This is a genomic window from Mesorhizobium huakuii (genome assembly GCF_030160235.1).
Classification (GTDB): domain Bacteria; phylum Pseudomonadota; class Alphaproteobacteria; order Rhizobiales; family Rhizobiaceae; genus Mesorhizobium; species Mesorhizobium huakuii.
Map to the genome: position 1 here is coordinate 1 of NZ_BSNY01000062.1, position 50,632 is coordinate 50,632.

Here is a 50,632-nt window from a genome sequence, read left to right on the forward strand (position 1 = left end):
GCCGCGGAAGCGCCTGCCGCACCGGCGCCAGCTCCGGCCGTTGCCGCCGCTCCGGCCGAGACCACGCCGGCAGCGCCCGCCGCGGAGGCTCCGGCCGTTGTCGCTGCCACGCCGCCGAGCGATGTGCCCGAGACGGTGTCGCCCAAGCTCGAACATGCCGACGGCGCGGTCATCATCCGCCGCAACGACACGCTGTGGCGGATTTCGCGGCGCGTCTACGGCCACGGCGTGCGCTATTCCACCATCTACCTCGCCAACCAGGACCAGATCAGGGATCCCAATCGCATCTGGCCGGGCCAGGTGTTCAAGGTTCCGGAAAAGTCCAAGGAAGGCGAAGCAGCCGATCTCAAGGCAATGGGCGAGCAGGCGACGACGGCGCCGCCCAAGAAGCAGTAGAAGCCCGCATCGATCGGTTGGCATCGCCTGCCTGGTTGGAGTGAAGCGCGAAACCGATTGCACCGGGATCGCCCAGCTCAGGGCGGAGATTCATGCTCGGAATGAGATAATCTCCGCCATTTTGCCGACGGTATGGGATGGGCGCCGTCGTCGCCAGCGTCCGCATCCTGTCACGCAGCTGTTCAGCCACGGGCTCGAAGCCGGTCTCGTCGAGACGATCGACCTTGTAGACCACGAACGGCGGAAGCACGTCGTATCCGAGATAATAGAGGATCCCGTGATTGATCGGGAACAGCAGATCGTCGATGGGCCCGTTGATCCCGCGCGGCGTGTAGTGCTCCTCCCAGCCTCCCGCGGTCACGATCAACATCGCGCGTTTCCCGACAAGGGTACCTTCGCCATAGCGATCGCCCCAGCGCCGATCGCTATGCTCACCGACGCCATAGGCAAATCCGTATGCGAACACACGGTCGACCCAGCCCTTGAGGATCGCCGGCATGGCGAACCACCAAAGCGGGAACTGCAGGATCAAGGTGTCGGCCCACAGCAGCTTCTCGATCTCGGCCTTTACATCGCCGGTTAGCGTGTTGGCCTCGAAGCCCTTCTTGGAAGCCGCGACCGGGATGAGCCGTGCATCGGGTTCCAGTGATGGGAAATCGGCGCGGTCGACTTCGGATTTCCAGCCATCGGCATACAGGTCCGATACGCGCACCTCATGCCCTTGAGCCTCGAGTTCCCGTACAGCGACGTCACGAAGGGCGCCGCTCAGCGAGCGTGATTCGGGGTGGGCGAAGACGAGCAGAACTTTCATGGGTCAGATCCAATATTGAGGAAACTGACGGGAAGGTAGCCAATGGCCGTTCAATCCACTATATGCAGGTAATGCATAATATTATGCCGAATAATGGATAAGTCAGACATTACGTTCGAGCGCATGCGCACCTTCATTCGCGTGGCCGAGCGCGGCAGCCTGTCGGCCGTCGCGCGGGAATTTGGTGTCGGGCAGTCAACGATCACGCGGCACGTGCGGGAGCTCGAGGAAGCGGTCGGCGTGCCTTTGCTCAGCCGAACGACCCGGCGGGTCACGATGACCGCCGAAGGCAGCCGCTATTATGCCAATAGCGTTCAGATCCTGCGCCTCGTCGAACAGGCCAGCGACGAGGCCCGGGGCACGCGTGGCGCGCCGGCCGGCACAATCCGGATAAGCTGTACGGCGGCTTTCGGCGTCTTGCACGTCAGCCGCCTGATCTTCGCTTTTCAGGACCGTCATCCCGACATCGGGGTGGACCTCAGCCTCACCGATGAGCGGGTGGACCTCGTCCGCGAGGGGGTCGATATCGCGCTTCGCCTGGGGCCGCTCACGGACAGCTCGTTGAAGCTGCGGGCCCTCGGCCAGTCACGGCGTCTGCTCGTGGCCTCGCCGGACTATCTGGCGGCGCGGGGACGACCCGTCGTCCCTTCGGATCTGTCGCGGCACGAGGGCATCCGGATGTCGAACGTGGCGGGCAGCGAAACGCTTGCTTTGCAGGGCGTCGGTGGCGAACGCCACACGGTGCCTTTCGCGGGGCGACTGCGGATCGACCATGGACTTGCCGCGCGGCAGGCCATGCTCGCCGCTCGCGGGATCGCGCCGGCGCATCGATGGCTTGTGGATGATCTTCTGGCGGCGGGCTTGCTCGAGACGATCCTGGCGGATTATGCGCTGCCGTCCGTCCCGCTGAACATGTTGATCGTCCCGGAGCGCGCGGGCGTCGCAAGGGTCCGTCTGCTGGTCGAGTTTCTGGCTGAACAGATTGCCGCTATCCCGGGGATCGAGAAATCCATCCCGGAGCATTAGCCGCCACCCGATCTGCCCGGAAGAGTAGCTTGCGGCGGTGCCGTTCATCGTCTATCGCCGATGAACGATGACGCAATCCACCCTTGAACCAGACCGCGCTGCCGGCGCTCCACCCAACCGCGGCTCGGACAGCCACGCTGTCGCGGCGCGATTTGCAGCGTTGTCGCATCCGGCCCGCATCGAGATACTGAAGCACCTCTCGGCCAGCAATTCCTGCTGCTGCCGCGAGGTCGTCGACCGTTTCGATCTGGCGCAGTCGACCGTGTCCCAGCATCTGAAAATACTGGTCGAGGCAGGTCTGGTCCGCTTCGAGCCCGACCGCCAGCGCTCGCGCTATGCCGTTGATCGCTCAGCCCTTGCCGATGTATCGGCATCGCTGAACGCGCTCGTCAATTCCTGCTGCTACGGCCGCTGACCCTCTCACCCAAAAGGCAAGAAAAGTGGCCGAAAAAACCGTCTCCGCCGATACCTCGACGCTCACGACATTGCGCAATCTGTGGCCCTATATGTGGCCGGCCGACCGCGCCGATCTCAGGGCGCGCGTCACCTGGGCGACACTGCTACTGGTCGTCGCCAAGCTAACGCTGGTTGCCGGTCCCTATTTCTTCAAATGGGCGACCGATGCATTGGCGGGTGGCTCCAAAACGCCGCCGCCGCTGCCGTCTTTCATGCTTGCCCCGGTGATGCTGGTCGTCGCCTACAATGTGCTGAGGCTGGTCCAGCTTGGCTTCAACCAGTTGCGCGACGCGCTGTTTGCCCGCGTCGGCCAGCATGCGGTGCGCCAGCTTGCGTTCCGCACCTTCGTCCACATGCACCAGCTGTCGCTGCGCTTCCACCTGGAGCGCCGCACCGGCGGCCTGTCGCGCATCATCGAGCGCGGCACCAAGGGCATCGAGACGATCGTGCGCTTCATTATGCTCAACACCGCGCCGACCATCCTCGAATTCGCGCTGACCGCCGGCATATTCGGTTTCACCTATGGTTGGAAATACGTGGCCGTGGTGGCGATCACCGTCTGGCTCTACGTCTGGTTCACGGTCAAGGCGAGCGACTGGCGCATTTCGATCCGCCGCGACATGAACGACAGCGACACCGACGCCAACACCAAGGCGATCGACTCGCTGCTCAATTTCGAGACGGTCAAATACTTCACCAATGAGCGCATGGAAGCCGACCGCTTCGACCGTTCGATGGCGCGCTACGAAGTGGCCGCCACCAAGACCTGGACCTCGCTCGGCTGGCTGAATTTTGGCCAGGGCGTCATCTTCGGCCTCGGCACGGTCGTCGTCATGTGCATGTCGGCGCTGGAGGTGCAGGCGCACACGCAGACCGTCGGCGATTTCGTCTTCATCAACGCCATGCTGGTGCAGCTTTCCGTGCCGCTCAACTTCATCGGCTTCATCTACCGCGAAATTCGCCAGGGCCTTACCGATATCGAGCATATGTTCGACCTGCTCGACGTGCCGCAGGAGATCGTCGACAAGCCGGACGCCAAGCCGCTCACCGTCGGAGCGGGCAAGGTAGAGTTCCGCGACGTGCATTTCTCCTATGATCCGAACCGCAAGATCCTGAAGGGTGTTTCCTTCGAGGTGCCGGCCGGCAAGACGGTCGCCATTGTCGGGCCGTCGGGCGCGGGCAAGTCGACCATCTCGCGGCTGCTGTTCCGCTTCTACGACGTGCAGGCCGGCCAGGTGCTGATCGACGGCCAGGACATCCGGGATGTCACCCAGGACAGCCTGCGCGCGATGCTCGGCATGGTGCCGCAGGACACGGTGCTGTTCAACGACACCATCGCCTACAACATCCGCTACGGCCGGGTCGGCGCAAGCGAGGAGGAAGTCCGCAAGGCCGCCGAACTCGCCCAGATCGGGCCGTTCATCGAAAAGCTGCCAGACGGCTACAAGTCGATGGTTGGCGAGCGCGGGCTGAAGCTGTCCGGTGGCGAGAAGCAGCGCGTGGCGATCGCCCGCACCATTCTGAAGGCGCCGCCGATCCTGATGCTCGACGAAGCCACCTCGGCGCTGGACAGCCACACCGAGCAGGAGATCCAGGCCGCGCTCGACCTCGTCAGCAAGGGCCGCACCACCATCGTCATTGCCCACCGTCTTTCGACGGTGATTTCCGCCGATGAGATCATCGTGCTCAAGGACGGCCAGATCGCCGAACGCGGCACCCATGTCGAGCTGATGCGCAATCACGGCCTCTATGCCTCGATGTGGGACCGCCAGCGCGAGGCGACCGAAGCCGAGGAGCGCCTGCGCCTCGCCCGCGAGGGCGACGAGCTCGGCGTCATCGTTCGCCGGCGGACGTCGGAGGTAAATTGATTTTTATGTTTGACCTCAACTTAAGTTGAGATTGTACGCCGTTCCTGGAGCCCGAAAACACCATCATCCAGGAACAATCGAAATGAACGACATAAATCAGACTGTTAACGGCGGCAGCGTGTTCAGGGTGGACAAGTTCGTCGTCCCGGCCGCCGCCCGCGAGGAGATCCTCGTCAAGGTCAAGACGACGCATGAATTGCTGCGCCAGCAGCAGGGGTTCGTGCAGGATTTCCTGCTCGAGCAATTTTCAGGGCCGGGCGAATTCAATCTGGTGACGATCGTCGAATGGGAGAGCCAGGCGGCCGTCGACAAGATCGCGCCTATCGTCAAGGCCGCGCATGAGCGCATCGCCTTCAACCCGCAGGAGACGATCGCCCGGCTTGGGGTGCGCGCCGACATCGCCAACTATCAGCGGATTCCCGGGCTCTAACCGGGCCAGCCGACGCCAGGTGCCGGCGCCTCGATGCTCAGCACCTGGCCCGTGCGGGCATCGCTGACCATGTGCTCGAAGCCGCGCCACTCGGCGGCGGCGATGAACAGCGTTTGCCTGGCCGCGCCACCGAGCATGCAGGCAAAGCAGCCGCGATCGGCAGTGACGGTCTGCAGCACCTCGCCGCCTTCGCGCACCCGCACGCAGTGCTTGTTGGGAACATCGGCGTACCAGACCGCGCCTTCGGCATCGAGGCAGATGCCGTCGGGATAGCCGTCGAGGTCGGCCCAGACCCGCCGGTTGGACAGGCTGCCGTCGGCGGCGATGTCGAAGGCGGTCAGCCGGTTGCCATGGGATTCGGCAAGGATCAGTGTTGTGTTGTCCGGGGTCACCGCCATGCCGTTGGCAAATGCGATGTCGTCAGCCACTTGCCGGATCGCACCGTCCGGCGTGATCAGCACAATGGTGCCCGGGCCGAAATACTCACCGGCGGCCGGCGCCGGCCCGCCGCCATTGACATAGATGTTGCCGCGCCCGTCGACGACGATCTCGTTCCAAGGACTTTTCGACAGACCGCGCAGATCGGCATGGGTGACGAGCCTGCCGTCGGCTTCCTGCCGAAGCAGCAAGCCTTCGCGGCCAGAGACGACCAGCAGCCGCCCATCCGGCAGCCAGTCGATGGAATAGGGCAGGACGGCCGGCACAGTGAGCATGATTTCGCGATTGCCATGCGCATCGGTCGCGATGATCTCGCCGGTGCCCCAGTTGCAGACCCACAGGCGTCCGTCATGCCAGCGTGGCGATTCCCCGAAGGCGAGGCCCGCGGTAACGAGACGCGCCGGCGTGACCGATTGTATCTGCATGAGGGAAACTCCTTGTTGCGCGTCATCTTGGCTGAAAGGTCCTTCGAAGGACGCTGTCTCACCAAGGACGGGCGAGGGGTCTTCTATCCGACGGCCGCTTTGTTATTTCGTTCAGGAAAAATTGCCGATACCCTATGACGGTGGCTTGTTCGTTGTCGTCGTTATTGACCTGCGGGTCTTGACCGTACCGCCAATATCGCACGTGCCGTCGCGCCCGCCAGCCGCAGCCAATGCGGCGTCGCCGATTGTTGCGTTGCGGCGAAGGAGGCTTTCAGCTATTGAGGCCCGACCTGAAACAGGGACCGCCCCCACCCCATGAGCCTTGTCGACACGGTCAAGAACGCGTTCGTACCGATCCATCGCGAAGGCTATCCCTTTATCGCGGCCTTTGGCGTGGGCACACTTTTCCTTGGCTATTTCTCCTCGGTCCTGTTCTGGATCGGCCTGATCCTGACCGCCTGGTGCGTCTATTTCTTCCGCGATCCCGAGCGCGTCACGCCGGTCGACGACCGCCTGGTCGTCAGCCCCGCCGACGGCATCATCTCGGCGGTCGGACCGGCCGTGCCGCCGCGCGAGCTTGGCCTCGGCAATACCGAGATGACCCGCATCTCGGTGTTCATGAACGTCTTTTCCTGCCATGTGAACCGCTCGCCCGTGCGCGGCCGCATCGCCAAGATCGAGCATCGGCCTGGAAAATTCCTCAACGCCGAACTCGACAAGGCCAGCACCGAGAACGAACGCAATGGCTTGGTCATCGAAAGCCCCAACGGCACGGTGGCGGCCGTCCAGATCGCCGGCCTGGTGGCGCGCCGCATCGTCTGCTGGGCCGAGGCCGGCGGCTCGATCGGCACAGGCGAGCGTTTCGGCCTGATCCGCTTCGGCTCGCGCGTCGACGTCTTCCTGCCTTTGGCCGCGACGCCGCGTGTCGCCGTTGGCCAGACGGCGGTCGGCGGTGAAACCGTGATCGCCGAATTCGGCGGTGTCGCCGGCACTCCTCTCGTCAGGATTTCCTGAACCTTGGGCGCGCCGTTCAAGAAGTTCGAGGCCCATGCCAGCGGTGGTCCGCGCATCCGCGAGATTCCGATGCGCATGGTGCTGCCCAATCTGGTCACCGTGCTTGCCATCTGCGCCGGCCTGTCCGGCATCCGCTTTGCCTTCGAAGACCGCTTCGAGACGGCAGTGGTGATGGTGCTGCTGGCTGCCTTTCTCGATGGCATCGACGGCCGGCTGGCACGCATGCTGAAGGCGACTTCGAAATTCGGCGCGCAGATGGATTCGCTAGCCGACATCGTCAATTTCGGTGTCGCGCCGGCTTTGGTGCTTTATGCCTTCCTGCTCGACCGCGCCGGCTCGCCGGGGTGGATCGCCGCGCTTCTGTTCGCCATCGCCTGCGGGCTCAGGCTCGCCCGCTTCAACGTGCTCGACGACGAGAAGGCCGAGCGTCCGCTGTGGCAGTCGGAATATTTCGTCGGCGTGCCGGCGCCGGCGGGCGCGGTGCTGGTGATGCTGCCGCTTTATCTATTTTTCCTAAGGCTTGGGCTGGAGCCCAGCCGCCCGGCCGCCTTCGTCGCAACCGGATTCACCATCCTGGTCGCCTTCCTTCTGGTCAGCCGGCTGCCGGTCTATTCCGGCAAGAGCATCAAGATTCCAGGCGACAGGGTGTTGCCGGTCATTCTGGCCGTCGTGCTCTACATTCTCTTGCTGATGACCTATCCCTGGTACACGCTGACGGCGTCGGTCGCGGGCTATCTGATCTTCCTGCCGTTTTCCGTGCGCGCCTACTCCAAGCGCGCCAAGCTCGAAGGCGAGAAGGTGCCGCCTTCGGACATAGGTTAGAAGGTTCGCCGAAGTCCTTGATCTGACTCAGGCCGCGACGCCCAGCCCCAGCCTGTCGATCGCCAGCTTCCTGGTCGAGACATAGTCGGTCTTGCCGGAACCGAGCACCGGGATTTCCTCCACCTTGACGATGTCGTTGGGCACCATCAGTTCGGCGGCCCCGGCTTTCTTGCCGAACTGGCGCAGCTCTTCGGGATTGGCATCGTCGGCGGTGGTGACCAGCACGATGCGCTCGCCGCGCCTCTTGTCGGGCACCGCTACCGCCGCATGCCGCTCTTCCGGCCACAGCGACTGCACCAGCATCTCGACCGCGCCCAGCGACACCATCTCGCCGGCGATCTTGGCGAAGCGCTTGGCGCGGCCGCGAATGGTGATGAAGCCTTCGCGGTCGACGGCGACGATGTCGCCGGTGTCGTGCCAGCCGCTCAGCGGCTGCAACTCGCCGGGGCGGTCGGCGGTCATGTAGCCCATCATCAGATTGGGTCCGTTCAGCCACAATTGGCCGGCATCCGCGATGCCCTCGACCGGTTCCAGCTTCATGCGCATGGCCGGCAACAGTCGCCCGACCGTACCGTCGCGCCCATGGATCGCGGTATTGACGGCAACCACCGGTGCGGCCTCGGTCAGCCCGAAGCCTTCGATGATCTCGGCCTGGAAGCGCTCGCGGTAGACGCGGCGGGTTTCCGGCTTCACCGCCTCGGCGCCGGCGACGACGAAGCGCAGGCTGGAGAAGTCGCCGTCCTTGGCAGTACGCGCATAGTTGGCGAGGAAGGTATCGGTTCCGAACATGATCGTCGGCTTCACCTTGCGGGCGATCTCGGGGATGATCTTGTAGTGGAGCGGTGAGGGATAGAGGAACAGCTTTACCCCGGTGACCAGCGGCAGGATGGTGCCGCCCGTCAGGCCGAAGGAATGGAACACCGGCAGCACGTTGAGCAGGATATCGGCCGGCGAGATGGTGATGCGCGCCTCGGCCTGCATGGCATTGGCGAGAAGGTTCTTTTGCGACAGGACGACTGCTTTCGGCGTGCCTTCCGAGCCTGAGGTGAACAGGATCACGCCCGGCTTGGCCGCGTCCTGCCGCTGCAGCGGCAAGCGCCACAGCAAGGCTGCGGCAAGCTTGTCTAGCGCGGTGACGCCTGCTCGCACATCCTCCAGCCAGAGCAGCCTGGCGCCGCCCTTTTCGACCGCGGCGACGATATCGCCGAGATCGGCTTTCTCGACAAAGGCGCGGGAGGAGACGACGGTGCGGATGACGGCCGTGCGCACCGCCGCCGTGACGCTCGCCGGCCCGGCCGTGTAGTTGATCATCGCCGCCACCCGGCCCGCCGAGAGAAGACCCACGAATGACAGCACGACGCCATTGGCGTTTGGCAGCATTATCCCCACCGCCTCGCCCGGCGCCGTCACCGCCTCGAAGCGCTTGCCCAGCACGCGGGCGCCGATGAACGTCTTGCGGTAGCTCAGCGCGCCCGAGATCACGTCCTCGACGATCGGGTGCGCGGCGCCGACCCTGGCTGCCGCATCGCGCATGGCCAGGAACAGGCCGCGATCGAGATCGGTGCCAAAAAGCCGTGCCTCGGCGACGCGGTCGAACAGCGCATTGGTGTTCGAGGCCTGGTCGGGATTGCGTGCCACCAGTTCGGCGATGGTCATCGGCTCCATCACGCTCATCGAGAGCTGCGGAAACCAGTGCCGCGGGGCCTTGGCCGCCGGCGTCAGGGAAACAGGCAGGCTGCGGGCACCGGCCACAAAGATGGGCACGATGCGGGCGTCGGCCTGCATGGCAATGCGGGTGACGGCGCGAAACAGTCGAAATGTCTTGACGTCGGGCTCGACCGCATCCGGCAGATAGACGGCGAGCCGGCCCTTGCCCTTCAGCACACGCACCAGCCGGCGGCTGACGAAAAGATGTTCGGCATTGAAGGCGATCGTGCGGCCGAGCTCACGCCAGGGTTCCAGCCACGGCGAGCGCGCCGAAATCTCGTCGAGAATGTGCAGCGTGTTATCCGGCAGAAGCGACAGCATCAGCGCCGGTTCGAAACGCGACTGGTGCGAGATGACGTAGATGACAGGAGCCTGCGCCTTGCGCGCGATCCTGATGCGGCTGTCGTCGATCCGGTAGGCGAGCTTGAACGGCACGTAGAGCATCGCCTGGCTGAAACGCAGGCCGAGGCGGAATTTTTCCACCACGCCGATGAGCAGCCAGGCCAGGGCAAGACCCGCAAGCAGCGCCAGTGTCAGGATCATGCCGCTTCTCTCCCAACGATTTTTGTCATCGCGGCTCTTCCGCGGCCGCCTCGGCGCAGAGGGTAGCGGAAGTGGGCGCTAGGTCAATGTGGGAAGAGACGGGTGTTCCTTCTCCCTGCGAAGGGAGCAGGAACGACCCTTACGCCGCCTTCAACCGCCCGCTGATGAAGCGGAACTCCTGCGTTTTGCCGCCATAGCCATAGGCGGCTGCCGGCACCTCATGCACGAAGGCATAGCTCTCCTCGTGCACCCCGCCCAGCAGGCGGCCGAAGGCATCGAAGAGAGCCTTGAGATAGGCTTCCAGCTCGAGCTTCGTGTTGGTGCCGTCGACCACCTTGATATCCAGCCAGAACGTGTTGGTGCCGTGTTCGGCCAGCGACTTGCCGCCCGCGAACCAGTGCTGCGGATCGATATAGGATACGGCGACGGCGGTGATCGTCGGATCCTTGCGCAATCGCGTGGCGGTGATCTCCGCTATTTCCCTGGCGATGCTGGCGGACAATGCGGCGTCTGGCTTGCCGGTGACGCTGATATTGATGATGGGCATTTTTCGTCTCCTTGGTTCTAGCGGCGGCTGATCGCCGTTGCAGAGACCATGTCACCTCAATTGAATCAAAAAAATCGAATTGTTTTCAACTAAAGATTCGATAATATCGAACTATGGAAACGCTCGATCCGGATCTGCTCAAAACCTTCCTCGCTTTCGTCGACAGCGGTTCGCTGGCGCAGGCGGCCATCGGCGTTGGCCGTTCGCCTTCGGCGGTGACCGCCCAGATGCAGCGGCTCGAGGAGATCGTCGGCGAGCCACTGCTGGCGCCGCAGGGCAGGGGACGCGGCCTGACGTCGGCCGGGGAAGACCTCGTCGGCCACGCCAGGCGCATCCTTGCCGCGCACCGTGAGGCGTGGCTGGCGCTGAAGGGGGCGCGGGCTGCCGGACGTGTCGCCATCGGCACGACGCAGGATTTCGCCGACAGTGGCCTGCCGGACCTTTTGCGCGCCTTCGCCTCCAGCCATCCGCGCGTCAGGATCGAACTGCGGGTTGGCCGCTCCGCCGAACTGGCGCAGGCGTTGCAGGCCGGCAGTCTCGATCTGGCGATCGTCATGCGCCAGACGGCGGCGGCGGACGAGGTCGGCGTCCTGCGCGAGCCGATGATGTGGCTGTGTTCTGGGAAAGGGCTGGCCTCGCGGCAGGAGGAATTGCCGCTGGCGCTGCTCGATCCCTATTGCGGGTTTCGCGAGGCCGCCCTCGCGGCGCTCGATGCCGCCGGCCGCCGCTACCGCATCGCCGCCGGCAGCGCCAGCCTGGCCGGTCTGCGCACGGCGGTGAATGCCGGCGTCGCGATGACCTTGCGGACCCCGCGCTTTGCCCATTCCGGCATTGTCGAAGCGCCGCGCGAGCTTGGCCTGCCGTCGATTCCGATGGCCGAGTTCGCGATCCGGCTGCGTGCCGGTGCCGATGCTTGCGCGGGCGATCTGGCGGCGCTGCTCAGCGGCAACCTGGCCCTGTCCCAGCCGCCGGGCTGATTTGGCTCCAGCGCAGGAAAAAGCCGACCTTGCGGTCGGGTCTGTTGGCAAAGAAAAAGCCGACCTTGCGGTCGGCTTGGGAGTAGGACGGGCCGAGGGGTTTGGGGGGACTCGGGGGGTGGCCCGTCGCACCAATAATGTCCGAGGCGGATGATGGTTCCGTGACTGTGCCACTTTTTTAAGAAATATTTGACGCTGCCGGTTGAGAGCGGGCCGCCAGCCAGTCGCGGCCGGCATGGGCGAACACCGCGCAGAGCACAATGGCGCCGCCGACCATGCTGGCGACAGGCGGTATCTCGGCGAGGAAAAGGAAGGCAAACAGGATCGCGAACGGCACTTCCGCCGAGCCGAGCAGGCCGGATTCCGGCGCCGGGATAAGCCGCGCGCCTTCCGTCCACAGGATCGACGACAAAGCGAAGGATGCGCCGAAGGTGACGAGCAGAACGGCATCCCTTGCCGAGACCGCCAGGGGGTCGGTGATGAACCAGCCGAGTATGAACAGCAGGAAGGCCGAAACCGCGCCGGCCCATACCACGGGCGTGTCGCGGAAGGCGCGCACCATGATCATGTAGAGCGCGCTGCCGGCGGTCATCAGCAGCGCCAGTCCGTCGCCGAACAGATTGCCGGTACCGAAGCCCGACCAGACCATGATGCCTACGCCGCACAGCGACACGGCCGCCGCGAGCATCGTCTGCAGGCGGAAGGGTTCGCGCACCAGCACCCAGGCCAGCAAGGCGGCGATGAAGGGCGACGTCGCGTAGATGACCGCGACATTGGCGACGAAGGTGAATTTGAACGCCGAGATGAAGGCGATGCTGGCCAGCGCGCCTTCCACCGCCAGCAGCCAGCCGCGCCAGCCAAGTCGCAGCGTGCCGCGGTTGCCCGAGCGATGGCGGCGCCACAGCACATAGAGGCTGATCAGGATCGAGCCGACAAAGCCGCGCCAGCAGGTGATGGTCAGCGGATCGGCATGGATCGACTTGGTCAAGACACCGGTCAGGCCGAACACCGCCGCCGATGACGACACCAATATGATGCCAAGCGTGCGTTCGGTGGCTTCGGGTTTGGCGGCAGCGACGTCAGTCATGCCGGCAGCCTACCCCGTTCGGTCCTGACATCGTAGGGTCAGCAGTGAGTGTCATCCACATCACAGCCGCTTGCGGAAGTGCTCGCCCCCGACGATCAGCAGCCCGGCGGTGATGATCAGGGCGGCACCGAGGAACACTTCACGGCGCGGCACGTCGCCCCAGATCGCGAAGCCGAGCGCGAACGCCCACAGCAGCGAGCTGTATTCGAGAGGCGCGAGGATCGATGCCGGGGTACGCTTCATGCCTTCGAAGAGGAGATATTGCGCCAGGCCGCCGAGTGCGCCGACGCTGGCGAGAAGCAGCAACTGGGCCAGATCAGGCGTATGCCACCACAACAGCGCCGGCACCGTTGAAAACAGCAGGAAATAGAAGTTGTTGAGGAGAAGCTGGATCATCGAGCGCTCGGCAAGCGCCGTTTTGCGCAGGAGCACGATGGCGATGGCCCACAAAAGAGCGGCCGCCAGCACCAGCAGCACCGGCACGGACAGTCCGAGATGGGTCGGGTCGCAAGCGACGAAGACGCCTGCAAAACCGATCAAAACCGCCAGCCAGCGCAGCATCGGCACCTTTTCGCCGAGCAGGAACACCGAAAACACGGTGACGATGATCGGCGCTGCATAGTAGACGGTGGTCAGTTCGGCGAGTTGCAGGCTGCGCGCGGCATTGTAATAACAGAGCCAGGCGGCAAGCGTGAAAGCGCTGCGCACCAGCATGGGCCGCACGATCGGCGAGCGCACCGTGTCGGCAAACAGCCGTCGCCCGCCCATCGCCGCGCAAGCGCCAAGAATGGTGATGCTGCGGAAGAACATGATCTGCCAGACCGTCATTCCGGTCACCAGCAGCTTGATCGAGGCGTCCTGCGTCGAAAACAAGAGATAGGCAGCACCGGTCGGCAGGATTCCGGCGAGAACCCTTTCGCGTGTTTCGAGAATGGCGACATCGGCCATAGGCGCGGACCAGAGGGTGCCAAGAGAACGAACGAGACGCCTGCCCCAATCAGGCCCCTTGTTGCAGGCTATACGGGTGAAAGCTTGAGCGGCGCTACGCCAGCAGCGGGCTTGCATTGGGTCAGAGGCTGGCAGTAGATCGTTGGCAAATTGGGAGGCCGAAATGCAATTTGCGGCGACAATGGGCGGCGCATCGCTATCGCTGCTGACGGCTTGTGTATGCCAAGCTTCGGAGTATCCCTGCGGTCTGGCGAACGCGTACGTCCTTAAGGTGAAATCCTGGACAGCTAAGCTGAAACCCGACGGAGCGATAGAAATCTCCATCACTGTCGGAAAAAATGACATCAAGCCACATCACGACCCCAGCAGCGTAAAAGTGGCAAAGCTGGACGGATTTGCGCGGTTTGAGTTCAACGGCGGCGCCACGGCAGCTTTCGCTTTAGGTGATCCGGCCGAGCCAATCGGGCTTGAGGATAGCTATGTCTATCGCGAGACGATCGATGCGACCTCAAACAACAAACCCATTGTCGAACAATCAAAAAGCGACGTTCGGGCTTTCGCTTGCGTGGCGAACTGGACTCTAACCAACGGCCAGGAATGGATCGCAAACTGAGCGGGCTTCGAAAGCGAAATACGAAAGAAGGCAGAAAAATGGACGCCACCGCACTCAAGGCCATGCAGGCACCTCTCAAGCAGGCCTATCGCGACGATGCCTCGCAGGCACTGATCACGCTGAGGGCGAAGGGCTCCATCGACGACCAGTCGGTGGCCTGCAAGGTCGAGACAGGCAGGGCGATCGCCATCGCCGGCCTGCATCCGGCAACCGGGGGCTCGGGGCTCGAACTCTGCTCCGGCGACATGCTGCTCGAAGCACTCGTGGCCTGTGCCGGGGTGACGTTGAAGGCAGTGGCGACGGCGCTCGAGTTCAAGCTCGGCGCCGCCAAGGTGGAAGCCGAAGGCGATCTCGATTTTCGCGGCACGCTCGGTGTCGCCAAGGACGCGCCGGTTGGTTTTCGTGCCATCCGGCTCAATTTCGCTCTCGACACGGATGAACCGCAGGAGCGCATCGATTCACTGCTGAAGCTGACCGAGCGCTATTGCGTCGTGTTCCAGACCATCAGCCAGAAGCCGGAATTGACGGTGAGCGCACGGCGCTGAAAATAACAAGGCCCGCAGCCAGCTGCCGCGGGCCTTGTTGCGACCAATGCCTACTGCGCAGACGGCTGTTCGGCATCGCCCTCGTCGGTAAAGGGCGAGGCACTTGGCACGCACTGTACGGACCAGCCGGCGGGGGTCGGCTGCTTCTGATATTCGGTGATGGCGGCGGTGCATTGTTCGCGCTTGTCGAAGGTGCTGGGCAGCACCACCATGCCGCCCTGTGGGCCGGCGATGACCAGATACCAGACCAATGCTGCGGTCGTAGCCATGGGAGTTTCCTTCTTCTGCCCAGTTTGGGCTCTCGCTGTTGTGGGAGTCGCTACGATCCTAACAACTCCGGGGAAATGACGAAAGCATGACCGCCGCGCGGCTTTTCCCCCTCAGATCACAGCCGCGTGATGATGTCGCGGATCTCTGAGCAAGGGGTTTGCGACTTACGCTGCTCAGTTGGTTGCAAAGCAGTAAAACAACCCGTCGCCACCGGTGCCCTTCAGTGCTTCCTGGCTGCAGCCGCCGCGTGAGGCATGGGAGGAATTCCATGACTTTGCCGCCGCCGAATCGTCGAGCCCGGTGCGGTCGTGATGACCCATCATCGCCGCCCCTTCGGCGCCGCTCATCGTCCAGTCGCCGCAGGTCTGGTCGGCGATCCTGGTGCCGTCGGGCTTCGACCCGGTCAGCATGTCATGCCGGTTCGGCGTGTCGCCGCGGCCATTCACCACTTCGCCTTTTTCGTTGAGCGCCGTCTGCTTGGTAATGCCGTTGGCGTCGCTGTGCAACGAGGCGACATCATCGGCGATCTTGACGCCCTTGGCGTTGAACCACGGACCCTTGCCGATGCGATCGCGGGCATCGGTATCGCTGGTCGACAGATAGGCATGCCAGCTCTTGCCGGTGACGCCGGCCGCTTCTGCGAGCGAAGCGCAATGCGCGTCGGCGCCCTTCAGGCCGCCGAGATCGGCTCCCTTACCGGAGCCGACGCTGGTGACGAAGAAACTCATCTTGGCATCTTGGGAGACCGCCACACCTGATGTCGCGCCGAGAGCGGCTAAAAAAGCGGTGGCGGCGACGAGAAGAAGTCTGCGCATATCGATCCTCCGGTTTCGAATGTCCTACGTTCGAAGAACGTAGCCGGAGGCGGTTTTAATCCCTGGCAGAGGCACCCAAATGCTGGAGGCGGTACCGGAAGGCTGTCAAAACCAAGCTTTGAATTTATTCGGGCTGCCTGTAGGCGACGAAGCGGTTGTGCTTGGCCTGGAAGATCAGCCCGGTCTCTTTCAGCTCCGGGCTGGCCAGAGGCACGATGCGCTTGGCGATCTCGGAAGGGTGCGGCAGCGTCTCCGGATCCTCGCCGGGCACGGCCTGGGCCCGCATGGCGGTGCGCGTGGCGCCCGGGTCGGCGGCATTGACGCGCAGCGGCAGGCTTTGCGTCTCATGTGCCCAGGAGCGCATCATGGTCTCGACCGCCGCCTTCGATGCGGCGTACGGCGCCCAGAACGCCCGTGCAGAGTGCGCCGCGTTGGAGGAGAGCAAAATGGCCCGGCCGGCATCGGAAAGCCTGAGCAGCGGGTCGACAGAGCGGATCAGCCGCCAGGTCGAGGTGACATTAATGGTCATCACCTTCTCGAAGGTTTTTGCCTCGACATGGCCGATCGGCGAGATGACGCCCAGCACACCGGCATTGGCGACGAGGATGTCGAGCTTACCCCAGCGCTCATGGATTGCGCCGCCCAGCCGGTCGATGCCGGCCATGTCGGCGAGATCGAGTGGCACCAGCGTCGCCTGGCCGCCTGCCGCCTTGATCTGGTCGTCGAGTTCCTCCAGCCCGCCGACCGTGCGCGCAACGGCGATGACATGGGCACCGGCGGCGGCCAATTCCTTGGCGATGAAATAGCCAATGCCGCGCGAGGCGCCGGTGACGACCGCGACGCGGCCGGTAAGGTCGAGGGTCATGCGAGAATTTCCGTAAGGTCTGGCCTACGCCCCACTGTTCGCCAGCAGCGACAGCGTGCGCACATTGTCGTGGCCTTCGAAGTCGAGCAGGCGGGTGGGATACTGGCCGGTGAAGCAGGCGTCGCAGAACTGCGGTTGCTCATCGTTGCGGCTGGCCTCGCCGACGGCGCGGTAGAGGCCATTGATGGAGAGGAAGCCGAGCGAATCGACGCGGATGAATTCGGCCATCTCTTCCACCGACATGCGCGACGCCAGGAGCTTCGACTTCTCCGGCGTGTCGACGCCGTAGAAGCACGACGCGCTGGTCGGCGGCGAGGCGATGCGCATATGCACTTCCTTGGCGCCGGCATCGCGCACCATCTGCACGATCTTCTGGCTGGTGGTGCCGCGCACGATCGAATCGTCGACCAGCACCACGCGCTTGCCCTCGATCATGCGGCGGTTGGCGTTGTGCTTCAGCTTGACGCCCATGTGGCGGATCGAATCGCCGGGCTGGATGAAGGTACGGCCGACATAGTGGTTGCGGATGATGCCGAGTTCGAAGGGAATGCCGGCCGCCTGGCTGAAGCCTATCGCCGCGGGCGTGCCAGAATCCGGCACCGGCACGACGATGTCGGCTTCGACCGGGTTTTCCTGCGCCAGTTCGGCGCCGATGCGCTTGCGCACCTCGTAGACGTTGCGGCCTTCGACCGAGGAATCCGGCCGGGCGAAATAGACATATTCGAAGATGCAGAAGCGGGTCTTCTGCGGCTCGAACGGGAACAGGCTTTCGATGCCCTTGGAGGTGACGACGACCATCTCGCCGGGTTTCAGGTCGCGCACGAAACGCGCGCCGATGATGTCGAGAGCGCAGGTCTCGGAGGCGAGGATCCAGGCGCCGTCGAGGTCGCCCAGCACCAGCGGGCGGATGCCGAGCGGATCGCGGCAGCCGATCATCTTCTTGGCCGTCATCGCCACCAGCGAGAAGGCGCCTTCGACCTGCCGCACCGCGTCGATGAAGCGTGAGTTGAGGTCGCGTTCCTTGCTGGTCGCGACCAGATGCAGGAGCGTCTCGGTGTCGGAGGTCGAGGAGAAGATCGCGCCCTGCTTCTGCAGCGCGCGCTGCACCGTCATGGCGTTGGTCAAATTGCCATTGTGGGCGACGGCGAAGCCACCATCGGCGAGCTCGGCGAAGAAGGGCTGGATGTTGCGCATGCCGGCGCCGCCTGTCGTGGCGTAGCGCGTATGGCCGATGGCGCGGTTGCCTTGCAGGCTGTCGATGACGCGCTGCTTGGTGAAAGTGTCGCCGATCAGGCCGACGTGGCGTTCGACATGGAACTGGCTGCCGTCATAGGAAACGATGCCCGCCGCTTCCTGGCCGCGATGCTGCAGCGCATGCAGACCTAGCGTTACGATTGCCGCTGCGTCCTGCCGGCCGAAAATGCCGAACACACCGCATTCGTCGTGGAAATGGTCGTCGGCCTCGGCGGAAAGCACGTCGTCTGCGTCTGCCATCTTAAGCTCCGCTAAAATCGCCATATAATGCGGGTTCGCGTCGAAAGCAACGCGCGCCGTGCAGTCGTTTACACCATCATCCGCTCAGGCGCCCGTTCCGGGCGTCAGTTTGCCGGGGCTGCCGGGGCTGCCGGGGCTGCTGGTGCTGCGGGGGCTGGTTTGGCTGTGTTGTCCGCAGGGCCAGCGTCATTGTCGTCCGGGGCCGGCGCATTTGCATCGTCACCTGTTGCCGGCACATCCGCCGCTGGCGCATCCGGGGCGGCCGGAGTCTCGCCACCCGCTTTCGGGCTGAGCTTCTTGAGGATTGCGTTTTCTGTGTCGGCGGGCAGCAGGTTCTCGATCTTGGCGCCGATCGATTCCAGCAATGGCCGTGATTTGGCGTCGGTCACCCAGGCCGGGGCCTTGGCGCCGGCCAGCCAGTTGAAGAACAGCAGCGCCACTGCGACGACCAGGATGCCGCGCGCGGCGCCATAGAGAAAGCCGAGCGTGCGGTCGAGTGCGCCTATCCGCGAATCGATGATCCAGTCGGCGAGCTTCATGGTGATGACCGAGACGACGATCAGCGCGATGATGAAGACAACGCCGGCGGAGGCCGCCATGGCGATCTTCTCATTCTCGATATACGGCTTCAGATAGGGCAGGACCGGCTTGTAGAAGAAGAAAGCCGCCGCCGCCGCCGCCGCCCACGAGACAACCGACAGGACCTCGCGCGAGAAGCCGCGAACCATGGCGAGCATCGCCGAGACCAGGGTGAAGCCGACCAGGATTCCGTCAAGCAGCGTAATCGGCATGTCTTTCGCCCCACTCCGATCTCTTGTTCACGGCTCGGCGAGCCGTGTCACTCTTCTTCGTCCACGCGGCTTCGGCGTGAGCCGGCTATTCGTGCCACGAGGTCGGCAAGCTCGGTAGGCTGGAAAGCGCCGGCCCCGATCCCCCCAGCAAGTTCCTCGCTGCCCAAGGGCAGAACCGCGCTACCAAAACCCAGCTTTTCGGCTTCCTTGAGGCGTTGCTGCGCATGCGCAACCGGCCTCACGGCACCCGACAGGCTGATTTCGCCGAAATAGACGCAATCGGCGGGAAGGGCAAGACCGGTGAGCGAGGAAACCAGTGCGGCGGCGACCGCGAGATCGGCCGCCGGCTCGCTGATGCGGTAGCCGCCGGCGACGTTGAGATAGACGTCGTGCTGGCCGAAGCGAACGCCACAATGCGCCTCCAGCACCGCCAGCACCATCGACAGTCGCGCACCGTCCCAGCCGACCACTGCCCGGCGCGGCGTGCCGAGCGAGGATTGCGCCACCAGCGCCTGGATCTCGACCAGAACCGGCCTTGTGCCTTCCATGCCGGCGAAAACGGCGGCGCCCGGCGATTTCGCATGCCGCTCGCCGAGGAACAGTTCCGAGGGGTTGGAGACTTCGCGCAAACCCTTGTCCGACATTTCGAAGACGCCGATCTCGTCGGTCGGCCCGAAGCGGTTCTTCACCGTGCGCAGGATGCGGTAATGATGGCCGCCTTCGCCCTCGAAATAGAGCACGCCGTCGACCATGTGCTCGACCACGCGCGGGCCGGCGATCTGGCCTTCCTTGGTGACATGGCCGACCAGCACGATCGCTGCACCCGTGGATTTCGCATAGCGGATCATCGCCTGGGCGGAGGCGCGCACCTGGGTGACGGTGCCCGGCGCCGAATCGGCAAGGTCGGTCCACAGCGTCTGGATGGAATCGAGAATGACCAGGTCCGGCCGCTTGCCGTCGGCGATCGTGGCGAGGATGTCCTCGACATTGGTCTCGGCCGCCAGTTCCACCGGCGTGTCGGCGACGCCGAGCCGCTGCGCCCTCAGCCTGATCTGGGCGACGGCTTCCTCGCCCGAGACATAGACGATGCGGTGGCCTCGCGACGCCAGCGCGGCGGCAGCCTGGGTGAGCAGCGTCGACTTGCCGATACCGGGATCACCGCCGACCAGAAGAGCCGAGCCACGTACAAACCCGCCGCCGGTGGCGCGGTCGAGCTCGCCGATGCCCGATATGATGCGCGGCGCGTCCTCGATGTCGCCGGAAAGCGTGGTCAGCACCACCGCGCGGCCCTTGCGGGCATTGCGCGTATTGGCCGGCCCCGAGCCGATGCCGCCGGAGGTTCCTTCCTCGACCAGCGTGTTCCACTCGCCGCAGGCATCGCATTTGCCGGCCCAGCGCTGATGCACCGACCCGCAATTCTGGCAGATGAACTGGACGCGCGATTTGGCCATCAGGCGTGGCCTGCTGTCAGATACGCGCACAAGGGTGCTGGAAGGGTCGAGGCCTGTCTCAAAAGGTCACTCAAACCTCTCCGCGATATGATGCTCTTCCGCCAGGTCGGAGAAGCGGGTGAATTCGCCGTGGAAGGCGAGCGTCACCGAGCCCGTCGGGCCGTGGCGCTGCTTGGCGACGATGACCTCGGCCTTGCCGCGCATCTCGTTCATCTCGTTTTCCCACTTGACGTATTCCTCGGTGCCGAGCTTCGGCTCGCGGTTCTTGAGGTAATACTCCTCGCGGTAGACGAACATCACGACGTCGGCGTCCTGCTCGATCGAGCCGGATTCACGCAAGTCGGAGAGCTGCGGGCGTTTGTCTTCGCGGCTTTCGACCTGACGCGACAGCTGCGACAGCGCGATGATCGGCACGGCCAGTTCCTTGGCCAGCGCCTTCAGGCCCGTGGTGATCTCGGTGATTTCCTGCACGCGGTTCTGCGAGGCCCTGGCGGATGAACCCTGCATCAGCTGGATATAGTCGATGACGATCAGGTCGAGGCCGCGCTGGCGCTTCAGGCGACGCGCACGGGCGGACAGCTGCGCAATGGAAATACCGCCGGTCTGGTCGATGAAAAGCGGTATCTTCTGCATGGTCTGCGAACAGGCGACCAGCTTTTCGAAGTCCATTTCGCTGATTTCGCCGCGGCGGATCTTCGACGACGAGATTTCCGTCTGCTCGGAAATGATGCGGGTCGCCAGCTGCTCGGACGACATTTCGAGCGAGAAGAAGCCGACCACGCCGCCATTGGCCGCCTTGAACGATCCGTCCGCCTGTTGCGCCGGCACATAGGCCTCGGCGATGTTGAAGGCGATGTTGGTGGCGAGCGACGTCTTGCCCATGCCCGGACGTCCGGCAAGCACGATCAGATCGGACGATTGCAGGCCGCCCATACGGCGGTCGAGATCGCGCATGCCGGTGGCAAGACCCGACAGATGGCCGTCGCGCATATAGGCCGCGTTGGCCATGTCCACGGCCGTCTTGACCGCGTCGGTGAAGCTCTCGAAGCCGCCATCGTAGCGGCCGGTTTCGGCCAGTTCGAACAGGCGGCGTTCGGCGTCCTCGATCTGCTCGGAAGGCGACATGTCGACCGGCGCGTCATAGGCAATGTTGACCATGTCCTCGCCGACGGTGATCAGCGCGCGACGTGTCGCCAGATCATAGATGGCGCGGCCATAGTCGGTGGCGTTGACGACGGTGACGGCTTCGACCGCCAGCCGCACGATATACTGCGCCACCGTCATGTCGCCGACTTTCTCGTCGGCCGGCAGGAAGGTCTTCAAGGTGATCGGCGTCGCCACCTTGCCCATGCGGATGAGCTCGGCGGCGATCTCGAAAATCCTGCGATGCAGGGGTTCGTAGAAATGGCTCGGCTTCAGGAAGTCGGAGACGCGGTAGAAGGCATCGTTGTTGACGAGGATCGCGCCGAGCAGCGCCTGCTCGGCCTCGATATTGTTCGGTGCCTCGCGATAGAGCGGTTGCTCCGCCACGCCGAATTTCCGCGCTGCCTCTGCCATGATATCCCCGATTTCAAACCCGATCAGTCGCTAGCAGAGGCGATTGATGAGGCCTAAACAAACTTTGACTTATCCTGCTTGTGCACACGATTCACAGCGTCGAAAAAAATGTGTGCTCGCAGGGTACGAAATTCGATTGACGAATCGAGCGTCAACGATACCGGCGCGGAAAGAACAAAACAAGAAAATTCCAAGGCTCGTCCGACCAGAATCGCCGCACTAGACCTGCCCGAGCCGTAAGATGATAAATCGCCGTTCGGCCGGCTGGCGGGCGAGTTCGAGAGCCCGCAGATAGGAGGCCCTTGCTGCCTCGGTCAGGCCAAGCCGCCGCTGCATATCGGCCCGCGCCGCATGTGCCAGATGGTAGCCGTCGAGGCTGCCTTGTGCCATCACGTCTTCGATCGCCACCAGACCGGCTCGCGGCCCGTCGCGCATGCCAAGGGCGGCGGCACGGTTCAGCGTCACCACCGGGGAAGGGGCGACGCGCCCCAGCACATCATAAAGTGCAACGATCTGGCTCCAGTCGGTGTCCGCCGTACTCGCCGCTTCCGCGTGGATTGAGGCTATGGCCGCCTGGAGGATGTAGGGTCCAGCCTGCCGCGAAGCGAGCGCCCGCCCAATGAAGCCGTTGGCTTCGCTGATCAGCCCGCCGTCCCACAGCGACCGGTCCTGATCTTCAAGCAGGACGAGGTCGCCATTCGCATCGACCCGCGTCGCGCGCCTTGCCTCGTGCAGCAACATCAACGCCAGCAGCCCATGTGCTTCGGACTGGTCGAGCAAATCCACCACCAGTCGGCCGAGGCGGATCGCCTCGGCGCACAGACCGGCCCGCATCAGGCTTGGTCCCTGCGTTGCCGCGTAACCCTCGTTGAAGATCAGGTAGATCACCTGCAGCGCACTCTCGAGGCGTGCCGGCAATGCGCTGCGGTCGGGCACCTCGTAGGGAATGGCCTCGTCGCGGATCCTTGCCTTGGCCCGGACGATGCGCTGGGCGATGGTCGGCGCCGGCGTCAGATAGGCGCGGGCGATCTCTTCGGTGGTCAAGCCGGCCACCTCGCGCAGCGTCAAGGCAATGCGTGCGTCCGGCGCCAGCGCCGGATGGCAGCAGACGAAGATGAGCCGCAACTCGTCGTCCGCTATGTCTTCAGGCGCGATCGGTTCCGCTGTCTGTTCGCTCAAAGCCAATAGTTCCGGCAAAGCGCCGGCCAGCCGCGCTTCCCGGCGCCAGCGATCGATGGTCCTGAAGCGGCCGGCCGAAACCAGCCACGAATAGGGATTGGCCGGCAGGCCGTCGCGCGGCCAGCGCTCGGCGGCGGCGGCGAAGGCCTCATGCAAGGCCTCCTCCGCCGCGTCGAACCCGCCGAGCAGGCGGATCAAGGTCGCCAGCACGCGCCGCCCCTCGGTGCGATACACCGTCTCCAGGCAGGCAGGCGTGCCGGCGGCGCTCACAGCACCGGCCGGGGCCGGCTGAAGTCGACGACCGGACGGACTTCGATGTGGCCGATCGTGGCCAATGGATGTCCGCTTGCCACCCGGACGGCCTCGTTGAGGTCGCGGGCCTCGATGACGATGATCCCGCCCAGGACTTCCTTGGTCTCCATGAACGGGCCGTCGACCGCCGACATCTTGCCGTCGCGGACCTGTAGGGTCATCGCTTCTTCCGGCAGCACCAGGGCTTCGGCGGTGACGAAATGGCCACTTGCCTTGAGCACCTCGTCATATCCGGCGCATTCTGCAAGCGCCGCATTGGCCTGCGGACTTCCGCCGAACAGTGTCTGAGGATGGTAGTAGATGAGACAGGCGTAGCGCATGGATGGTTCCCTAAGTCTTGATTTGCGAAGTCAGGCGTCGAGGATCGGCGCGAAGCCGCCATGGACCCTTCGACCATTGTCGTAGGGTGTGATGGAGGCATACATGCGCGGGTCGGCAATCACCTTCTTCCAGCCTTCGTCACGAACCTGTTTCGACGGCCATTCAACCCAGGAATAGACGACGGCTTCCCCGTCCTCCGCTTTCACCGCTGTCCTGTAGTCGGTCACCACGCCATCGGAGATGTCGTCGCCCCAGGCTTCGACGATGCGGGTGGCGCCGAGTTCCCGGATCACGGCGGCGTGCTTTGACGCCACGGCAAGGTAGGCGGCCTTGTTGGCGAGGGGAACCGGCACCAGCGAGCCATCAATATACCCGGGCTTGCCGGAAGCGCCCTCGTCAATGATCGATGCGAAGCCGCCTATCATCATGCGCTGGCCGTCGAAGGGCATGGTCGCGACGATCTTCGCCACACGCGGATCGCTGATCATCGTGCGGTAGGCCGCGTCCGCCGCTGCCTTGTCGGGATATTCGTGCCACGAAAAGACGACGACCTCGTCGGGCGTCGCCTTCACGGCGCGCTTGAAGTCTGTGGTCTTGCCGCCGGGCACGTCGTCACCCCAGGCTTCAACCATCCGGGTCGGGCCGAATTCCTTCAGCACCGATGCCGCCTCGGCGACATGCCTGCGATAGGCTTCCTTGCTGGCGGCGGGCACGGCGGCGACAAATCCTGCGATATAATTCATTGTCTTTCTCCTGTTGGCGTCTCGGAGGGGCCGAGAACGCCAATGGTCGAACGGCCCAGCCTGGATTCGACATGGCTGCGAAATTTTTCTTGGGCGGCGCTGTCTGAGCGTCCTTGCCGCTCTATTCGGACGCCAGCCTGTCGCCCCAGTCCAGCCGCCGGGCCAGCTTGAACTCCGCGCCGTCACGCTTGGTGAACAGTTGCTCCGTCGCCGTGCCGTCTTCCCGGCAAAGCTTGAGCAGAACCTTGCCCGAGCCGGATTTCGGCGGTGCGATGACCCGAGCGGCGTGCGAGGCGGCCGGCTGGCGCGAGGCGGCGACAAAGATGAATTTCTCGTCTTCCCACGGCACATCGGCGTCCTTGGCCAGCCGGTGCAGGCGCGAGCGGGCGACGCGCCGGGAAAAGTGACACCAGTCGGGCGCGGTGAGCGGGCAGGGCGCCTCGTGCGGACAAGGCGCCAGCAGATGAGCCCCGGCAGCGATCAGCTGCGCGCGCACCGCCAGAATGCGCTGCCAGCCCGCCGGCGTGCCCGGCTCGACGATCAGAAGCGTGTCTGTCGTCAGCTGCCACAGCCGGTCGACCATCTTGGGCAGCGATGCCGGCACGATCTCGTCCAGCACATAGGCGCAGGTGACGAGGTCCGCCGGCCGAAGGTCGGCTAGGTCTGTTGTGACGTCGCCGGCCCTCCAGACAGTTCGGGTTGTGATGGCATCGGCTGCAAGCGTCTCGCCGACCTTGCGCACCGCGGCACTTGCTTCCAGCAGCACAGCCTGTTCGAGATCGGGCCAGAGATCGTTGGTGGCCCAAAGCACCGTACCAGGACCGGCGCCGACATCGAGCAGGGTTTGCGGCGCGAAATCCGGCCGGGCCGCGTTCAGCGTGTCGAGGCTGGCGCGGACCGCGGCATAGGTTGCCGGCAGCCGCGTCGCCAGATAGGCCTTGACCGCCATGTCCTGAGCCATGTGCAGGCGGCCGTCGCGCAGTTCGGCGCGGTAGCGGTCCGACAGCGTTTTCGCCGCTTGCTTCAGCTCCGGCAGCGGGATTTTTTCCAGGATGCGATCGACGGCTTGGCGAAGAGGGGCGGGCAGTTCCACGCTAAGCTCCCCGCGGTGCGAGCAGGATGACCGAGGCGCCGGCTATGCAGAGCGCGGCACCAGCAAGATCCCAGCGGTCGGGCCGCACGCCTTCCACCAGCCACAGCCAGGCCAGCGAGGCGACGATGTAGATGCCGCCATAAGCGGCATAGGCGCGGCCCGCGGCATTGGTGTCGACCAGCGCCAGCAGCCAGGCGAACAAAAGCAGCGAAGCGAAGCCCGGCGCCAACCACAACGGCGATCTTTCCAGCCGCCACCAGGCCCATACCGAAAAACAGCCGCCGATCTCGGCGAGCGCCGCGGCGATGTAGAGGAGATAGGTCATGAAAAAGGCCTCGCGACGATCACGAGGCCTTTTTCGGGGCAGGGGCCGGGAATGGCAAGCGCCAATGGCGAAGGGCGTGCCTACTCCGCCACCTTGCGGCGCCGGGCGGGCTTGACGGGCTTGTCGACGGGAGCCGCTTCGCGGCGGCCCAAGTCGCGCATTTCCAAGGCCTTTTCGCATTTGGCCATATAGTCGCGGGTCATCGGCAGCGTGTCGTTCTTCTTGGCGATCTGGAACTGGAAGATGACCAGGTCCTGCCAGCGGAAGGCGGCTTCCGAAGCGGCCAGATAGAATTCCCACATGCGGCAGAAGCGTTCGTCGTAGATGGCCTTGGCCTTGTCGCGGTTGGCGGCGAAGCGCTGGCCCCAGTGCTTCAGCGTGTCGGCATAGTGGAGCCGCAGGATCTCGACGTCGGTGACCACCAGGCCGGACTTCTCGATCGCCGGCAGCACCTCCGACATGGCCGGAATGTAGCCGCCCGGGAAAATGTACTTGCGGATGAACGCGCTGGTCGCCCACGGCACGCCGGAGCGGCCGATCGTGTGCAGCAGCATGACGCCATCGGGCTTCAGCAACGTCGCCGCCTTGTCGAAGAATGTACGGAAATGGTTGACGCCGACATGTTCGAACATGCCGACCGAAACGATGCGGTCGAAGCGTTCGTTGAGTTCGCGATAATCCTTGAGCTCGAAATGGACGTGGTTTTCCAGGCCTTGCGCATGCGCCCGGTCGGTGGCCACGCCATGCTGTTCCGTCGACAGCGTCACGCCCTGCACGTCGACGTCGAACGCCTTGGCCAGATAGAGTCCGAGCCCGCCCCAGCCGGAACCGATGTCGAGCACCGTCTGGCCGGCCTTCAGCCTGAGCTTGGCGGCGATATGGCGCTTCTTGGCGGCCTGCGCCTCGTCCAGCGTCATGTCAGGCTGTTCGAAATAGGCGCAGGAATACTGCATGTCCTCGTCGAGGAAGAGCCGGTAGAGATCGCCCGACAGATCGTAGTGGCGCTGCACGTTGCGGCGCGAACGCGAGGCGGTGTTGATCTGCTGCAGGCGGCGGAAGGCGTGGCGCAAGCCCTCGATGGCTTTCGACCAGGTCGCGTCGATGCCGCCGCTGCCCATGTTCTGGAAGGCGATGCGCATCAGTCCGAGCACGCCGCCTTCGAGAATATCGAGTTCGCCGTCCATGTAGGATTCAGGCACCGCCAGCATCGGATCGAAGGTGATGGCACGTTCGGCATGCCGGGTCTTGATGTGCATGTGCACCGGCTCGCCGCTGCCGTCGCCGAAGATGAATGTCGAGCCTTTTGGCCCGGTTACCTTGAGATTGCCCGTGCGCACCAGGCGGTCGAGAACGCGCTTCAGCAGAATGTTCATAACCAAATGTCCCCTCACGGTCAGACTGGCTGCCTTAATTCTGCAACAATATATAGGGGTTCGAAAAGTTCCTTTTGGCATAAAAATGCCCGGGCGAGAGGCCCGGGCATTGGTCCACAAGGGTGGGATTACGACAAAGTGATCGGAGCGCTGCTCCCTCGCTTGTCTAACGCGATCAGGCGTTGTCTTCGCCGCCGTCGAATTCGGCATTCGGATCGAAGAAGTTTTCCGGACGCGCATTGTCGTTGATGTCGTCGCCATAGATGGCCTCGGCGGTGGTGAGCGTCTCGCCCTTGGCCTGGCGCTCGGCTTCGTCGGCCGTGCGGGCGATGTTGAGCGTGACGGTGACTTCGACTTCCGGATGCAGCGCGATCGCCACATTGGTGAGACCGATGGTCTTGATCGGCTGGTTGAGCAGGATCTGGTTGCGGTTGACCGAAAAACCTTCCGCCGTCAGCAGTTCGGCGATGTCGCGGGTCGACACCGAGCCGTAGAGCTGGCCGGTTTCACCGGCGGAGCGAACGGCGATGAAGCTCGTGCCGTCGAGCTTTTCGGCTACCTGGCTGGCTTCCGACTTGCGCTCGAGGTTGCGGGCTTCGAGCTGGGCGCGCTGGCCTTCGAACTTCTTCTTGTTGGCTTCGTTGGCGCGCAGCGCCTTGCCCTGCGGCAGCAGGAAATTACGGGCGAAGCCGTCCTTGACCTTGACGGTATCGCCCATTTGGCCGAGGCGGGAAACGCGTTCGAGAAGAATGACTTCCATGGTTTTGTTCCTTTTGGTTGGGCACCGTCCATGAAGGCGGGCGCCGAATTCTCTGGAACAGGTCAGGAAGCTTGAGCGCCTTGAGCGCCGGTGTCGCTGTCCTGCCTGTCGCGGCAGTTAGAGGCCTTGACCTCAACTCGGGATTTGATGGCTGAACCGGTCATGCCCGTCATGGCCGGTGAGAGGAACGGGCGGCGAACCGCCCGTTCGGGAGAATTAGCGGACCACGTAGGGCAGCAGGCCGAGGAAGCGGGCGCGCTTGATCGCCTTGGCGAGTTCACGCTGCTTCTTCTGGCTGACGGCGGTGATGCGCGACGGCACGATCTTGCCGCGCTCGGAAATGTAGCGCTGCAGCAGACGCACGTCCTTGTAGTCGATCTTGGGCGCGTTGGCGCCGGAGAACGGGCAGGTCTTGCGGCGACGGTGGAACGGGCGCCGGGTCGGGATCTGGTTGATGTCGACCATTATTCTGCACCCCCTTCAAAGCCTTCGCGCGGACGGCGCGGACCACGATCGCCACCGGCGTCGCCAAACGAACGCGGCGGACGATCGCCACGGTCGCCGCGATCACGGTCGCCGAACGAACGCGGACCACGATCGCCACGGTCGCGGTCGCCGAAGCTGCCGCGCTCGGAGCGCTCTTCGCGCTTCTGCATCATGGCCGACGGACCTTCCTCATGCGCCTCGACCTTGATGGTCAGGAAGCGCAGGACGTCCTCGGACAGACCCATCTGGCGCTCCATTTCGTTGAGCGCTGCCGGCGGGCAGTTGAGGTCCATGAGCGTGTAGTAGGCCTTCCGGTTCTTGTTGACCCGGTAGGTGAGGGACTTCAGTCCCCAGTTCTCGACCCGGCCGACGGACCCGCCATTCGCGGAGATGACACCCTTGTACTGTTCGACAAGCGCATCGACCTGCTGCTGCGAGAGGTCCTGCCGGGCAAGAAACACATGTTCGTAAAGAGCCATTATGTCTTCGTGCCTTTCTTCGTTTCTCTCCCGGTTCCCGGCGGCAAAAGCCTCTGCAACTTCTCTGGCCCGCTGGTCCCGGTTAAAGGGGCGGGGAAGAAAGGAGCATGACGAGACGGTCGAGAGCGGAGACACGGGAGGCGGAAGCACTTCTGGCTTCACACGAAGGCTTTGATAAAACCTCCGGCCCTCCGTTCAGCCCCCAGCTGGGACCGGCAGATTGGCGGCGTCTATACAGCAATCCACTGATAAGGCAAGGGCAGGCGGCGTTTCCGATGTCGCAGGGCGCCGGAAAATCAGGCGGCAGCGCCGGAATGGCCTGGTGATTTCCGGCAACCGGCCCTTAACCACAATGTCAGGTTGTGCAGGTTGAACCCTCGCCGTCAATGGTCGATTCATCATGGAAGGCGCAAAAGCCCGGGCTATCCGCGCAGATGAAGCGGGTAAGCATTTTCGGGGGTAAGGATGCTTCTCAACAGATTCTGGCGCTCGAAGAGCGGGAACTTCGCGCTGCTGATGGGGCTCGGGCTGCCGGCCATTCTGTCGGCCGTGGCCTTCGCGGTCGATGTGTCCACCGTCATGCGGGCCAAGAGCAACCTGCAGAACGCGCTCGACGCCGCCAATCTTGCCTCGTCGCATCTCGGCGACCTCGACATTACGCGCACCGACGCCTTCGATCGCTATTTTCAGGCCAACATCGCCGGGCATGGCGAACTCGCCAACGCGCAGGCGAAGCTGACCGTCGATAGGGGCGTCAACTTCATCAAGACCAAGGCGGTTGCGTCGGCCGACGTCAATTTGAACTTCGGTTTCCTGTTCGGCCAAAACAGACACGTCGCTGTCGATGCCTCGGCGGTCGAATCGAACAACCAGCTCGAAGTCGTGCTGGTGCTGGACAATACCGGCTCGATGGCCGGCGCCCGCATGACGGCGTTGAGGACGGCAACGAAGTCGCTGCTGGACACACTCGAGGCGACGAAATCGCCGACGCGCCAGATTCGCGCCTCCCTCGTTCCGTTCGTCACGGCCGTCAACGTCAATGGCGATGAATTCGACCCGTCCTGGATCGACTTGGACGGCAGGTCTTCCACCAACGGCGTCAATTTTCCCGTCATCGACGGCAAGCGTCCCAATCATATGGCGCTTTTCAAGCAGCTCAAGGACACCGGATGGACCGACGCCGGATGGAACGGCACCGGATGGAAAGGCTGTGTCGAGGCGCGGCCGGGCGCTTACAACATTTCCGATACCCCACCCGACCCGGACAAGCCCGACACGCTGTTCGTTCCGTATTTCGCGCCGGACGATCCGGAAGATGCCCAAAAGCCGTCCAGCTCCTATGGCAATGCGGCCAAATACTACAACAATTCCTACCTCGACGACGTCAGCGACAAGACCAAGACCGCCAAGCTGAAAGGCAACCGTCTCGGTATCGATCTCAGCAGTCTGGCCGACCCTGTGCCACCGGCCGACAAGGGTGCCAGGGAAAAGGTGGCCAAATATGTTGCGCCGACCAAGGAGCTCATCACCGAAACGGGTTCCCCCATCACCGTCGGCCCGAACCGCGCTTGCCCGACACCCGTCGTCCCCCTGACCGACGATTTCGACAAACTGCGCAAGGCAGCAAGCGAGATGACCGAGTGGAACGGTTCGGGCACCAACGTCTCCGAAGGCCTGTCGTGGGGCATGCGGGTGCTGTCGCCCGCCGCGCCCTACACCGATGGAGCGCCGTGGAAAACGCCCGGCGTCAGCAAGATCGTGCTGTTGCTCACCGACGGCGAGAACGTCGTTTATGGCGCCAGCGAACAGCCGACGAAATCCGACTACACATCCTATGGCTATCTGGCGGGTGGCCGTTTCGGATCGGACGACCAGAACGCCGCTGCGCGCAATGTCGACGGCTGGACCAAAAGCGTTTGCACGCAATTGAAGAACCAGGGCGTGCAAATCTACACCATGGTGCTGCAATCGGACACCGCCGCCAACCGCGCGCTTTACAGCGCGTGCGCCTCGGACCCGAGCGGCTACTATGCCGTCAACGATCCGGCCAAGCTGCCGGACGTTTTCCAGCAGATCGCCAACAAGTTCTCAAGGCTGCAATTGACGAATTGAGCGCTCGACCCACGAGGTCAACGCTGTAACCTGATGGGTCGGCCGATCAGCTCATGTGAGCGACGACCTTGTCGACCGTCTCGGGGAAGAAGTCGGGCGCCGCGTGGCGCTTGCCGAACATCATGTCGTACTGGATCAGCTGGAAATCGCGGATCGCCGGGTCGATCTCCTTCTGGCGCGACCAGTCGGGCGTGGCCTCGCCGGCCGGCGTCAGAAGCAGGTTGCGGTCGACGACGCGGTAGCGCTCCCGCATCTCGCCCAGGAAGCCCGTATAGTAGGGATGGGTGATGCCGGCGGCTGACAGGATATGATAGGGCAGGAACGCCGGGCTCACCGTGCCGAGGTCGGTGACCGGACCGGAACGGTTCGACCAGATGATCAGTGGCGTTTCGTGATGGTCAAGGGCGGCTTGCGGTGTCGGCTCCTTGCGCGGCGCGACATTGTCCTTCAGAAAGCCGGTCTCGACATAGACCGGTCCAAGCGGTGGCAGATGGTCGCCGAAGAAGGCGACAATCGTCGGCCGCTCCCGCTTCTTGGCCCATTCGATAAGCCGTTCAAGGCCGCGGTCGGCGTCGGCTGAACCCTCGGCATAGCTCAACAGCGAATCGCGCGCCCACTGGCTGATCGGCGCCTGCACCGCGTGGGTCGGGTTGTCGTAGCGGTTCGGTTCATAGGGGCCATGGTTCTGCAGGCTGACCGCGAAGAAGAAAAACGGGTCGTCGCTGGCGTCGGCTTCGCGGATGATCTCATCCGTCATCGCCGCGTCCGATGCCAGCGGTCCGCGCTTTTCCATGGGCGGCAGCGTCTCTTCCGACTTGAAATCGTTGAAGCCGAAATCGGCGTAGACCGCGCCACGGTTCCAGAACCAGTTGGTGCCGGGATGGATGGCACGCGCCCTGTAGCCCTCGCTCTTCAGGAAGGTCGCCATGGAAGGTGTCGGCGTGCGCACATATTGCTGGTAGGGGATGCTGCCGGCCGGCAGGAAAGCGTTGGAAAAGCCGGTCAGCGCCTCGAATTCGATGTTGGCGGTCATGCCGCCGAATTCAGGCGAGAACATCGAACCGGAACGCAACGCCCGCACGGTGGGAATCGGATCCGGCGTGATGGTGACGCCGGGCAGCCTGGTCGGATCCCAGAAGGATTCGCTCATGACGATAATGATGTCGGGCTTTTCATCGGGCACCGAGGCCGCCATCTGTGGCCGGTCGATCGCCGCGATCGCCTTGTCCGTATAGCCTTGCGGTGCCGAGACATGCGCCATCGGCACGTTGAGCGCGAAGGCGAGCGCAAAGCCGTTGGAGGCGTAGTTTTCCTTCTGGTCCCACATGATCGGGATGATCTGCAGCCGGTCCCTGGTCCAGGAGAAGGTGGCATAGTCCATGATCGAGACGAAGAAGGCGAGCAGCGGCACCGCCAGCGTCAGCCGCGCAAGGCGGCCCTTGTGGCTGAGCGCCGGAACCTTGCGGCGCCACAGCCGCCAGCCGTAGACGAGCAGCGACAGGCCGGCGACGATGGCGACGACCATGGCCAGCGCGGTCATCGGCCGGTCACGCACCAGAAGCGGCAGCAGCGCGAAGATCTGACGGGCGTAGAGAAAGTCAGTCGGGTAGAGCGGATCGCCGAGATAATGCGATTTCTGATGGCCGACAAACGCCAGCGCCAGCGTCAGGGGCGCAACGATCATCAGGCTCTGATGACTGCGGCCCAGCACGGCGTCGAGACCGATGAGGATCAGCGCGAACACGACGATGGTCGTCCAGCCCGGCTTGAGCGGCTGCAGGAAGAAGGAAACTGTGCCGGCAACGTCACCGCGCACGATCAATTCGACGGCAAACACCAGGATGGCGGAGATCGCGAGGCTTATCAGGCCGTAACGGACGACCGGCCATCTCCGGCCCGGCAGATAGCCGGTGGACGGATCGTCTTCCAGGAATTGAGGCGCAGCTTTGCTGGCGCGTTTCGAACTCTTTGGCACTTTAACTTCCCACCCGGCGACAACCCAAGTCACGCGATTGTCATATAATTGTCACGCAAAGCTAGCGCCTGTGACGGAAATAAGAAGAGCCAGCGAACGATTCGTGAGCGGTTTTCATCAGGAGTGATCGCCAAAAAGCCTTTCGGAACAGGCACTCGGCGAACGGTTCGGACTTGGGGCCGGGTTGAACCGGGCTTGACTTGGCGGCCCGCCTTGCGCCACAGGCAGGGAAAATTCGTGTTATCAGGCAAGTAAAACCAGTCTTCGGGAGCCCTCGCATGGCCGTCGCATTCACCTTTCCGGGGCAAGGCAGCCAGGCTGTCGGCATGGGCAAGGACCTCGCCGACACCTTTCCCGAGGCGCGCAGGGTTTTCCAGGAAGTCGACGACGCACTCGGCGAAAACCTGTCGAAACTGATCTGGGAAGGTCCGGAAGAGACCTTGACGCTGACCGCCAACGCGCAGCCGGCGCTGATGGCGGTTTCGCTGGCGGCGATCAGGGCGCTTGAAGCGCGCGGTTTCTCGCTGAAGGACAAGGTCGCTTATGTCGCCGGCCATTCGCTGGGCGAATATTCGGCCCTTGCCGCCGCCGGCTTCGTTTCCGTCGCCGACGCGGCTCGGCTGCTACGCATTCGCGGCAATGCCATGCAGGCGGCAGTGCCGGCCGGTGAAGGCGCCATGGCGGCGATCATCGGACTGGAGCAGCCAGATGTCGAAGCCGCTTGCGCCGAGGCCGCGCAAGGGGCCGGCAAGGTCTGCCAGATCGCCAATGACAATGGCGGCGGCCAGCTGGTCATCTCCGGCGCCAAGGCAGCGGTCGAACTGGCTGCCAAATTGTGCACCGAAAAGGGCGCCAAGCGGGCGCTGATGCTGCAGGTCTCGGCGCCCTTCCATTCGGCGCTGATGGCGCCGGCGGCCAATGTCATGCGCGAGGCGCTCGCCGGCGTGACGAAGCATGCGCCGGCAGTGCCAGTGGTCTCCAACGTCACGGTGACCCCGACCAGCGATCCCGACGAGATCGCCCGGCGCCTGGTCGAGCAGATCACCGGCCGCGTGCGCTGGCGCGAAACAGTCGAATGGTTCGGCGCCAATGGCGTCACCACGCTTTACGAGATCGGCGCCGGCAAGGTGCTGTCGGGCCTGGCACGGCGCATCAACCGCGACATTGCCACGTCAGCCGTCGGCGCGCCGGCCGATGTCGAGGCCGCGCTGGCCGCACTTGCATAATCCACTGGCGATTTGACCCCACCCGTGTGAAGGGTGTTTCCCTCAGATCAGGAGACGAAAATGTTCGAACTGACCGGCCGCAAGGCGCTCGTCACCGGCGCATCGGGAGGCATAGGCGAGGCGATTGCCCGCGTGCTGCATGCGCAAGGCGCCATTGTCGGCCTGCACGGCACCCGCATCGAGAAACTGGAAACCTTGGCGGGCGAACTCGGTGATCGGGTCAAGCTGTTCCCGGCCAACCTGTCGAACCGCGACGAGGTCAAGGCGCTTGGCCAGAAGGCGGAGACCGAACTCGAAGGCGTCGACATCCTGGTCAACAATGCCGGCATCACCAAGGACGGCCTGTTCGTGCGCATGTCGGACGCCGATTGGGACTCTGTGCTCGAGGTCAACCTGACCGCCGTTTTCCGGCTGACGCGCGAACTCACCCATCCGATGATGCGCCGCCGCCATGGCCGCATCATCAACATCACCTCGGTTGTCGGCGTGACCGGCAATCCCGGCCAGACCAATTACTGCGCCTCCAAGGCCGGCATGATCGGCTTCTCCAAATCGCTGGCGCAGGAGATCGCCACCCGCAACATCACAGTCAACTGCGTTGCTCCGGGCTTCATCGAATCGGCCATGACCGACAAGCTCAACGACAAGCAGAAAGAGGCGATCATGGCGGCGATTCCGACGCGCCGCATGGGCACGGGTGCCGAAGTGGCGTCCGCCGTCGCCTACCTCGCCTCCAACGAAGCCGCCTACGTCACCGGCCAGACCATCCATGTCAATGGCGGCATGGCCATGATTTGACGGATGTTGCGGGGCTGTGAAAAGAGACCATTTCGCCTTGGACCTCAGCCATTTTTCGTGTAATGCGGCCCGCAACCCGGCGGTTCGGGCAAAAACCGGTTCGTGGCCGTTGCGTTTTCGGCAGGACCATCTTTCAGCTTGATTAGCGGCATTCTGCCCGCTAACGAAGACAGACAAACAAAAGACGAGGATGCCCAAATGAGTGACACCGCAGAGCGCGTCAAGAAGATCGTCATCGAGCACCTTGGCGTCGATGCCGACAAAGTGACGGAGCAGGCGAGCTTCATCGATGATCTGGGCGCCGACAGCCTCGACACGGTCGAACTCGTCATGGCGTTCGAAGAAGAGTTCGGCGTGGAAATTCCCGACGACGCGGCCGAGACCATCCTGACCGTCGGCGACGCGGTGAAGTACATCGACAAGGCTTCGGCCTGACGCTTTCCGCAGTCATCACTGGGGAGGACCTGCGATGAGGCGTGTCGTCGTCACGGGCCTTGGGTTGTTGTCGCCATTCGGCATGGGCTTCGAGCACAGCTGGAAGGAACTTTTGACCGGCCGCAGCGCGGCCAAGCGCATCACCGAGTTCGAGGTGGAGGATCTTGCCTGCAAGATCGCCCACGTCGTTCCGCGTGGTGACGGCAGCAACGCCACCTTCAATCCCGAGGCCGTGCTCGAGCCGAAGGAATTGCGCAAGATCGGCGACTTCATCCTGTACGGGATTGCCGCCGCCGACGAGGCGCTGAAGGACTCCGGCTGGGAGCCCAAGACCCACGAAGAACAATGCGCCACCGGCGTGCTCATCGGTTCCGGTATTGGCGGAATCGAGGGCATCGCCGAGAACGCGATGATCCTCAAGGAGCGCGGTCCGCGCCGCATCAGCCCGTTCTTCATCCCGGGCCAGATCATCAATCTCGTCTCCGGCCAGGTTTCGATCCGGCACGGGCTGAAAGGCCCGAACCATGCCGTGGTCACGGCATGCTCGACCGGCGCGCACGCCATTGGCGATGCGGCCCGCCTGATCATGTGGGGCGATGCCGACGTCATGGTCGCCGGTGGCGCCGAGGCGCCGGTCACAAGGCTGTCGATCGCCGGCTTCGCCGCCTGCCGGGCGCTGTCGACCGAGCGAAACGACACGCCGCAGACGGCGTCGCGTCCCTATGATCGCGACCGCGACGGCTTCGTCATGGGCGAGGGCGCCGGTGTTGTGGTGCTGGAGGAACTCGAGCACGCCAAGGCGCGAGGCGCCAGGATTTATGCCGAGGTGACCGGCTACGGCCTCACCGGCGACGCCTATCACATCACCGCACCGGCCGAAGACGGCGATGGTGCTTTCCGTTGCATGACCGCGGCATTGAACCGGGCCAAGCTTACGCCCGCCGATATCGACTACATCAACGCGCATGGCACCTCGACCATGGCCGACACGATCGAACTCGGCGCTGTCGAGCGGCTTGTCGGCAATGCCGCGTCGAAAATTTCGATGTCGTCGACCAAGTCGTCGATCGGTCATCTCTTGGGCGCGGCGGGTGCCGCCGAAGCGATCTTTTCGATCCTTGCGATCAGGGACAATGTCGCGCCGGCGACCATCAACCTCGACAATCCAGAGCGCGAAACCGCGATCGACCTGGTGCCGAACAAGCCTCGCTCCCGCCAGATCGACGTGGCGCTCTCCAATTCCTTCGGCTTCGGCGGCACAAACGCGTCGCTTGTGTTCCAGCGCTACAATGGCTGATCGCCCGCGTGCCGGGCGATGCTTCGGCATGTCGTCAATTTTGCCATATTCGCCCCTACTCTGCCGCAGGGGATTCGTTGAGAGATCAAACGGTAGGGCGAGATGAACACAAATCCGGCGGGCAACGGAGAAGTCGGGCAACGCCCGGCGAACAGTACCGGACCGATTGTGCCGAAGACGGCCAGCGAGGCCCTGCGGCCGGAAGCCGGAACGCCGCCGCCGAAGCGCTCGCGCGCTTCGCGCAGCCAGGTCGTCGTGTTCATGAACTTCGTCATCTCCCTGGTGATGCTGATGGTTCTGGCCGCGGGCGCGGCGCTCTACTTCGGCAAGCAGGAGTTCACCGAACCCGGTCCCTCGGCCAATGGCGACACCTTCCTGGTCAAGCCGAACACCGGCGTCCAGGACATCGCCGATCAGCTCGAGCGCCGTGGACTGATCAGCGACGCCCGCGTCTTCCGCCTTGGCGTGCGTGCTTTCGGCAACGATTCCGCGCTCAAGGCCGGCGAATACGAGATCAAGCCGCGAGCATCCATGCGCGACATCATGGAGCTTTTGAAAAGCGGCAAGTCGGTGATGTATTCGCTGACCATTCCCGAAGGGCTGACGGTCGAGCAGGCCCTGCAGCGTATCGCCGACGAACCCGCCTTGAGCGGCGACATGCCGGCGACAACGCCTCCCGAGGGCAGCCTTGCCACAGACACGCTGCGCTTCACGCGTGGCGCGACGCGCCAGCAGATGATCGACAAGCTGGTGGCCGACCAGAAGAAGCTGGTCGACGAGGTCTGGCAGCGGCGCGCCCCGGACCTGCCCCTGGCCAATATCGAGGACTTCGTCACCCTGGCCTCGATCGTCGAGAAGGAAACCGGCAGGGGTGACGAGCGTTCGCGCGTCGCCGCCGTCTTCCTCAACCGCTTGGCCAAGGGCATGCGCCTGCAATCCGATCCCACCATCATCTACGGTCTGTTCGGCGGCAAGGGAAAGCCCGCGGATCGCCCGATCTATCAGTCGGACATCCAGAAGCAGACGCCTTACAATACTTATGTGATCAGCGGCCTGCCGCCGACGCCCATCGCCAATCCGGGCCGTGCCGCGCTTGAGGCGGTGGCCAATCCATCGAAGACCGACGATCTCTATTTCGTCGCCGACGGTACAGGCGGTCACGTCTTTGCCGCGACGCTCGACGAGCACAATGAGAACGTCGCCCGTTATCGTGCGTTGCAGAAGAAGCAGGCCGATGACGCGGCCAAGGCCGCCGCTGCCGGTACAAACGGCAGTGCCGACAAGCCTGCTACCGACAAACCAGCTGCCGACAAGCCTGCAGACGGCAGCACCGGTGGCGACAATGGCGACGCTGGCGGCGATGCCCAGTAGGTAAAGAAAGGCGTTGCCTGGAAGGCGACAGCCTGACATTTGAAGGAACGCCATGCGTCCGATTTCGACGCATCTACGGCGTGGTTATTTTTCAAGCAGCACTTGCCCTGTCCGGAAACTGGTTTCGGGGTGATGCGCCAGGGATGTGCAGGCGACATGAATTTGCAGAGCATGACCGGATTTGCGCGTGCCGTCGCCGAGCATGACGGCACCTCGATCGCCTGGGAGGTCAAGTCCGTCAACGGCAAGAGCGTCGAGGTGCGGCTGCGGCTGCCGCAAGGCTTCGAGCGTCTGGAACCGGCGGTCAGGCAAACGCTGCAGAAGCGTTTCGCCCGCGGCAATTTCCAGGCGACGCTGACCATCGGCCGCGCCGCCGGCGCGCAGGCGCAACCCGTCGTCAACGAGGTGTTTCTGAAGGACCTCGCGGGTCTCGCCAAGCGGCTGCAGGAACAGTTCGGCGTTGCTCCCGCGACCGCTGACGGGTTGCTGTCGCTGCGTGGCGTGCTCGACATTCCCGAAACCGTGGAAACCGAAGAGGCGCGCGCCGCGCTCGACACCGCCATCGTGGCTGCGCTCGACGTGGCGCTGAAAGGGTTGGAGCAGGCACGGCAAAGCGAGGGTGCGGCACTGGCTTTGCTGCTGTCCGGCCACATCGACGCCATCGAGGCATTGACGCTGCGCGCGGAGGCGGATCCGTCCCGCGAGACGGCGGCGATCCGTGAACGCATCGCCGAGCAGGTCAGGCTGCTGATGGACGCGTCCGCCAACCTGGATGCGAGCCGGCTGCACATGGAGGCGGCATTCCTCGCCACCAAGGCTGATATTCGCGAGGAGATCGATCGGCTGAAGACGCATGTGACATCTGGCCGGGCGCTGCTCGAGGGCGGTGGCGCCGTCGGCCGGAAGCTCGATTTTCTGGCACAGGAATTTAACCGCGAATCGAATACGCTGTGTTCGAAGTCGAACGCCGCGGCCGTCACCGCGATCGGGCTGGAGCTGAAGGCGGTGGTCGACCAGTTTCGTGAGCAGGTCCAGAATCTGGAGTAGCCGATGGTCGCCAAGGAACCGATGGTTCCCAGGGATTTGGGATCCCGCATCCGCCGCCGGGGGTTGATGCTCGTCCTGTCGTCGCCATCCGGCGCCGGCAAGTCGACGATCGCGCGCAACCTCCTGGAAAGCGATTCCAGCCTCGAACTGTCGGTCTCGGTCACCACCAGACCGCGCCGCGGCTCGGAGATCGAGGGTGTTCATTATCATTTCCGCACGATGCGCGAGTTCGAACGGTTGCGCGATTCCGACGCCCTGCTCGAGTGGGCGGAGGTGCACGGCAATTGCTATGCGACACCGCGCGAGCCTGCGGAACTGGCGCTGGCGCAAGGCCGCGACATGCTGTTCGACATCGACTGGCAAGGCGCTCAGCAGCTGAAGGAGAAGATGCGCGCCGACATCGTCTCGATCTTCATCCTGCCGCCGTCGATGAAGGAATTGAAGGCCCGCCTGAAGCGCCGCGCCGAGGATCAGGAAGCGGTGATCGAGACACGGCTGAAGAACGCCCGCAACGAGATCGAGCACTGGAAGGAATATGATTTCGTCATCGTCAATGACGATCTCGACCGCGCCTTCGCCGAAGTGCGCGGCATCGTCGTCGCCGAACGATTGCGGCGCGACCGCCGGCCGGGTCTCTTCGATTTCGTCTCCGGGCTGCTGGACGAGAAAACCGTCTAGCAGGCTTCAGGGTACCATGCCGTCGGCCAGGATCAGATGGCGGCTGAGCGCGGCGTCGCGCACATCCAGCGCTGCGGCATACTCAGGGGATGCATACCAGCGCCGTGCCTGCTCAATGTCAGGAAATTCGACAACGATCAGCGGGGTGGGATGCCATTCGCCCTCCAGCGTATCCACCTGGCCGCCGCGTACGAGATAGCGTCCGCCATAATGGGCAATGGAAGCCGCGGCACGCGAGCGGTATGTCTGGAATGCGTCTTGGTCGCGGATGGTGACATCGGAAATGATATAGGCAGGCATTTGGTTTCTCCGGCATGCTCGCCGAACTATCTATTCCCGCATCGTCGCAATTCCAGACCGGCGCTAAACAGAATTGGTCAGCCGGACGAATTCCTCGACGCTGAGCGTTTCGGCGCGGCGGGTCGGATCGATGCCCGCGCGCTCGAGCAAGGCCTCGCCGCCCAGGCTTTTCACACTCTGCCGCAGCATCTTCCGGCGTTGGCCGAAGGCGGCCTCGGTGACACGGCCGAGTTTTCTTACGTCCGCGGGCAGGGGCGTCGCGCGCGGCTCCAGATGCACCACCGAAGAGGTCACCTTGGGCGGCGGCGTGAAGGCCTGGGGAGGCACGTCGAAGGCGATCCTGGCCTTCGTGCGCCAGCCGGCCAGCACGCCAAGCCGGCCATAGGCGTCGCTGCCGGGCTCGGCGACGATGCGCTGGGCAACCTCACGCTGGAACATAAGCGTCATCGAGGCGTAGAAGGGCGGCCAGTCCGCGACCGTCAGCCACCGCACGAGCAGTTCCGTGCCGATGTTGTAGGGCAGGTTGGCCACGATCCGCACCTGGCCGCTGGCTCCGGCGGCCGCGGAGGCGAAGGCGGCGAAGTCGGTTTTCAGCGCATCGCCGGAAACCACCTCCAGCCGGCCGGGATAGTGAGCGGAGACTTCGGCCAATGCCGCCAGGCAGCGCTCGTCGCGTTCGATGGCGACAACCCGGCGCGCGCCATTGGAAAGCAGCGCTCTTGTCAGGCCGCCTGGGCCCGGCCCAACCTCGATCACCACGGTGTTTGTCAGGTCGCCAGCAGCGCGTGCGATCTTGCCGGTCAAATTGAGGTCGAGCAGGAAATTCTGGCCGAGCGCCTTTTTCGCCTGCAGCCCATGGCGCTCGATGACATCGCGCAGCGGCGGCAGCCCGTCGATGCTCATGCGCGCGGACCCCAAACGATAGCGCTCATGCGGCCGCGGCCTTCTTGTCGGTGTCGGCGAGCGTTCTGGCGAGCTTCAATGCGGCGATCAGACTGTCCGGCCGTGCAACGCCCTTGCCGGCAATATCGAAGGCGGTGCCGTGGTCTGGCGACGTGCGGATGAAGGGCAGGCCGAGTGTGACGTTGACCGCATCGTCGAAGGCCAGCGTCTTGGCCGGGATCAACGCCTGGTCGTGATACATGCAAAGTGCTGCATCGTAGCCTGCCCGCGCCCGCACGTGGAACAGCGTGTCGGCCGCCAGGGGGCCGAAAGCATCGATGCCCTCGGCGCGCAGGATGTCGACTGCCGGCCGCACGATATGCTCGTCCTCCAGGCCCATCGAACCGCCTTCGCCGGCATGCGGATTGAGGCCGGCAATGGCCAGCCTCGGCCTAGCGATGCCAAAGCGGCTGGCAAGGTCGGCTGCGGTGATGCGCGCGGTCGCGACGATCAGTTCGGTGGTCAGGGCCTTCGGCACCTCCGCCAGGGCGATGTGGATGGTGACGGGAACCGTGCGCAGGTCTGGCCCCGCCAGCATCATGACCGGCATTGCCTCGACACCGCTGTGCAGGGCTGCCAGATGCGCCAGATATTCGGTGTGGCCGGGAAAGCGGAAACCGGCATCGTAGAGCGGCTTCTTGGCGATCGGGCAGGTGACCACGGCGGCGGCGTCGCCGGCAAGGCAAGCGGCGACAGCTCGGTCGATCGCCTCGACGGTTCCGGCCGCGTTGGCCGGATCCGGCCGGCCGGGACTGTCGATGAACCGAGCCGCCAGGGGAACGATCGGCAAGGTGCTGGCGAAAGCCTGCGCAGCCTGTGCCGGTGTCGTCTCGACGATCGGCAGAGACACGCCCAGCCGGCTTGCCCGTGAGGCGATCAGCGCCGGATCGGCCAAAAGATAAAAGGCGGGCAGGCCGGCTGCCTCACGCGCCAGGAAGGCGGCGATGGCGATTTCGGGGCCGATGCCGGACGGATCGCCGACGCTCAGCGCCAGCGCGGTCATCGCGCTCTTCACGTCAGCGCTTGACGATGCGGGCTTTCGCCTTCAGCTCGTCGACATATTTCTTGCTGAGATCGTCAGCGGCCTTGTCGTTGGAGCCTTCGCTCTGGAACACCATCTGGGCCGTCTTGTCGTCGGACACTTCGCGCGACGAGCAGATGCCGATGAACTCGACGCCGCGCTCGGTCTCGCGCGTGGCGGTGGCGCCCCCGACCTTGGTGGCCTTGATCTGCTCGGCCCAGTCCGGCGGCAATTGCGGCGCCAGCACCCGGCCCAGATCGCGAACGGTGACGTCGATCAGGCCCTTGGCGAACTCGCGCGTCGTGTTGCAGCCGTTGAAGCGCGCGCGCATGGCATCGGCCTCGCGCTTGCGCTTGGCCAGCGTCGCACTGCGTTCAGATGCCGGGACGACGAAGATGACCTGCTGCAGCATGTACTCGGTGGCGCTCGGTTTGGCCCCGCCCTTGTCGAGCATGCGCCTGACCGCATCCTGCTCGGTCACGCTGCCACCTTCACCGGAGCGGTAACGTGCACTCAAAGCCTGGTTCCAGGCCATCTGGGCACGGATGAATTCCTTGAAATGGTCCTTGGTGACGCCGGATTTTTCCATCACGCCGTCAAGCTGGCCGAGCTGCATCTTGTTGTTGGTGGCAAAGCGCTGATAGGCCGCCTCGACCTGAGCGTCGCTGATGCGTATGCCAAGCCGCCTGGCTTCGGCAAGGCGCAGCGTCTGGTCGATCATTTCCTGGGCGGCATCGCCCTTCTTGCGCTGCAGCTTCAAAAAGGCGGCGCGGTGCGCGATATCGCCCGACGTGATTGGCATGTCGTTGACGACGTATTTGATCTCGCTGGCGAAAGCCGGCGGCGTCATGACCGTCATCGACACGGATGTTGCCGCCACAAGCAGCGCGAACCCTGCTGAAAAGAGGTATTTCCTCATCATTAGCATCCCAATTCTATCCCGGGTCCGCCCAATTTCGTCCTCTTCCGGGTGCGCGAATCCGTGCCAGCCCTATGCGGCGAAACGATGTCTCGCCGGCTACTGGATGGTGTCGACTGCACTGGTCGACGAGCCGAACTCGCCGAGGGTGCGGAACGACAGGTTGAAGCCGATGCTCTGCGTCACTTCCCTGGTGTTCAGGTCACGCGACTGCGAGTACGTCATCAGATAGGTGAAGCAGGAATCGTTGTAGGCGAAACCGACCCCATCCTTGACCAGCAGGCTTTGCTGCAGATCGTAGGTTCCCGTCCCGAACACGCGCCAGTTTTCGGCAAGATGCGTGGACGCACCGAGCGTCACCTCATGCCGGTCGGTCGTGAAGCCGTAGAGCGGCTGGGCCTGGATGAAAGCGTATTTGGCGCTGAGCGACACCGGCAGGCCTGAGTAGGCCGCCTTCACCTCGGCGCGGCGAACCTCGAAAGTCTGTTCGTCGAAGCGGCCGCTGACGGAAGCCGCGAATCCGTTCGGGCTGCTGATGCCAAACAGGCCGACATAGTCGGACTTGGTCTCCTGAAGGCCGGAATAGGCGCCGACATTGACCAGGTCCGGCGCGGCGAAGGAGTTCTCGCCGCCAATCTGGTAGGATTGGCCGAAAATGGCATTGGTGCCCCAGCCGTTGATGTAGGAGCCGGAATAGCGGAAGCCGACATTGGCGCGCGAGCCGCCTTCGACACGATCATAACCGGAGAACTTGTCGCGTTCGAACAGGGTGGTCGCGTCGAACACCATGCTCTGGGCGTCTTCGTTCGGAATGGCGAGGCCGCCGACATATTGTTCGTTCGGACGCAGGAACAGCTGTGCCATCGGCTCGATGACATGGCTGGAGCCGCTGGCCATGGAAAACAGCACCGGCCAACGCATTTCGAGCCCGGCTGTTGCCATGTAGCGGGCGAACGACGAACGCATATCTTCGTTGGCATTTATCAGCGGATTGGCCGCCATCTTGTTGACGGCGTCGAGCGAACCCGATGACGCGTTGACGTAGTCGACGTCGCCCTGCAACGCCAGCAGCGGTGTCAGCACCAGCCCGTCGTCGGTAACGAAAGTCCGTTTCCACTCAGTCTCGGCGGTCAGACGGCCGGATTCGCCTTCAATGCCGCGCACGCGCTGCACGGGCGTGCCGTCGTCGTAAGGGGTATTGAAAGTCTGATCGAGCTGGTTGCGGCGCAGGACGCGCGTGTTGACGTTGAGCGACAGCTGGCCGCCGGCCAGTGGCGCGTCGGGAATATAGGCGTAGTCAAGCGACGGCAACACCCAGGGCTGCTGGTTGCTGCGCGCGGCGATATTGCTGTTGAGGGTATTTTCCTGCACGTCGAAGTGCATGGCGCGCACATCGAAGTAATTGCGGCCATTGAGACCCGTCAGGTAGACCGTCGACTGATGGACGCCGCCATTGTACTTGTCGATGTTGTAGGTGCTCGAGAAATTCTTGTCGGTCTGCAGCAGCACGTCCCAGCCGAAATTCCAGCGTTCGTTGATAGCGAACTGCCCTTGCGTGCCCATCATGCCGCGGAGCTTGTTGGGATCGCCCGCCGCGCCCGAATCGACGTTGCGCCCGGCGCCGTCGATGAAGGCGTCCGGAGCCCGCTGCTGAATTCCGGCGATCTTCAGACTGTAGTCACCGTTGTTGAAGCGCTGGCGCCACTCGGCTTCTCCAAGGAAGCCCTGCCTGGTATAGCCGCTTCCCGACACCGTCAGGTCATAGGTCGGTGAAAGGGCGAAATAATAGGGAACCTTGACGCTGTATCCCAGATGGCTGTTGTAGCTGATGCCCGGGATCAGGAAGCCGCTCTTGCGCTTCACTGTCGGGTCGGCGATCTCGAAAGCCGGCAGGTAGGCGAGCGGAAAGCCGAAGAATTCGAAATTCGCATTCTCGAAGCGAACCGTCTTCTTCTCGCCATTCCAGATGATCTTCCTGGCTTTCACCCGCCAGGTCGGCGCCTTGTCGGGCTTGTCCTCGCACGGTTCGCAGGCGGTGTAGACGCCATTGTGGAAGGTGGTCAGCACGCCGCCCATGCGCTCGGCGCTCTCAGCGGCGAAATAGGCTTTGTCGATGGTTTCGACGCGCAGCGCGTTGACGAAACCATCGGCGAAATCGTCGGTGATATCGATATGCTGCGAATTGATCTTGGTGCCGTCGCTGTTGACGATTTCAACATTGCCGGTGGCAACCATCCGCTTGGTGTTGCGGTCGTATATGACCTTCTGGGCGACGAGGCGATTGCCGCCATAGTCGATCTGCACACCACCGACTGCGGTCACCGTCTGGTTGTCGTTGTTGTAGACCAGCGTGTCGGCCGCCAGCAGCATCTGCGAGCCGGACGGAACGTTGGTCGCCATCTTGCCGACTTCCTGTGCGAACGCAGGCAACGGCACGGCGCAGGCAAGCAGGCATGCCAAAGCGCTCGCCGCATAAAGGCGCGCCAAATGGGCCTGCCTGCTGCTGGGCAAAAACGCCTCCCTCACTAGCCGTCTTCCTTGTATAGCAGGAAAGTCACCCCGAAGAACATAGCTACCACGACCGGCACCCATGCGGCTATGGCAGTCGGCACGAATCCCGCCACGCCGAATGCCTTCACCAGCACCGAAACGACATAAAGCAGAAACCCGGCAACGACGCCACCCAGAATCATCGTTGCCGATTGTCCCATCCTCGCAAATCGCATTGAAACTGTTGCCGCAATCAGCGTCATGGCGACGAGGAGGAACGGCAACGCCACCAGCGAATCAAACTGCATGGCAAACGCATTTGCCTTGAGGCCGAAGGAACGGGCAACCTCGATTTTTCCAGGCAGGTCGTAGAACGGAATGGTCTCCGGGCGCGCCAGCCGCTCCTGCACGAATTCCGGCTTCAGGTTGGTCGGCACACGATCGCTTGCAGCGGGCTGTATGATGCCGTTCCTGAAGGTCTTCACATCCTGCAATTCCCAATAACCGTCCCGCAGGTAAGCGCGCGCGGCGTCCTTGCGCTCGACGATGTTGCCTTGCTGGTCGAGCACGAAAAAGACGGCGTCCGACATCTCCAGGCCTTGGTTGAGGATGGCCCGCGCGCCGATGATGGTGTCACCGGCGCTGGTTTTCTGGCGAATCCAGGGGGCGGCGTCGGCCGAAACCGTATTTGATTTGCCGGAGCGCAACTGGGTTTCGATCTGTTCGGACAAGGAGAAGGCATGCGCGGCGAGCGGGTTGATGAGCCCGACCGACACGAGGCCGAACAGCAACGCTCCGATGCAGCATGGCAAAAGGAATTGCCAGGCGGAAACGCCGGCGGACCGCGCGATGACCAGCTCGTAGCGGCGGTTGAGCGAAACCAGTGTCGCCATCGCCGAGAACAGGCCGACAAACGGCACGGTCTGCAGCATGATCATCGGCATGCGAAGGCCTGAAATGGCCACCGCCGTTCCGTAGGTGAAGCCGGGCAGGCCGGTGGTGCGGCCGGACAGCTCGGTGAAATCGATCAGGAACACCAGCGCCAGCAGGCCCAGGAAGAACCAGATCGTGATCGTCACGTAGCGGAAGAAGAAATAGCGGCCCAGCGTCCAGCCCATCAGCCGATCCCCTGACCTGAAGTGCCGCGCCTGGACCAGCGCAGTTTGAGGGCGTTCCAGCCGTCACCGAAGCGGCTGGCCAGATTTGTCATCCAGTCCGCCCAGGCCACCGGCAGTTCCATGGTCCGGTTGGAGACGATGAACCAGATCGCCACCACGGAAGCCACTATGGGCACGCCGTACACCATGTAGGCATATTGCGGCACTTCATCGGCCTTGCTTGCGGCAAAAAAACCCAGCCAGCGCACGAAGAGGGATATGGTGATGGCCGTGATCAAAGGATTGACGCGCGCCTCGCGATGCGAGCGCGCGTCCCCGGCGACCGCGAGCGCGATCAGCGCGAACACCATGGAGTACAGCCATTCCGAAAATCGTTGGTCGACCTCGGCCCGGTATTGCTGGGGGTTTTGCTGATAAAGCTTGTCGTTGACGTTGGGATTGAGCAGGTACTGGGTGGTCTGGTCCTTCGGCAGCAGCGTCACTTCGGAGGCCGCCGCCATGAAGGCCGACATGTCGAACGCATAGGAGGTAAACCGGATGACGCTGAGGTCGCCGGTCAGCGTTTTGCGGTGGATGACGCCGTCATTCATCATCAGCACCTTTTCGCCGCCGCGTTCGACGACGCTGCCGGTCTTGGCATAATAGACGAGATTGACGCCTTCCTCGCGCGAATCGGCGACGAAGATACCGCCCAGCCGATTGTCTGGGAGCCGCTCGCCAATCTGCAGGAACAGCCCATCCTCGATCTTGCGGAATGTGCCCTCCTGGATGATCAGCGACAACAGATCGGCGCGCGATTGCGCTACCAAGGCGCGGTTCTTCTGCCGTGCGTAGGGGTCGATGCCATTGTCGACGGCAAAGGAAAAAACGCTCGCCGCAACGGCCAGAAGCATGATTGGCCGCACGATCGTCCAGCGCGAAGCGCCGGCGGCGTTGACGACGGCGAGTTCGGAATCCGAATTCATGACACTGAGTGTCTGGGCGACCGCCACCACCAGCGCGAAAGGCACGACGATCGGAATGATCGACGGAAGAATGAGCGCGGCCACCTCGAAGAAGGTCAGCGACGACTGGCCGCTGTCGGTGACCAGATCGATCTTGGCCAGAACCTGCGTGGTCCACACGATGGCCAGCGTCCAGACCAGCGCTGCCAGAAAGACCACGAAAGCGCGGCGCATGATGTAGCGTTCAACGACCTTCATGAAGGCTTTACTCGATTTTCTCGAACGGCATCACGCCACCACGACAAGGGTAGCTGTCCCGCGACGCCTGCACAACTGGCTCCGATGGGCTCGATCAGGCAGGCGATCCGGTTCCCGTCCCACGTCGCGTGCCGCATAGGATCGGAGTGTCGGAGGGAATGGATAAGAAAGGGCGAACATCGATGGTTAACAACAGGTTGCGGCATGAAGCGGGGCCGTGCCGCGACGAATCGCCATCGATTCCAACTGTCATATGGGTAGCCATTTTGGCAAAGTCTTGCCAAATGCCGGAAAACGACCAAATGTCGCGGATCGCTTCAAACGCTTCGCGCGCCATCCCCGAAAGCAGGACATGATGAACCCGAGACCATCGATCGCCTTTGCAAAATTCGCCGCGCCTCAGACGGCGGCGAACAGGAAGGGCACGGTCTTCGTGCTGTCGGCGGATGACGGCGGCCTGAGCGATGCGGCCAGGGCTTACGATCCCGGCAAGACGCTGGAACGGGCCTTCCCGGTTGCCGAATTTACCGGCAAGTTCGCCGGCGTCGTCGAGATTCTGGCGCCGGAAGGAGCGTCGCTCGACAGGTTGGTCGCCATCGGCGCGGGCAAGGCGACAGGGCTCGATGAATATGCCTGGCTGAAACTTGGTGGCACCATTGCGGCATCGCTGCGCAAGGCAACCGACGTCGCCGTGGTGCTCGACCTGATCGGCGCTTCGATTGATGGCAAGGACGCCGCCAACCTTGCGGCGGGCATTCTCCTGCGCAGCTATTCCTTCGACAAATACAAGACCAGCAAGGACAAGGATGACGCAAAGGCCGATCCGAAGAAGCCAGCCAAGATAAGCATCCACACAACCGACCCGGCAGGCGCCAAGAAGGCCTTCGCCGATGCCGAGGCGGTGATCGACGGCGTGCTTCTTGCGCGCGACCTTGTCAACGAACCGGCGAATATACTGGGACCGGTCGAGTTCGCGGCCCGCGCCAAGGAACTCGAGACGCTCGGCGTCAAGGTCGAGATCCTGGCCGAGAAGGAGATGAAGAAGCTCGGCATGGGCTCGCTGCTCGGCGTCGCGCAAGGCTCGCCCCGCGGCGCGCGCATGGCCGTTATGCAGTGGAACGGCGGCAAACCCAAGGAGAGCCCGATCGCTTTCGTCGGCAAGGGCGTCACCTTCGACACCGGCGGCAATTCGATGAAGCCGGCTTCGGGCATGGAGGACATGAAGGGCGACATGGGCGGCGCTGCCGCCGTGACCGGCCTCATGCATGCGCTGGCCGCGCGCAAGGCAAAGGCCAATGTCGTCGGCATTATCGGCCTGGTCGAGAACGCCGTCGATGGCCATGCCCAGCGTCCCGGAGACATCGTCACCTCGATGTCGGGCCAGACCATCGAGGTGCTCAACACAGACGCCGAGGGGCGTCTCGTGCTGGCCGACGCGCTGTGGTACTGCAACGACCGCTTCCAGCCGAAATTCATGGTCAATCTGGCGACGCTGACTGGCGCCATCATGGTCGCCCTCGGCCTGCACTATGCAGGCCTGTTCTCCAACAATGACGAATTGGCGGAGCGGCTTGCGGCGGCGGGGCAGGCGACGCAGGAGCGGCTGTGGCGCATGCCGCTCGGCGCCGAATATGACAAGCTGATCGATTCCAAGAACGCCGACATGAAGAACATTGGCGGCCGCTATGGCGGCGCCATCATCGCCGCGCAATTCCTGCAACGTTTCGTCAAGGACACGCCCTGGGCGCATCTCGATATCGCCGGCACCGCGATGGGCTCGCCGTCGAACGAGATCAACCAGTCCTGGGGTTCAGGCTTTGGCGTGCGACTGCTCGACCGGCTGGTGCGTGATCACTACGAAAGCTGACCTCGACCCATGGCCGACGTGCTGTTCTACCATCTGACCGAATCGACCCTGGAGGAGGCGCTGCCGGGACTGCTCGAGCGCAGCGTCGATCGTGGCTGGCGCGCCGTGGTGCAGATCGGCACGGAGGAACGGCGCGATGCGCTCGACCAGCACCTGTGGACCTTCCGCGACGATTCTTTCCTGGCGCACGCGACCGATCGCGAGGCTTATCCCGACGAGCAGCCTATCCTTTTAACCACCGGCGACGGCAATCCCAACGAAGCCAAGATAAGGTTCCTGGTCGACGGCGCGGTACCATCCGACCTTGCCGGCTACGAGCGTGCCGTGTTCCTGTTCGATGGCCATGACGCCGCCCAGGTCGAGGCGGCGAGGGGGCATTGGAAGACGATGAAGGACGCGGGCCATGCCGTGACCTACTGGCAGCAGACATCGGACCGCCGCTGGGAGCGCAAGGCTTGATGCCATGCACGCAACAAAGGCCCAGGCGCGCCGCACAAACCCTCATCGATGCGACGCGCTTCAGCCCGCGACTTGCCGCGGACGACAAGGCTGCTCTCGTGCCTTGATCCGTTTGTGTTTCCAGCTGACGTAGTCGCCGTGTTTCAATTTCATGAACTCGTCCGCCAGGTTGCGATGCGAACTCCTGAAGACGTACCAGTCGCCATCCGGCAATTTGCGCTGGTAGAGCACCTTGCTTTGAGCAGTTCGACGGAACAGAGAGCGCCGTCCATTGCGCGATCGCGTCTGCACGCAACGGCACCTCGGCTCAACCGGTCGTAAATGCCTGAGCCAGGGGATGGTTCGCGCCCGAGCTATGGCGGAAAATGGGTGATGACGGTTTGAGAAGGGCGGCGTATCGAGGCGGGT

Annotated in this window: 51 protein-coding genes; 20 read left to right on the forward strand and 31 right to left on the reverse strand. The window is 63.6% G+C overall.

Annotated elements, in window-relative coordinates:
* Positions 1 to 396: LysM peptidoglycan-binding domain-containing protein (locus tag QQK95_RS31100; RefSeq protein WP_284278311.1), on the forward strand; the 396-nt coding region annotated here is incomplete at its 5' end.
* On the opposite strand, the gene QQK95_RS31105 is transcribed toward QQK95_RS31100, so the two are convergent.
* Positions 347 to 1,207, reverse strand: a complete 861-nt coding sequence (locus tag QQK95_RS31105) for an NAD(P)H-dependent oxidoreductase (RefSeq protein ID WP_284278312.1) — start codon at positions 1,205 to 1,207, stop codon at positions 347 to 349. The two genes, QQK95_RS31100 and QQK95_RS31105, sit on opposite strands and share 50 nt — an antisense overlap.
* Positions 1,208 to 1,300: 93 nt before the next feature.
* On the opposite strand from QQK95_RS31105, the gene QQK95_RS31110 reads away from it, so the two are divergent.
* The 4 genes from QQK95_RS31110 (at position 1,301) to QQK95_RS31125 (ending at position 4,987) form a co-directional block, all read left to right on the forward strand.
* Positions 1,301 to 2,233: a LysR family transcriptional regulator gene (locus tag QQK95_RS31110; RefSeq protein ID WP_284278314.1), complete on the forward strand. Its 933-nt coding sequence runs from the start codon at positions 1,301 to 1,303 to the stop codon at positions 2,231 to 2,233.
* A gap of 67 nt (positions 2,234 to 2,300) precedes the next feature.
* Entirely contained in the window at positions 2,301 to 2,648 is a 348-nt protein-coding gene (locus QQK95_RS31115; protein WP_284278315.1) for an ArsR/SmtB family transcription factor, read from the forward strand.
* A 25-nt stretch (positions 2,649 to 2,673) separates the two neighbouring features.
* A complete protein-coding gene (locus QQK95_RS31120; RefSeq protein ID WP_284278316.1) occupies positions 2,674 to 4,557 on the forward strand; it encodes an ABCB family ABC transporter ATP-binding protein/permease in 1,884 nt (627 codons plus the stop codon).
* A gap of 82 nt (positions 4,558 to 4,639) precedes the next feature.
* A complete protein-coding gene (locus tag QQK95_RS31125; protein WP_284278317.1) occupies positions 4,640 to 4,987 on the forward strand; it encodes an antibiotic biosynthesis monooxygenase family protein in 348 nt (115 codons plus the stop codon).
* On the opposite strand, the gene QQK95_RS31130 is transcribed toward QQK95_RS31125, so the two are convergent.
* Entirely contained in the window at positions 4,984 to 5,850 is an 867-nt protein-coding gene (locus QQK95_RS31130) for an SMP-30/gluconolactonase/LRE family protein (protein ID WP_284278318.1), read from the reverse strand. The genes QQK95_RS31125 and QQK95_RS31130 overlap by 4 nt on opposite strands.
* Before the next feature lie 315 nt (positions 5,851 to 6,165).
* On the opposite strand from QQK95_RS31130, the gene QQK95_RS31135 reads away from it, so the two are divergent.
* Together QQK95_RS31135 and QQK95_RS31140 are read left to right on the forward strand one after the other, a co-directional pair.
* Complete coding sequence (locus tag QQK95_RS31135) at positions 6,166 to 6,864, forward strand: phosphatidylserine decarboxylase (protein WP_284278319.1); 699 nt, start codon at positions 6,166 to 6,168, stop codon at positions 6,862 to 6,864.
* A gap of 3 nt (positions 6,865 to 6,867) precedes the next feature.
* Positions 6,868 to 7,686 carry a CDP-alcohol phosphatidyltransferase family protein gene (locus QQK95_RS31140; RefSeq protein WP_032929550.1) on the forward strand — a complete coding sequence of 273 codons (819 nt, stop codon included), beginning with the start codon at positions 6,868 to 6,870 and terminating at the stop codon, positions 7,684 to 7,686.
* A gap of 27 nt (positions 7,687 to 7,713) precedes the next feature.
* Here the strand turns inward: QQK95_RS31140 and QQK95_RS31145 are convergent, their stop codons facing one another.
* The gene (locus QQK95_RS31145) at positions 7,714 to 9,936 is read right to left on the reverse strand and encodes an AMP-binding protein (protein ID WP_284278320.1); all 2,223 of its coding nucleotides are present in this window, start codon (positions 9,934 to 9,936) and stop codon (positions 7,714 to 7,716) included.
* 139 nt (positions 9,937 to 10,075) lie between these two features.
* Positions 10,076 to 10,483: a tautomerase family protein gene (locus QQK95_RS31150; RefSeq protein ID WP_284278321.1), complete on the reverse strand. Its 408-nt coding sequence runs from the start codon at positions 10,481 to 10,483 to the stop codon at positions 10,076 to 10,078.
* A gap of 113 nt (positions 10,484 to 10,596) precedes the next feature.
* Here QQK95_RS31150 and QQK95_RS31155 point away from each other — a divergent pair, with 113 nt between their 5' ends.
* Entirely contained in the window at positions 10,597 to 11,460 is an 864-nt protein-coding gene (locus QQK95_RS31155; RefSeq protein ID WP_284278322.1) for a LysR substrate-binding domain-containing protein, read from the forward strand.
* Between the two features lie 178 nt (positions 11,461 to 11,638).
* Here QQK95_RS31155 and QQK95_RS31160 read toward each other — a convergent pair whose 3' ends face one another.
* Both QQK95_RS31160 and QQK95_RS31165 read right to left on the reverse strand, forming a co-directional pair.
* Entirely contained in the window at positions 11,639 to 12,547 is a 909-nt protein-coding gene (locus QQK95_RS31160; RefSeq protein ID WP_284278323.1) for a DMT family transporter, read from the reverse strand.
* Positions 12,548 to 12,607: 60 nt separating this feature from the next.
* Positions 12,608 to 13,495, reverse strand: a complete 888-nt coding sequence (locus QQK95_RS31165) for a DMT family transporter (RefSeq protein WP_284278324.1) — start codon at positions 13,493 to 13,495, stop codon at positions 12,608 to 12,610.
* Positions 13,496 to 13,658: 163 nt separating this feature from the next.
* Between QQK95_RS31165 and QQK95_RS31170 the strand changes: the two genes are divergently transcribed.
* Positions 13,659 to 14,108, forward strand: coding sequence for a hypothetical protein (locus QQK95_RS31170; protein WP_284278325.1), 450 nt, complete (start codon positions 13,659 to 13,661; stop codon positions 14,106 to 14,108).
* 38 nt (positions 14,109 to 14,146) lie between these two features.
* On the forward strand, positions 14,147 to 14,653 hold the full coding sequence (locus QQK95_RS31175) for an OsmC family protein (RefSeq protein WP_284278326.1): 507 nt from the start codon (positions 14,147 to 14,149) through the stop codon (positions 14,651 to 14,653).
* A gap of 50 nt (positions 14,654 to 14,703) precedes the next feature.
* Here the strand turns inward: QQK95_RS31175 and QQK95_RS31180 are convergent, their stop codons facing one another.
* From QQK95_RS31180 to rpsF, 16 genes are all read right to left on the reverse strand, one after another.
* The gene (locus QQK95_RS31180) at positions 14,704 to 14,922 is read right to left on the reverse strand and encodes a hypothetical protein (protein ID WP_010915155.1); all 219 of its coding nucleotides are present in this window, start codon (positions 14,920 to 14,922) and stop codon (positions 14,704 to 14,706) included.
* Between the two features lie 174 nt (positions 14,923 to 15,096).
* On the reverse strand, positions 15,097 to 15,738 hold the full coding sequence (locus tag QQK95_RS31185; RefSeq protein WP_284278327.1) for a hypothetical protein: 642 nt from the start codon (positions 15,736 to 15,738) through the stop codon (positions 15,097 to 15,099).
* A 124-nt stretch (positions 15,739 to 15,862) separates the two neighbouring features.
* Positions 15,863 to 16,603 carry an SDR family NAD(P)-dependent oxidoreductase gene (locus QQK95_RS31190; protein WP_284278328.1) on the reverse strand — a complete coding sequence of 247 codons (741 nt, stop codon included), beginning with the start codon at positions 16,601 to 16,603 and terminating at the stop codon, positions 15,863 to 15,865.
* Positions 16,604 to 16,627: 24 nt separating this feature from the next.
* Positions 16,628 to 18,097, reverse strand: coding sequence for an amidophosphoribosyltransferase (gene purF, locus QQK95_RS31195; protein ID WP_284278329.1), 1,470 nt, complete (start codon positions 18,095 to 18,097; stop codon positions 16,628 to 16,630).
* A 104-nt stretch (positions 18,098 to 18,201) separates the two neighbouring features.
* A complete protein-coding gene (locus tag QQK95_RS31200; protein ID WP_284278330.1) occupies positions 18,202 to 18,888 on the reverse strand; it encodes a CvpA family protein in 687 nt (228 codons plus the stop codon).
* A gap of 47 nt (positions 18,889 to 18,935) precedes the next feature.
* Positions 18,936 to 20,339: a DNA repair protein RadA gene (gene radA / locus QQK95_RS31205; protein WP_202355058.1), complete on the reverse strand. Its 1,404-nt coding sequence runs from the start codon at positions 20,337 to 20,339 to the stop codon at positions 18,936 to 18,938.
* A 66-nt stretch (positions 20,340 to 20,405) separates the two neighbouring features.
* Positions 20,406 to 21,896, reverse strand: coding sequence for a replicative DNA helicase (locus QQK95_RS31210; protein ID WP_284278332.1), 1,491 nt, complete (start codon positions 21,894 to 21,896; stop codon positions 20,406 to 20,408).
* A gap of 219 nt (positions 21,897 to 22,115) precedes the next feature.
* Positions 22,116 to 23,345, reverse strand: coding sequence for an RNA polymerase sigma factor (locus QQK95_RS31215; RefSeq protein WP_284278333.1), 1,230 nt, complete (start codon positions 23,343 to 23,345; stop codon positions 22,116 to 22,118).
* Positions 23,342 to 23,707, reverse strand: coding sequence for a YciI family protein (locus QQK95_RS31220; protein WP_284278334.1), 366 nt, complete (start codon positions 23,705 to 23,707; stop codon positions 23,342 to 23,344). Before QQK95_RS31220 ends, QQK95_RS31215 begins: the two co-directional genes overlap by 4 nt.
* A 30-nt stretch (positions 23,708 to 23,737) precedes the next feature.
* Positions 23,738 to 24,451, reverse strand: a complete 714-nt coding sequence (locus QQK95_RS31225; protein WP_284278335.1) for a DUF1428 domain-containing protein — start codon at positions 24,449 to 24,451, stop codon at positions 23,738 to 23,740.
* A 121-nt stretch (positions 24,452 to 24,572) separates the two neighbouring features.
* A complete protein-coding gene (locus QQK95_RS31230) occupies positions 24,573 to 25,544 on the reverse strand; it encodes a small ribosomal subunit Rsm22 family protein (protein WP_284278337.1) in 972 nt (323 codons plus the stop codon).
* 1 nt (position 25,545) lies between these two features.
* Positions 25,546 to 25,869, reverse strand: a complete 324-nt coding sequence (locus QQK95_RS31235) for a YnfA family protein (protein ID WP_284278338.1) — start codon at positions 25,867 to 25,869, stop codon at positions 25,546 to 25,548.
* Between the two features lie 80 nt (positions 25,870 to 25,949).
* A complete protein-coding gene (locus QQK95_RS31240) occupies positions 25,950 to 27,242 on the reverse strand; it encodes an SAM-dependent methyltransferase (RefSeq protein ID WP_284278339.1) in 1,293 nt (430 codons plus the stop codon).
* 175 nt (positions 27,243 to 27,417) lie between these two features.
* Positions 27,418 to 28,002 (reverse strand): 50S ribosomal protein L9, encoded by a 585-nt coding sequence (rplI, locus tag QQK95_RS31245; RefSeq protein ID WP_284278340.1) that lies wholly within the window; start codon positions 28,000 to 28,002, stop codon positions 27,418 to 27,420.
* Positions 28,003 to 28,218: 216 nt separating this feature from the next.
* The gene (rpsR, locus tag QQK95_RS31250) at positions 28,219 to 28,467 is read right to left on the reverse strand and encodes a 30S ribosomal protein S18 (RefSeq protein ID WP_006203718.1); all 249 of its coding nucleotides are present in this window, start codon (positions 28,465 to 28,467) and stop codon (positions 28,219 to 28,221) included.
* A complete protein-coding gene (rpsF, locus tag QQK95_RS31255; protein ID WP_010915168.1) occupies positions 28,467 to 28,967 on the reverse strand; it encodes a 30S ribosomal protein S6 in 501 nt (166 codons plus the stop codon). Before rpsF ends, rpsR begins: the two co-directional genes overlap by 1 nt.
* 465 nt (positions 28,968 to 29,432) lie before the next feature.
* On the opposite strand from rpsF, the gene QQK95_RS31260 reads away from it, so the two are divergent.
* Positions 29,433 to 31,079: a pilus assembly protein gene (locus QQK95_RS31260; protein ID WP_284278341.1), complete on the forward strand. Its 1,647-nt coding sequence runs from the start codon at positions 29,433 to 29,435 to the stop codon at positions 31,077 to 31,079.
* A gap of 46 nt (positions 31,080 to 31,125) precedes the next feature.
* On the opposite strand, the gene QQK95_RS31265 is transcribed toward QQK95_RS31260, so the two are convergent.
* Complete coding sequence (locus QQK95_RS31265; RefSeq protein ID WP_409371722.1) at positions 31,126 to 33,054, reverse strand: LTA synthase family protein; 1,929 nt, start codon at positions 33,052 to 33,054, stop codon at positions 31,126 to 31,128.
* A gap of 278 nt (positions 33,055 to 33,332) precedes the next feature.
* Between QQK95_RS31265 and fabD the strand changes: the two genes are divergently transcribed.
* From fabD to gmk, 7 genes are all read left to right on the forward strand, one after another.
* Complete coding sequence (gene fabD / locus QQK95_RS31270; protein ID WP_284278344.1) at positions 33,333 to 34,280, forward strand: ACP S-malonyltransferase; 948 nt, start codon at positions 33,333 to 33,335, stop codon at positions 34,278 to 34,280.
* A 60-nt stretch (positions 34,281 to 34,340) separates the two neighbouring features.
* The gene (fabG, locus tag QQK95_RS31275; RefSeq protein WP_284278345.1) at positions 34,341 to 35,078 is read left to right on the forward strand and encodes a 3-oxoacyl-[acyl-carrier-protein] reductase; all 738 of its coding nucleotides are present in this window, start codon (positions 34,341 to 34,343) and stop codon (positions 35,076 to 35,078) included.
* A 198-nt stretch (positions 35,079 to 35,276) separates the two neighbouring features.
* On the forward strand, positions 35,277 to 35,513 hold the full coding sequence (locus QQK95_RS31280) for an acyl carrier protein (protein WP_006203723.1): 237 nt from the start codon (positions 35,277 to 35,279) through the stop codon (positions 35,511 to 35,513).
* Positions 35,514 to 35,547: 34 nt separating this feature from the next.
* Positions 35,548 to 36,810 carry a beta-ketoacyl-ACP synthase II gene (fabF, locus tag QQK95_RS31285; protein WP_284278346.1) on the forward strand — a complete coding sequence of 421 codons (1,263 nt, stop codon included), beginning with the start codon at positions 35,548 to 35,550 and terminating at the stop codon, positions 36,808 to 36,810.
* Between the two features lie 102 nt (positions 36,811 to 36,912).
* On the forward strand, positions 36,913 to 38,181 hold the full coding sequence (gene mltG / locus QQK95_RS31290; protein WP_284278347.1) for an endolytic transglycosylase MltG: 1,269 nt from the start codon (positions 36,913 to 36,915) through the stop codon (positions 38,179 to 38,181).
* Between the two features lie 156 nt (positions 38,182 to 38,337).
* Positions 38,338 to 39,228: a YicC/YloC family endoribonuclease gene (locus QQK95_RS31295; RefSeq protein WP_284278348.1), complete on the forward strand. Its 891-nt coding sequence runs from the start codon at positions 38,338 to 38,340 to the stop codon at positions 39,226 to 39,228.
* A gap of 21 nt (positions 39,229 to 39,249) precedes the next feature.
* Complete coding sequence (gene gmk / locus QQK95_RS31300; protein WP_027053294.1) at positions 39,250 to 39,906, forward strand: guanylate kinase; 657 nt, start codon at positions 39,250 to 39,252, stop codon at positions 39,904 to 39,906.
* Between the two features lie 6 nt (positions 39,907 to 39,912).
* On the opposite strand, the gene QQK95_RS31305 is transcribed toward gmk, so the two are convergent.
* The 7 genes from QQK95_RS31305 to lptF form a co-directional block, all read right to left on the reverse strand.
* On the reverse strand, positions 39,913 to 40,206 hold the full coding sequence (locus QQK95_RS31305) for a DUF1330 domain-containing protein (RefSeq protein ID WP_284278349.1): 294 nt from the start codon (positions 40,204 to 40,206) through the stop codon (positions 39,913 to 39,915).
* Between the two features lie 63 nt (positions 40,207 to 40,269).
* Positions 40,270 to 41,109, reverse strand: a complete 840-nt coding sequence (gene rsmA, locus QQK95_RS31310) for a 16S rRNA (adenine(1518)-N(6)/adenine(1519)-N(6))-dimethyltransferase RsmA (RefSeq protein WP_284278350.1) — start codon at positions 41,107 to 41,109, stop codon at positions 40,270 to 40,272.
* Positions 41,110 to 41,134: 25 nt separating this feature from the next.
* Positions 41,135 to 42,151, reverse strand: a complete 1,017-nt coding sequence (gene pdxA, locus QQK95_RS31315) for a 4-hydroxythreonine-4-phosphate dehydrogenase PdxA (RefSeq protein ID WP_284278352.1) — start codon at positions 42,149 to 42,151, stop codon at positions 41,135 to 41,137.
* Between the two features lie 13 nt (positions 42,152 to 42,164).
* On the reverse strand, positions 42,165 to 43,097 hold the full coding sequence (locus QQK95_RS31320; RefSeq protein WP_284278353.1) for a peptidylprolyl isomerase: 933 nt from the start codon (positions 43,095 to 43,097) through the stop codon (positions 42,165 to 42,167).
* A gap of 90 nt (positions 43,098 to 43,187) precedes the next feature.
* Positions 43,188 to 45,614 carry an LPS-assembly protein LptD gene (locus tag QQK95_RS31325; RefSeq protein WP_284278354.1) on the reverse strand — a complete coding sequence of 809 codons (2,427 nt, stop codon included), beginning with the start codon at positions 45,612 to 45,614 and terminating at the stop codon, positions 43,188 to 43,190.
* On the reverse strand, positions 45,614 to 46,699 hold the full coding sequence (lptG, locus tag QQK95_RS31330) for an LPS export ABC transporter permease LptG (protein WP_284278365.1): 1,086 nt from the start codon (positions 46,697 to 46,699) through the stop codon (positions 45,614 to 45,616). The genes QQK95_RS31325 and lptG overlap by 1 nt, the downstream gene beginning before the upstream one ends.
* On the reverse strand, positions 46,696 to 47,898 hold the full coding sequence (lptF, locus tag QQK95_RS31335) for an LPS export ABC transporter permease LptF (RefSeq protein WP_284278355.1): 1,203 nt from the start codon (positions 47,896 to 47,898) through the stop codon (positions 46,696 to 46,698). Before lptF ends, lptG begins: the two co-directional genes overlap by 4 nt.
* Positions 47,899 to 48,253: 355 nt before the next feature.
* Here lptF and QQK95_RS31340 point away from each other — a divergent pair, with 355 nt between their 5' ends.
* Positions 48,254 to 49,765 (forward strand): leucyl aminopeptidase, encoded by a 1,512-nt coding sequence (locus tag QQK95_RS31340; protein WP_284278356.1) that lies wholly within the window; start codon positions 48,254 to 48,256, stop codon positions 49,763 to 49,765.
* Between the two features lie 9 nt (positions 49,766 to 49,774).
* Positions 49,775 to 50,224 carry a DNA polymerase III subunit chi gene (locus QQK95_RS31345; protein ID WP_284278357.1) on the forward strand — a complete coding sequence of 150 codons (450 nt, stop codon included), beginning with the start codon at positions 49,775 to 49,777 and terminating at the stop codon, positions 50,222 to 50,224.
* Positions 50,225 to 50,284: 60 nt separating this feature from the next.
* Here the strand turns inward: QQK95_RS31345 and QQK95_RS31350 are convergent.
* Positions 50,285 to 50,632: DUF995 domain-containing protein (locus tag QQK95_RS31350; protein WP_284278358.1), on the reverse strand; the 348-nt coding region annotated here is incomplete at its 5' end.

Excerpts from the sequence above, each read along its gene's own strand:
- QQK95_RS31105 (WP_284278312.1), bottom strand. The coding sequence starts at position 1,207 with ATGAAAGTTCTGCTCGTCTTCGCCCACCCCGAATCACGCTCGCTGAGC.
- QQK95_RS31110 (WP_284278314.1), top strand. The coding sequence starts at position 1,301 with ATGGATAAGTCAGACATTACGTTCGAGCGCATGCGCACCTTCATTCGC.
- QQK95_RS31115 (WP_284278315.1), top strand. The coding sequence starts at position 2,301 with ATGACGCAATCCACCCTTGAACCAGACCGCGCTGCCGGCGCTCCACCC.
- QQK95_RS31125 (WP_284278317.1), top strand. The coding sequence starts at position 4,640 with ATGAACGACATAAATCAGACTGTTAACGGCGGCAGCGTGTTCAGGGTG.
- QQK95_RS31130 (WP_284278318.1), bottom strand. The coding sequence starts at position 5,850 with ATGCAGATACAATCGGTCACGCCGGCGCGTCTCGTTACCGCGGGCCTC.
- QQK95_RS31135 (WP_284278319.1), top strand. The coding sequence starts at position 6,166 with ATGAGCCTTGTCGACACGGTCAAGAACGCGTTCGTACCGATCCATCGC.
- QQK95_RS31145 (WP_284278320.1), bottom strand. The coding sequence starts at position 9,936 with ATGATCCTGACACTGGCGCTGCTTGCGGGTCTTGCCCTGGCCTGGCTG.
- QQK95_RS31150 (WP_284278321.1), bottom strand. The coding sequence starts at position 10,483 with ATGCCCATCATCAATATCAGCGTCACCGGCAAGCCAGACGCCGCATTG.
- QQK95_RS31155 (WP_284278322.1), top strand. The coding sequence starts at position 10,597 with ATGGAAACGCTCGATCCGGATCTGCTCAAAACCTTCCTCGCTTTCGTC.
- QQK95_RS31160 (WP_284278323.1), bottom strand. The coding sequence starts at position 12,547 with ATGACTGACGTCGCTGCCGCCAAACCCGAAGCCACCGAACGCACGCTT.
- QQK95_RS31165 (WP_284278324.1), bottom strand. The coding sequence starts at position 13,495 with ATGGCCGATGTCGCCATTCTCGAAACACGCGAAAGGGTTCTCGCCGGA.
- QQK95_RS31170 (WP_284278325.1), top strand. The coding sequence starts at position 13,659 with ATGCAATTTGCGGCGACAATGGGCGGCGCATCGCTATCGCTGCTGACG.
- QQK95_RS31175 (WP_284278326.1), top strand. The coding sequence starts at position 14,147 with ATGGACGCCACCGCACTCAAGGCCATGCAGGCACCTCTCAAGCAGGCC.
- QQK95_RS31180 (WP_010915155.1), bottom strand. The coding sequence starts at position 14,922 with ATGGCTACGACCGCAGCATTGGTCTGGTATCTGGTCATCGCCGGCCCA.
- QQK95_RS31185 (WP_284278327.1), bottom strand. The coding sequence starts at position 15,738 with ATGCGCAGACTTCTTCTCGTCGCCGCCACCGCTTTTTTAGCCGCTCTC.
- QQK95_RS31190 (WP_284278328.1), bottom strand. The coding sequence starts at position 16,603 with ATGACCCTCGACCTTACCGGCCGCGTCGCGGTCGTCACCGGCGCCTCG.
- purF (WP_284278329.1), bottom strand. The coding sequence starts at position 18,097 with ATGGCAGACGCAGACGACGTGCTTTCCGCCGAGGCCGACGACCATTTC.
- QQK95_RS31200 (WP_284278330.1), bottom strand. The coding sequence starts at position 18,888 with ATGCCGATTACGCTGCTTGACGGAATCCTGGTCGGCTTCACCCTGGTC.
- radA (WP_202355058.1), bottom strand. The coding sequence starts at position 20,339 with ATGGCCAAATCGCGCGTCCAGTTCATCTGCCAGAATTGCGGGTCGGTG.
- QQK95_RS31210 (WP_284278332.1), bottom strand. The coding sequence starts at position 21,896 with ATGGCAGAGGCAGCGCGGAAATTCGGCGTGGCGGAGCAACCGCTCTAT.
- QQK95_RS31220 (WP_284278334.1), bottom strand. The coding sequence starts at position 23,707 with ATGCGCTACGCCTGTCTCATCTACTACCATCCTCAGACACTGTTCGGC.
- QQK95_RS31225 (WP_284278335.1), bottom strand. The coding sequence starts at position 24,451 with ATGAATTATATCGCAGGATTTGTCGCCGCCGTGCCCGCCGCCAGCAAG.
- QQK95_RS31235 (WP_284278338.1), bottom strand. The coding sequence starts at position 25,869 with ATGACCTATCTCCTCTACATCGCCGCGGCGCTCGCCGAGATCGGCGGC.
- QQK95_RS31240 (WP_284278339.1), bottom strand. The coding sequence starts at position 27,242 with ATGAACATTCTGCTGAAGCGCGTTCTCGACCGCCTGGTGCGCACGGGC.
- rplI (WP_284278340.1), bottom strand. The coding sequence starts at position 28,002 with ATGGAAGTCATTCTTCTCGAACGCGTTTCCCGCCTCGGCCAAATGGGC.
- rpsR (WP_006203718.1), bottom strand. The coding sequence starts at position 28,467 with ATGGTCGACATCAACCAGATCCCGACCCGGCGCCCGTTCCACCGTCGC.
- rpsF (WP_010915168.1), bottom strand. The coding sequence starts at position 28,967 with ATGGCTCTTTACGAACATGTGTTTCTTGCCCGGCAGGACCTCTCGCAG.
- QQK95_RS31260 (WP_284278341.1), top strand. The coding sequence starts at position 29,433 with ATGCTTCTCAACAGATTCTGGCGCTCGAAGAGCGGGAACTTCGCGCTG.
- fabD (WP_284278344.1), top strand. The coding sequence starts at position 33,333 with ATGGCCGTCGCATTCACCTTTCCGGGGCAAGGCAGCCAGGCTGTCGGC.
- fabG (WP_284278345.1), top strand. The coding sequence starts at position 34,341 with ATGTTCGAACTGACCGGCCGCAAGGCGCTCGTCACCGGCGCATCGGGA.
- QQK95_RS31280 (WP_006203723.1), top strand. The coding sequence starts at position 35,277 with ATGAGTGACACCGCAGAGCGCGTCAAGAAGATCGTCATCGAGCACCTT.
- fabF (WP_284278346.1), top strand. The coding sequence starts at position 35,548 with ATGAGGCGTGTCGTCGTCACGGGCCTTGGGTTGTTGTCGCCATTCGGC.
- mltG (WP_284278347.1), top strand. The coding sequence starts at position 36,913 with ATGAACACAAATCCGGCGGGCAACGGAGAAGTCGGGCAACGCCCGGCG.
- QQK95_RS31295 (WP_284278348.1), top strand. The coding sequence starts at position 38,338 with ATGAATTTGCAGAGCATGACCGGATTTGCGCGTGCCGTCGCCGAGCAT.
- gmk (WP_027053294.1), top strand. The coding sequence starts at position 39,250 with ATGGTTCCCAGGGATTTGGGATCCCGCATCCGCCGCCGGGGGTTGATG.
- QQK95_RS31305 (WP_284278349.1), bottom strand. The coding sequence starts at position 40,206 with ATGCCTGCCTATATCATTTCCGATGTCACCATCCGCGACCAAGACGCA.
- rsmA (WP_284278350.1), bottom strand. The coding sequence starts at position 41,109 with ATGAGCATCGACGGGCTGCCGCCGCTGCGCGATGTCATCGAGCGCCAT.
- pdxA (WP_284278352.1), bottom strand. The coding sequence starts at position 42,151 with ATGACCGCGCTGGCGCTGAGCGTCGGCGATCCGTCCGGCATCGGCCCC.
- QQK95_RS31320 (WP_284278353.1), bottom strand. The coding sequence starts at position 43,097 with ATGCTAATGATGAGGAAATACCTCTTTTCAGCAGGGTTCGCGCTGCTT.
- lptF (WP_284278355.1), bottom strand. The coding sequence starts at position 47,898 with ATGAAGGTCGTTGAACGCTACATCATGCGCCGCGCTTTCGTGGTCTTT.
- QQK95_RS31340 (WP_284278356.1), top strand. The coding sequence starts at position 48,254 with ATGAACCCGAGACCATCGATCGCCTTTGCAAAATTCGCCGCGCCTCAG.
- QQK95_RS31345 (WP_284278357.1), top strand. The coding sequence starts at position 49,775 with ATGGCCGACGTGCTGTTCTACCATCTGACCGAATCGACCCTGGAGGAG.